We start from the raw sequence: 57,671 nt of genomic DNA, 5'->3' as shown, positions 1-57,671 counted from the left end.
TTATCGGCACATACAAGAGAAAGTATAACCTATAAAGAACTCGGTAATGCAGTTTGGGACCCAATTGCATTTATAAATGAGAAAGGGTTTAAATATTATTTTCCTGCTTTGGTACGCCTTGCATTGTATGGCAAAGACGAGGAATATTATATTGATCAATTATTATTCCACCTAAATGAAAATAAGAACTGTAATTTATTTAATAAAGAAGAATCACTATTTGTAATTAATTTGCTGAGTTTTCTTAAAGATAATAGGTACAATGAGATAGAGCTAAACATGGATTTAGAAGAGTTGGAAAAAGCATTACTACTTTGGAAACGAAAGAGAACACATAGGGGACGTCCTTAAATAATTAAATAACTCATTCCGTGTGTGAGAGTGGGTGACGGTTTTTTGCCCAACGACTCTAAGGAAACAGGTCAATCTGATGGTCAAAAAAACTCAACCAGGCAGGCATGAACAAGGAGGGATACCCATTTTTTATATGCCTGCCTGGTTGCCTTTTTGCGCCACAGCCCGCAAAAAGCGCACCCATTCTGCCGGCCGACCTCGCCTGTGGCCGTGCGGGCAAGGATGTTTGATGTTTGCCTCGCCTGTCACGCGCCTTGCATATCAATTTTATTCTGGATTACCCGATCAAGTCGGGTAATGGCAAATAAAGAAACCGGAGGATGACCAGAGGAACAGGCAAGCCGCGCGCCAGGCTCTGCCGCGGCTTCGATCCCTGCCGTACAAAATAACCGGCGCCGGCAGAAAAAGGTGCGCCCCACGCAATCAATCTTAAGCCCACCCCCCGACCGCTCCCCCTCGCCAGGGGCCGTCACAGGCCTTGCAGCTTGTAGGTTCTGACCCCGTTTATTTGACCACGCCCCGCCGTCGTTACCCTTCGGCGGGGCATACACCCGTCACCCATTTCTTTTTTAACCGCCCATTCGGGCAAGGCCCTGTGCCGGCCCTGTCTCCGCCGGGCGGGCTCACCCCAGGCCGTGCAAATATCTCCTCCCTCAGTTCTTGCCCAGCCCGCATTCAAACGGTATGGCTGTGTGCTCGGGCTCGGCCGGGCTTCTTTGTCGCCCGTCCTCCGCTCCCTGCGCGCACAGCAGTTAAAAAGAAAAACGCCCGCCCATTACCGGAATACTCCGGCCTTACGAACAAACCAGAAAAAACCCATACCAAAAATCGGAAAATAAAAATGTACCACCCTCGTCATTGCCCGGTTTATCCGGGCAATCCAGAATAAAATTGACCTTATACCTTATCCGGGGAGGCGGAGGGCCGACGACGTGGCGAGGGGCAGAGGGAGCGAAGGCGAGGCGTAAAGTTTGCATAGACTTGTTTATGTAAAAGCGAAGCGAGGGAAGGCACGCCGTGCCCACGTCTTGATAATGCGGCATTATCAGACGTGCCGAGCGGAGCGGCTTTACGCCACGCCGAAGCGACCGACAGGCCCGAAGCCGCAAAGGAGAGCCCGAACGCCGGGCGGGCGGGGATAAAATAAATGACCTGGCTGCCCCCGCAGGCTGCGGAAGCCCGCCGGCAGTTTGGCGGGCTGAAGCCCGAGGAGGCAGACAGTTACCGCTGTCTATTTATCAAGAGCCTTTAGATGGGAGTCAATGGCTTTAAGGATAAATTGCTGCTGTGAGGACGGCAGCTCCTTAATTTTATTCATTCTACGTTGTAACTTGAGATCTGGCTTGCCTCCATTGTTTTTGGGAGGCTTAACGCCTAAGAGTTCATCGGTTGTGATATTTAATGCCTTTGATAGCGGAGCAATCAGGTGAGCCGGTGGATATTTTGTCTCACCTTCATAATAGGCTATGACTCGCCGTGACACGCCTATCTTGTCAGCCAGTTGCTGTTGAGTCAGGCCGCTTGATTTTCTTAGGTGCGCCAGGTTTTTACCGAAGTTCATTATGGTTGATTTTGTCTTCATGGAAAAAATATATCACGACTTTTAAAAACAATAGCATTTTGCGCTTGACATCATTATACGATGATCGTACATTATTCATACGCAAAATGACACATTAAAAAACATCAATTTTTTGCTTGACAGTTGATTGACGGGGGTTTGCGAAGAAAAGGCCATCAACCGTAACTTTGGCGAGTGCGGGTTGATGGCCGGAATCCGGCAATCAAAGGGCCAAAACCCTTTGAAAACCTTTTCTTTTTCTATCCTATCTCCCGCAAAAAAGCAAGAAGGGAGGTGATCCGCATGACATCCACGTTAGAAACCACCGACATCTTCCGCGGGGCGTTTTATCTGTGCATGGGCGGACGGCTGGACGACATCCGGTTTAATGAAAACGGCAAACAGATCGCCAGCTTTATGTTCACCGGTCCGGACCTGGTCGAGCATGACCAGGCATACCGGGACGGCCATGCCCTGGTCAACCCCGTCCAGTTCAGAGAATCCCTGAACCATTTGCGCGACATCCTTTTTAACCAGCTCAGACAGCGGGAGACGAGATATGATAGAACAAGAGAAAATCGACCGTATCAAAACTACGGTTGACATGAAAGCCCTGGCCGAGGCCAAAGGCATCAAATTGAAAAAAAACGGCCGGGGATACTTCGGCCTGTGTCCCTTCCACGATGATCACAATCCATCTTTATCCATCAATCCCAAAACCAACCTGTGGCAGTGCTTTGGCTGTGGCGCGGCCGGGGACGTGATCCGGTTTATCGAACTGTTTGACCGGGTGAACTTTACCGAGGCCGTGCGGATACTGTCGGCCCCAGAATCTACCTTACCTGCCCAAAAATCCCCGCCATCAAAACCCCAGCCCAAAGAAAACCCCGACACCCCCGACACCGACAACCCCCAATCCCTGACCGTCAAACAAAAGAAACTCCTGGCCCGCGTCATCGCCTATTACCAGCACACTTTAGAAACAACCACCCAAGGCCTGGACTACCTCAAGAACAAGCGAGGCATCAGCCGCAACCAGTCTTTAAAGGACTTCGGGGCCGGTTATGTCAACGGCACCCTGCTTTCTATCCTTCCGGATGACAAAGAAGTCCTTGACGATTTAAAAGCCATCGGCATCTTAAACGCCAAGGGAAACGAACGCTTTTTAAACTGCGTGGTGTTCCCGCTGTATGATACGGCCGGGGCCGTGGTCAACCTGTACGGCCGCAACATAGACGAGGGCTGCGAGCTGACCCATTTGTATTTGCCGGGCAAGCGTTCCGGCCTGGTCAATGCCGGGGCCGTCAAACGCTCCCAGGCCATCCTTTTAACAGAGTCCATCATCGACGCTTTAACCCTGTACGACCAGGGCTTTACAAACGTCATGCCCCTGTACGGCACCAACGGCCTGATCGACGATCATCTGTCTTACTGCAAAGGCAAAATAAAAGAGGCCTATCTGGTCTTTGACGCGGATGATCCCGGCCGCAAGGCGGCCCAGGCCGTGGCCATGCAGCTAAAAAACAAACAGATCACGGCCTATACGGTCGAACTGCCGGTAAAGGACGTGAACATCTACTTTAACCGGCATACCCCGGAGCAGTTCGAGGCCCTGCTAAAACAGGCTAACCCCAAATCATTAGAGCACTCCGACCATGTTCATCCCAGGAAAAAGACCCTGTACAAGCACACGGAAAACGGCTTTATCGTCGGATACGGAGAACGGCAATACCATGTCAAGGGCATACAAAGAGGCGACACCCAGCTTAAGGCCGTGATCAAGGCCTCGCCGGACGTGGAAGGCAACCTGCCGTTTGAGCTGACCACCATTGATCTGTACTCGTCCCGGTCCCGGCTCTGGTTTGCAAAACTTTGTGCCGACCTGTTCGGCGCGGCCGAGGAACTGGTCAAGGAAGACATTGGCAAGCTGCTGGCCCTGGTAGAAAGTTATCAGCCTAAAGAAAAACAAGCGCCCCGGCTTGAGCCCAGCCAGACAGAAAAGGCCGCGGCCGAGAAGTTCTTAAAAGGCCCGGACATGTTCAAAGACATTCTGGACGCCCTACTGGTCATGGGCATTGTGGGGGAAGAGACCAACAAGATTGTCTGTTATCTGACGGCCGTGTCTCGGCTTCTGGCAAAGCCCTTGTCCACCTTGATCCAGTCGAGAAGCGGGGCCGGCAAATCAACCCTGCAGAACGCCATCCTCCGCTTTGTCCCGGAAAGCCACCAAGAAAAGTACACCCGCGTCACCGACCAGGCCCTGTTTTACAAGGAAGAAGGATCGTTAAAGCATAAAATCCTGGCCATCGAGGAAGAAGCAGGCGTGGGCGGGGCCGCGTATTCTATAAGAAACATTCAGTCAGAAGGCCGGATCAGGGTTGCCGCAACCGGCAAGGATCCGGGCACCGGCAAAATGAAGACCGAGACTTATACCGTGGAGGGCCCGGTCTCGGTCATGCTGACCACCACGGCGGCCGACATTGACGCCGAGACCGCTTCCCGCTTTATCTTTCTGTCCATCGACGAATCAGAATCCATGACGGCCGCCATCCACGACAAGCAAAAACAGGCCAGAACCCTGGAAGGCCTGGTCAACCGGACCAAGTCGGCCCATATCGAGCGTATCCACCAGATCGCCCAACAGATGTTAAAGCCCGTGGCCGTGGTCAATCCTTACACGCCGTATCTGTCTTATCCCACAAAGTCGCTTATCAGCCGCCGGGATCATGACAAATATCTCGGCCTGATCGAAGCTATTGCCTTTTTACACCAGCACCAGCGGGAGGCCAGGACCGTGGCGGCGGACGGCCGGGCCGTAGAATACATTGAAGTCACGTTAGAGGACATCGACAAGGCCAATGTCCTGGCCAATGACGTTCTGGGCCGGAGCCTGGACGAGTTGGCCCGGCCTTCCCGTCTTTTGCTTGACGGCATTTATCGCATGGTCAAAGACATATCCCAAAAACAGGGCATCCCAGTTGACGAGGTTTTTTTTACCCGGCGCATGATCCGGGAGAACATCAACTGGACGGACTGGCAGATACGCGCCCACATCAGCCAGCTTGAGGACCTGGAATATCTTCATGTCCGGTTCGGGGCTCGCGGCAAGGAGTATGCTTACGCCTTGAACTACAAGGGCCAGGGCGAAGGCAGCAGCAAATTTTATCTGAACCTGACGCCTGTTGAAGAGATCAAAAAGCTGATCCGGCAGGAGGAGAAACAAAAGAAATAGCCGGCTACGAGGGTAATCCGGGCAACTACGAGGGTAAATCAAGGGACTACGAGGGAACAACGAGGGTTGCCAAAATGACACTTAAACCTTTGATGTCAAACCATAACCCGAACAACTACGAGGTTGTGGAGCAAGAAACAGCGGGGGGAGAGAGGGGGTATCAATGGAGGTCGTCGTAACTATAGCCGAGTTCAAGCAGCAGTTAAAAGCAAAAGGCTATGCTCCAGCCACCATCGAGAGCTACAGAAAAAGCCTGGACCAGTTCGCGGCCTGGCTGGCCGGGCAAAAGATATCTGATCTCCGGGCCGTGACCCGGCCGGTGGTGCTTGACTATCAATCCTGCGTCATGGCCCGGGCCGTGGCCATGGAGACCAAAGCCTTGAAGATACGGGCCGTCAAGCGGCTGTTTGAGTATCTGGAGGCCGGCCATCAGCTTCTTGTTAATCCCTCCGATGGCATTGTGGAGACCTGCCGCAGAAACCGGAACATCGGGCCGGTGCTGACCATGGCCCAGGTAAAAAAGCTCCTGGCCCAGCCCAACCTCTCTTTAAAAACCCATATCCGGGACCGGGCCGTCATGGAAGTGCTTTACGCCACCGGCATCCGGTTAAACGAGCTGTTGTGTCTTGAGATTTATCATGTGGATTTAAAAGAAGGCGTGCTGTACATCCGCCGCGGCAAGGGCAGCCGGCAGAGGGTCGTGCCCCTGGGCAAGACAGCCGCTGCCTGGGTCAGAGAGTATTTAGAAAAGATCAGGCCCTATTACGCCAAAAAGAACCCGAAAGAAAGACGGCTCTTTTTGCTCAATACCGGCCAAGCCATGACGCCGGCAAGCGTCCGAGGTCTGCTGCTCAAGTATCGCGATCAGGCCGGCATCAAGACCAGCGTCTCCCCGCACACCTGGCGCCGGACCTGCGCCACTCATCTTTTGCAGAACGGGGCCGACATCCGCCATATCCAGGAGCTGCTCGGCCACAGGAGCCTCAAGACCACCCAAGGCTATACCAAAATCATGCCGCGGGAGGTCAAGCTGACCCATGACCGGACTCATCCGAATCAGGAGCAACCATGATCATCGCCGAGCTTATACCGGTATATCTAAACCATTTAAAGACCCTGAGCCGGTCTTATTACACCATCCGGGGGGCTAAATACGGGCTGAACGATTTGGCCGGGTTCCTGGCGCAGGAGCAGGCCGTAACCCTTGAGGCGCTGACTTCTGACATCCTGTACGAATACCAGCAGGAACTCAGCTGCCGGCACACCGTTGCCGGCCGGCTTCTGTCCCCGCGGACCCAGGCGCAGATGCTGGGCACGGCCAAAGGCTTTACCCGGTTTTTAAAAGAACGCGACTATCTTGTTCATGATCCCGGAGAGGCCCTTCAACTGCCTAAAAAACCCCGACGCCTGCCCAAGGTCATCTTAAGCGCCGTTGACATCAAAAATCTCATGGCCGCGCCGGACACGCGCACCAACCGGGGTTACCGGGACCGGATCGTCCTTGAGATTCTTTATGATACGGCCATCAGGCGTTCGGAACTGGCCGGGCTGCGGCTGGTTGATCTTGATCTTAAATCCGGTTATGTCCTGGTTCACGGCAAGGGCGATAAAGACCGGGTCGTGCCCATGAGCCGCCGGGTATGCGGCCTGACGGAAAATTACATCATGATGGTCCGGCCCGCCTGGATAAGCGGCCGGGACGCCGGCCATCTGATCTTAAACCGCTGGGGAGAGAAGATGGACCCCAACGGCGTCTGGGCCGTGGTCAAGCGCTGCGCCCGCCTGGCGGGCATCAAGAAAAACATCTCCACCCACACGTTCCGGCACACCTGCGCCACCCATATGTTAAAGAACGGCGCGCCGATCCGGCACCTGCAGGAGATGCTCGGCCACGAGTCGTTAGAATCCACCCAGCTTTACACCCGGGTCACCATCAACGATTTAAAAGAGATCCACAGCAAGTATCATCCCTCGGAAATAGCGGCCGGCGGATAGCCGTCCACCAGCGCAGGAATACCAGCACTCTGCCGTCATCCGGCGATTAAAAAGAAAACGAATTTCTTTTTTAACTGCCACAATCAGTTTGATTTGAAAGGCGGATTGTCATACTCTTGCAAATGAGTTCTATCGGGGGGCAACAAAACAAGGGGGGTAAAAAAGAGGTCTTTATGGGGGACTCGCATCAGAATATATCCGGGCCAATACTACGATGAAGAGACCGGCCTGCACTACAATCTGTGGCGGTATTATGAGCCGGGGACAGGGAGGTATCTGAGAAAGGACCCGATTGGTTTGGGTGGCGGAATTAATTTGTATGCATATGTCGCAGGAAGACCGCTAAATTTGATAGATCCAAGGGGACTTGCCAAGTGCAACATTCCAAAAATAGGACCGTACAGCAATCTTCCAACACCCATTACGAAATGTGCAAGAGATACCCTGATTGATTGCATTGTTCAGGTTGAATCTGGAGGAGATCCCAATGCTGTGTCAAATAAAGGTGCGAAAGGTTTGATGCAAATAACCCAAGCAGGCATTGACGAGCTTAAAAGACAGGGACTATATGATTCAAAAATGACTGATGATGCATCAGGAGTTAAACTTTTTAATTTATTGCTATCTTTTTGTGATAACGCAACAAATGCTTTGGCTGCTTATAATGCAGGCTACCCAAGAGTTAATGACGCAGACGGCGTACCCGATATAGCAGAAACAAAAAACTACATAGAAAAAATTGATAATTGCCTTAAAAATAAAGGAATTGAAAAAGGTCTTGAAGCGGATGACCTTGTAGGAGATTGCCCATGCGATCAAAAATGACATGTCTGACTATAATAATATTGTTTATTGCAGCGCCATCGGTTGTGAAATCAGATTTTTGCGATGATCGAACAACGGAATCTTACCACGCTCCTTCTTGTAACAAAATTTGGGTAGTACGAGATCCAAACAGAATTGACAATTTACAGATCGACCATAAACCATCTTATCATACATACAGTCGGTGGGTTATTGATGAACAAACATATATAATTGCCTATAGGGATATCGATTATGACCCCAATGATATGGTTGCCGATATCTATTTGTCTGGTAATGGATCATATACTTTAGTTGGTGATATTGCTATCAAAGGCAACGTCGTAAATGTTTTTGCTGCAAAACTGACTTCAAATATGCATCACGATTTGGTTTTCAGATTTAACTCTGGGCAATTACAATACGTTTCTGTGGTTAAAATAATAAATCAGAAAATTATAAAAGTTTTTGAATATGGTGGGACAGAAATAGAGATCAATAGCGAAAAAAATCCGATGATAATTATTAAATCAAAAACCCCAAATATTATACAGCAGTATATTTGGGATTCTGCCAACAGCAAATTTTTCAAGGCTCAAGAATTCCCCTGGCATAAGTAGAGAAAAGGAAAGGCTGTCGTTGAGGCCGGAGCCACGGTTGAAAATAACCTGCGGTTCCCAGGCCAATACTTTGATGCCGAGACCGGACTGCATTATAATTTCTGGCGGTACTATGAACCGGGGACGGGGAGGTATTTGAGGACGGATCCGGTGGGGATTAGGAGTGGAATAAATTATTTTTTATACGTACTTTCAAACCCATTAAATAAATTTGATCAAACAGGATTAACTTGGGGATCACTTCCTTCTTTCATTGGTGTCGAATCACATTGTATTTTTGGGGTTGGCCTTACAAGGGTTCAGTGTTGTGATGAAAAAGGGAATCGAAGAACATTTCTATATAAAAAGTCGTGTGTTGGCCTTGCAGTTGGGGTGTCAGGTTCGGGCGGGATTGTAACTGGTATGAGCGGAAAGAATTGTGATCCAGATAAATATAAGGGATGGTTTTATGAAGTCGGAATAGCCCTTGGCGATATTGGAGTAGGGATTGATTTCGGTATTTCAGATGATGGCCAACTGTCTGGTGTAAATGAAGGCGGCGCAGGACCAGGGCTTGGTTTTCTGGTAAAAGCTACATGGTGTTTATATGAGTTGATAGACCAAGATATCGAACCGTGTGGTTGCAAGTAGAATGTGAGTCCGAAAATGAAAGAAATTCCACGTTATATCCTATTTGCAATATTTGCGATTTCTATCGTTTTAACCATTTATAGCCTTAATTATAGGGATGCTGAAAATCCTGAGAACAAAGCCTGTATATTGCTTCTTGAATTGAGACAATTGGCAGAATCCCATATCGATTATGTCATTATCTCACCATATCAATTTAGCGGGGAAAATTTTAAATTACTTATTGATTCTGTTGGTTGTATTGACGAGTTCAAAAAAGCCCTTAGAAAGGCCGATTTGACTCCTATCTCAGGTCATAGCGGCTCAATATTTGAATGCACAATCACCATTAAAACAGGCGACAAAGAGTTTCAATATTTAGCATCCGTTCATGAAAAGGAAATAAACGAATTATACGTCACTGATAAATTTTATGAATATCGAGGAAATGGCCTTTACGGAAAGGGGTCGGATCAACCTGCAAGATTGCCAGGAATTGGTAAATGGATTATGAGTGCTGCTCCACAAGGGATGCGTTAACCTGCCCCTGAACTATACGGGCCACGATTTGGGGACGCCCTTTATATTTTTACATTTGAGGGCAAAACAGCCATCAGCGTTTAAGATTTTTCCTAACCGCGTTTTTGGGGGCGGTGGGTGGTGGGAATAGATAAAAGAATCAGCCGGGCTCCGCGCGCAGGCAACCCCGCTATGCAGCGGGGTAAACTTCGCCCGCAGGGCGTAGCCCGAGCACGGAGACCGACCTTATGTTTTATTCAGGAATGCTTCAGGCGTAATCCCGGCTTGTTTTAAGATCGCTCGTAACGTGCCTTCGGGCATCTCTCCCGGATGATTGGGAACGGTGGTATATCGATCAGTCTGCTGATTATACCAAATCTCATGGCTTCCCGCGGCCTGGCGATCGAATAAAAATCCATGTGCCTTCAATCGTTTAGTGATCTCTCGGTATCGAAACCGGATAATCGTCCCATGTTATGCGTTCACAATCAGCGGGTAATCAAATGAATCGCCAATTTCAGAAAGATTAATATGGCCGCTTCTCTCTGTTTTTGCCTCAAGCAGTTTGCGGGCCACATCCCGCGCGATCTCTAATGCTTCGGTTGCCGTCCGGCCTTGGGCCACCAATCCGGATACATCATCCGATGTTGCCAGATAAACACCTTCCGGTAACCTCTCAACGTGGATGTTGATAAATTTTTCCATAAATCACCTTGATTTATTGTTTGTCGACACCTTTGCGATTTCTGGAGACACCATACTAAATTATTAATGATTGATCAAGCTGATGGGTGGCCTGGCTTGACCGGGTAATCCAGAATAAAGTTGACCGTTACCTTATCCGGGGCGGGTGTCCGGGAGAATGTAAGAAGATGCAGGCGCCACCGCGCCCTATCCCTCGCCCTGTTCAAAGCGTTTCCAGATGGCCGTAAAGTCAAACCGGACATTCCGGAAGTTGTCGAAGGTCAGGTCGGTAAACGGCAGGCAAGCCGCCTTCCGGACATGCTCGAAAAGGCCCAGATACGTGGCCAGAATTCTCTTGTTCCAGTCAAGGCCCAGCCGGTCGGTCAGTTCCCGGATAAGGCCCTTGTCCGCTTCTATTTCCAAAAAATCGCCGTAGGGCATGGTGTCCAGGCAGATCACCGCTCCGGGCACCAGGAATGTCTCCCGGTACTTTTCATAAACCTGACAGGGAAAATAGCCCAGGGACTCCAGGATGCGGCCGGTGGCCTCAAAATCGCCGACCTCGGTCTCGATTTCCCGGTATATTTTAAACTGATTATCGCCCTTATCAAGGGCCTGCTTGAAGGTCAACACATTCCGATTGTCCTGTCGAAGCCGCAGCAGGGCTTTTTGTCTGATCAGGCTGTTTCCCGCGTCTTCAAAGCGGATATTTTTTTCAAACACCCGTCCGGATGACACGGCGCCCGCTGCGGCAAGCCGCTGACGCAGGCCGGGCGGGTCGTCCACATGATATTTGACCTCTATCTCCTCGTGTTCCATTTGTTCTTCCTGTGACAATGTCACGATCCATACTGCCCGATATCGGCGGAAAGCTGGCCGCAGGCCGCGGAGATATCGGCGCCTTTGCTCAGGCGGGTCATGACGGTGTAATGGTGGTCATGCAATGCCTGCTTGAACCGGTCAATGACGGAGTCGTCCGGGCGCTTGAAGGAGCTCTGCCGGTGCTCATTAAACGGAATCAGGTTGATTTTCGCCTTCAGGGGCCGGAGCAGACGGATCAGCCGCGCCACGTCAGCCTCGCTGTCATTGACGCCTTTGATGAGAATGTATTCAACGGTTATTTTCTGCCGGTGGGAGAGGGGATAGGCGGCGCAGGCCGCCAGCAGCGATTCGATGGGATATGTTTTGTTGACCGGCATGAGAAAGTCCCGGGTGCGGTTGTCGGTGGCGTTGAGGGAGACGGCCAGATTGATTTTTGTTTCCCGGCCTAGCAGCGCGATTTTCGGCACGATGCCCGACGTGGAAAGGGTCACCCGCCGGGTGGAAAACTTCATGCCGTCGTCTCCGTCCGTGATGATTTTCAGGGCCGTCAGCACCGCCCCGAAGTTGGCCAGGGGCTCACCCATGCCCATCAGCACGATGTTGGTCAGCCGGCGGGCCTTATCCAGGGTGCGGCCGACCTCCAGGATCTGGCCGGTGATCTCTCCCGGCGTCAGGTTCCGGGTAAAGCCGCTGGCGGCGGTGAGACAGAACCGGCAACCCTGGGCGCAACCCACCTGAGTGGAGATGCAGAGGGTGTCGTGACCGTCTTCCGGGATCAGGACGCTTTCAATATGATTGCCGGCGGCCAGGGTAAACAGATACTTACGGGTGCCGTCGGCGGAGACTTGGGCTTTTGCGATCGCCAGGCGGCTGATGGTAAAGTGTCGGTCCAGCAGTTCTCTGATCGGCTTTGAGATATTGGTCATGGCGGAAAAGTCGTCCGCCTGATGCTGATAGATCCATTTGAAAATCTGATCGGCCCGATAAGGGGCAATGTCATGATCACTCAACCAGGCGACCAGCTCTTCTTTGGAGAAGTCCCTGATGTCGACCCGGGTGTCCGTTGCTGTTGAAGACCGGGCGATGTTGTTGCTTTTGCTTGCATGTTCCATGTTTTTGTAATAAATAATCCCCCAAAAGTAAGCAAGTGATATTATTTGCTTGACTTGATTTTGTAAATGTTTTAATTTACAAAATTTTTATGAAGAAAGTGGGATGAGGACCCCGGATGTTTGAAAGTTTATCCTCCCGGCTGGACGCGGTCTTTAAGAAGCTGAAAGGGCAGGGAAAACTTACTGAACGGCATATCGATGACGGGTTGAAGGAGATCCGGCTGGCGCTGCTGGAGGCGGATGTCCATTACCGGGTGGTCAAAACGTTTATCGCGGACGTGAAGCAGCGCGCCCTGGGCAGCGATATTCTGGACAGCCTGACCCCCGGGCAGCAGGTGGTCAAAATCGTCAACGAGGAACTGGCCCGGCTGCTGGGCGGCACCCGTCAGGAGTTGTCGCTTGACGGTCAGATACCGGTATCGATCATGCTGGTGGGGCTGCAGGGCTCGGGCAAGACGACCACCGCCGCCAAACTGGCCGTCTATTTACGGGGCAACCGGCGGAAACCCTATCTGGCGCCGGCGGACGTATCCCGTCCGGCCGCCATCGATCAGCTGATTAAACTGGGAAAGCAGATCGATGTGCCCGTGTTTCCGTCCTCCGCCGACATGAACCCGGTCGACATCTGCAAAAAAGCGCGGGTGGCGGCCCATCAGGCGGGATGCGATACGGTGCTGCTGGATACCGCCGGCCGGCTTCATGTTGATGCCGATCTGATGCGGGAACTGGCGGACATCAAGGCGGCCCTGTTGCCGGCCGAGATCCTGCTGGTGGCCGACGCCATGACCGGTCAGGACGCGGTCAATATCGCCCAGTCCTTTAACGAGCAGCTTGATATCGGCGGCGTCATTCTGACCAAGATGGACGGTGACGCCCGGGGCGGGGCGGCCTTGTCCATCAAGTCGGTTACCGGCAAGCCGATCAAATTTGTCGGTGTCGGTGAAAAGGTCAACGCCCTGGAACCCTTTCATCCCGATCGGGTGGCGGCCAGCATCCTCGGCATGGGAGACGTGCTTTCCCTGATCGAGAAGGCGCAGCAGGTAGTTGACGAGAAGCAGGCGGCGGAACTCGAGAAAAAGCTGGCGCAGAACGAGTTTACGCTGGAGGATTTCCGCAACCAGATGACCCAGATCCGGAAGATGGGCTCCATCGGGGAGATACTGAAAATGATTCCCGGCATGGGAAAGGTCAAGCAGCTTTCCAATGCCGAGGTGGATGAGCGGGAACTGGTAAAAATTGAAGCAATCATTAACTCCATGACCCCGGAGGAACGCCGGAAACACTCCCTTATCAATGGCAGCCGGCGGAAGCGGATCGCCCAGGGAAGCGGCACAACGGTTCAGGATATTAATCGGTTGCTCAAGAATTATACGCAGGTAATGAAAATGGTAAAGAAAATCAATAAAGGCGGTCTGCGCGGCCTGGGCCGCGGCATGATGCCGTTTTAAGGAGAAAAGACAATGGCTGTAAAAATCAGACTGGCAAGACATGGCAGAAAGAAAAGACCCTTTTTCCGGATCGTTGTGGCGGATGAACGGTTCAGCCGGGACGGTCGTTTCCTGGAGAAGGTGGGCACTTACAACCCCCTGAAAGATCCCGCTGAAATTTCGGTGAAAAAGGAACGGGTGGAGTACTGGCTGGGGCAGGGCGCTCTGCCTTCGGATACCGTTAAAAGCCTGTTGCGCAAAGAAGGCGTGTCTCTGGCGTAATCGCCGGAAGTGGACGCCGCTTTTTGACATTTTACCGTATCATGGGGTATAATACCAAGCGTGGATAGTGGCAGGTTATCGATGTGGGGATACCGATTCTTTGAATGTCAACTTCAATTGGCGGTAAAGGAGATGGGGCTATGAAGGATCTGATCGAGTACATTGCCAAGGCGCTGGTAGACAACCCCGACCAGGTGTCGGTTACGGCCATCGATGGCAGCCAGACGGCGGTTCTGGAACTGAAAGTGGCCAAGGAAGATCTGGGCAAGATTATCGGCAAACAGGGACGCACCGCCCGCGCCATGCGAACCATCCTGAGCGCGGCGTCAGCCAAGCTGCAGAAGCGGACGGTTCTGGAAATCGTCGAATAGTTTTTCATCATGGCCACAGACAGGTATCTTTCCATCGGAAAGATCAGCGGCGTTCACGGTCTTTGCGGTAACCTCAAAATTCATCCCTACGCGGACGACCTGTCGGACATATCTATCGGGTCCTGTCTGATTATCAGAAGACAAACCGATACGAAGAACGAAAGAGCGGTAACGGTAACAGGATGGCGGCCTCATGGACGCGGATTCCTGTTGTCCTGCGAGGAAATAACCAGTCGCAGCCAGGCGGAAGAGGAAATCGGCGGCGAACTGGTTATTTTGCGTTCAGGCCTGCCCGATCCGGGCGAAGGAACTTACTACTGGGTCGACATCATCGGGCTGTCCGTGTTCACGCTGGAAAATGTTTTCGTCGGTCGTGTCCGGGAGATCATGCCCACGGGCAGCAATGATGTCTATGTAATATACAATCCCGAGACCGCGGAGGAGATCCTTCTTCCGGCGATCCGGTCCGTGGTCAGGGAGATCGACCTTTCCGCCGGTATCATGCGGGTAACGCTGCCGGAAATGACGGGATAAGAGCGTCGCGGATGGATTTTTGCATTCTAACGATTTTTCCGGAAATGATGGGCGCCTTTTTCGCCCACGGTATCGTCCGCAGGGCCGCTGAGGCGGGAATTATTTCCGGCGGCTCTCTGGATATTCGCGATTTTGCCGAAGGCCGACACCGGGTGGTGGACGACCGGCCCTACGGCGGCGGCAACGGCATGGTGATGAAACCGGAGCCCCTGGCGGCCGCCATCCGCTGCGCCAGAGAACGGCGCCCGGGAGCGGCGGTCATCCTGCTGACACCCCAGGGCCGCCTGTTTTCCCAGAAAACCGCGGAGGATCTGGCCCGGTCCGGACGCGATCTGATCCTGGTCTGCGGACGATATGAGGGCGTGGACGAGCGCGTCTGCCGGGAACTGATCGATGAGGAGATGTCCATCGGCGATTATGTGCTGACCGGCGGCGAAGTGGCGGCCATGATCGTGGTCGACGCGGTCACGCGGCTGATCCCGGGAGCCCTCGGCGGGGAGCAGTCGGCTGAAAAGGATACCTTCGGCAACGGCCGCCTGGAACACGGCCAGTTTACCCGTCCGGCCGTGTTTGAAGGCCGGGAGGTCCCGGAGATTCTGCTGTCCGGCAATCACGCCGCCATCGAGCAGTGGCGGCTCGAGGACTCCCTGAAGCGGACGTTTTTGAAACGCCCGGACCTGCTGAAGCTTCAGCCGGTCAATGAAAAGGAGAAGGAGATTTTAAGGAAATGGTGTCGTGAACTTGAAACGATCGCCGGGATCTGAACTGTATGTGGCCCTGCTGCACCATCCGGTTCTCAATAAGCGCGGAGAAACCATTGTTTCGGCGATTACCAACCTGGACCTGCACGACATCGCCCGGGCGTCCAGAACGTACGGCGCGGAACGTTTTTATGTCGTCACCCCGCTGGCGGATCAAGCCCGGCTGGCGCGGCGGATCATAAATTACTGGACAGAGGGGCAGGGCGCTGATTATAATCCGCGCCGCGCGGAGGCGTTACGGCTGGCGACAGTCAAAACGGACCTGGACGAGGTCCGGAACGATATCCGGCTTAACGCCGGTGACTTTCCGGTGGTGGTGGCAACCAGCGCCCGGCCCCGGGAACAGGCGGTCGGTTTTTCTTTTCTCAAAGAACTGTTAAGGGAAAAAAGGATTCTGCTGGTGTTTGGAACCGCCTGGGGAATGGCGGAAACCGTCCTGGCCGGGGCCGATTATGTGCTGGAACCCATCCGGGGTCGGGGTGATTACAATCATCTGCCGGTGCGTTCGGCTGTGTCGATAATGCTGGACAGGCTGGTCGGATGTGGTATATGATAAAAAAATTTTTTAGAGATAACTCTATATTTACAACATAACGTCATGATGTTCTGGAGGCAGAGATGGAAGTCGTAAGACAGATCGAACAGGAGCAGTTGCGGATTGACATGCCCGAGTTTACCAGCGGGGACACGGTCCGTGTTCATGTGAAAATCAGAGAAGGTGAAAAAGAGCGGATTCAGGTTTTTGAAGGGGTCGTGTTGAAACGCCACAACGGCACCACCAACGCCACCTTTACCGTCCGCAAGACCTCCTTCGGGATCGGGGTGGAGCGTATTTTCCCGCTGCACACCCCGTCCATTGACCGCGTTGAAGTGGTGAAAAAGGGCCGCGTCCGTCGTTCCCGCATTTACTATTTCCGTGATCTCAGGGGCAAGGCGGCCAAGATCCAGGAAGAACGTACCGCCTGAATCTGACAGGCCGCGGCAAATCGGCAGCCATTCATGAGAGAGTTTGAAACCAGAGCGGCCGGCCTGGGTTTTTCCGTTGTCGCCGGTATTGACGAGGCCGGCCGGGGACCACTGGCCGGGCCGGTGGTTTCCGCGGCAGTCGTGTTGCCCCCGGATTACGCCAATCCTCTCATCGATGATTCCAAGAAATTGACGCCCGGGAAACGGGCGCTGCTTTACGAGCAGATCTATCAGGATGCCGTGACCATCGGGATCGGTATCGTCGACGCAGTCGAAATCGACCGCATCAATATTCTTCAGGCGACGCGGCTGTCCATGGCCATGGCGGTCGGGAATCTTCGGCCGCAACCGGACTACCTTCTGATCGACGGCAACACCGGTATCGCCCTGCCGCTCCGTCAGGAACCGATTGTCGGCGGGGACGGCCGCAGCATCTCCATCGCCGCGGCCTCGATCATCGCCAAAGTTACCCGGGACCGGATGATGGAGCGATACAGTCTGGACTATCCCGAGTTCGGGTTCGCGACGCACAAGGGCTATCCCACCCGGGCTCACCGGGAGGCGGTGATGAAATACGGCCGGACGCCCATTCACCGGCGCAGTTTTACCGTTAAAGTATAAAGGGTACCCTGAAAACATATTCAGGCCAGGGAGGGCCGCATGTTAAATCAATTCCAGCGTTACGGCCGCAAAAGCGAAGACCGGGCCGTCGCTTTTCTCAAGAAGCAGGGCTACACCATCATCCAGCGGAACTATCGAACCCGGCTGGGGGAAATCGACATCATCGCCCGGGACAAAGAGACGATTGTTTTCGTTGAAGTAAAGGCCCGCATGACCGACCGGGCCGGCAGCGGCAAATCCAGCATCACCCGGAACAAACAATTCAGGATTACGCGACTGGCCCAGTATTATCTGAAGCAATCCGGCCTGCGCGACGTCAAGGCCCGGTTCGACGTGGTGGTGATTCAGGGGGACGGCGAAACGGTGGAGCTGATCCGGAATGCGTTTGCGGCGGTGTTGGCGTGAGGCTGCGCTGTTGGGTTGTTTAGGAGTTTAGTCGTTGAGGGGTTGAGTTGTTTAGGGGTGAGGCAGCCACCTAAACGCCTCAACCTCTGAACCCATCAACGCCTAAACACTTGAGCACCTTGACCCCACTTTCCGCTGCTGATAAACTACCGCTTTAAATTAACCTTTTAAAACGCACAAAGGAGGAACCCGTCATGGCAAGCCCCGTCTATTTTACCGATCTCTCGGCCAGCTACAAGGAAAACCTCATTACCAAACTCGGCCGGCTGATGCAGGCCGCCGGGCTCAAGGAGGTGGTCGCGCCCCGGGATCTGGTGGCGGTCAAGCTGCATTTCGGGGAACTGGGTAACACCGCCTATATTCGTCCGGTGTTTCTGCGCAAGGTGGTCGATGACCTGAAGGAGATGGGCGCCGTTCCGTTCCTCACCGACGCCAACACCTTATACGCCGGTACCCGCAGCGACGCCGCCCATCATCTGGAAACCGCCATACGCAACGGGTTTGCCTACGCGGTTGTCAACGCGCCTCTGATCATTGCCGACGGTCTGAAAGGGAAAACCGAGGTGGCGGTTCCCATTGACGGCAAGCGGTTTACGGAGGTTTATATCGCCGCCGAGATTGCCCGGGCCGACGCCTATATTTCCATGGCCCATTTCAAGGGCCATGAACTGGCCGGATTCGGCGGCGCCATCAAAAATACCGGCATGGGCTCCGCCTCCCGCCGGGGGAAGCTGGCCCAGCATTCCACGGTCTGTCCGACGGTCAAGACCAAAAAGTGCGTGGGCTGCGGGGAGTGCGAGAAGCACTGCGCTTCCGAGGCCATTGCCGTGGCCGAGAAGAAAGCGGCCATCAATCCGGAAAAGTGCGTGGGCTGCGGGGAGTGCATCGTCGTCTGCCCGGCCGGCGCGGTCCAGATCGAATGGAACCAGTCGGTGCCGACCTTTCTGGAAAACATGGTCGAATACACCCATGGCGTGCTTAAGGACAAGAAAGACAAGGCCCTGTTCGTCAACTTCATCACGGATGTGGCCCCGGCCTGTGACTGTTTTCCCTACAATGACGCGCCGGTGGTCCGGGACATCGGCATGCTGGCCTCGACCGATCCGGTGGCCCTGGATCAGGCCTGTGTCGATCTGGTCAACAAGGAACAGGCCCTGCCCGGGTCGCGGCTGGAGACCAACCGGGACGCGGGAGAGGACAAGATCAAGGGCCTTTATCCCTATATCGACTGGGAGATTCAACTGGATTACGCTCAGCAACTCGGCCTGGGAAACCGTCAGTACGCGTTGAACAAGATATAGGGGGATTTTTATGATCCGGGGCCTGTTTTCTCTTGACAGCAGCCGCCGCGCTGGGTCAATATAGGCCCCATCATTTCTTGGCAGTGGGCGCGTAGCTCAGTTGGCTAGAGCGCTACCCCGACACGGTAGAGGCCGCCGGTTCAAGTCCAGCCGCGCCCACCACTTACCAATAAGGCCACGCGCCTTCCCAGGGCCTATTTCATCCGGCTGTATTTTTTCAGATTCGCTTTGATGTACGGCATATGTTGAACCAGATGGATGAAACTATTGTGGCCGGATCCCGGTCAGGATTTTTTTCGCCTCGGGCCAGTCATACAGCACCGCGTCCCAGATATAGGTCGGGCGCTCCGTGGCCAGGCATTTTTCAAGCAGGGCAACGGCCGGACCGGTTTTGCCTTCGGCCAGATAGACCTTGGCCAGGGAGAGGCTGGCGATGGTGAGATCAGGGTCTTTTTCGTACGCCCGGCGGGCCAGTTCCATGGCCCTGGGTTGATCCTTGACCGGCCAGGGCGCCTGGGAATAGATCAGCGCCAGGATGACGCCGGACAGCACCGACAGCCGATGGTCCGGATCGGTGGCCATGGCCTGATGCAGATAGGTTTTGGCCTGACTGATCTGCTTTATCGCCGAAAGCATGCCCGACATGTCGGCCAGGCGGGCGTAAGCGGTCCCGGCCCAGTACATGCCGCCCACGGATTTCGGGTTCATGGCCAACGCCTGTTCGGCCAGCGCGATGGTCCGTTCAACCAGTTGTTTCCGTTCCTTCGGATCACGGACTTCCTCTGATTTTTTGAACGTTACTTCGCCCAGGCGCCATCGGGCTTCTTCGTTGTCCGGAGCCAGGCAGATCGCTTCCTCGTAAACGGCCATGGCCCTGTCCAGGTTGGTCAGGTCCAGATGCATCCGGCTTTCAAAATCCCATCCCTGCCGGAAGAGCTCCTGGACGCGATCGGCGGCGGGATCCGCCTGGGTCGGGGCCGACGGTAGAAGGACCATGATGATGAAGAAGAGCCGGAACGGGAGGGACGACAGGCGAAACATCCGCCGAATGGGGTCAGTCATGTCAGGCGTTCCCGGCTTAGCGTTGATTTCCGGCGGAACGCTTCCTGATCCCTGCTGCCAGCGCAATCAGGCCGATGGACCCCATGATGATACCCGGCGCGATGTCGTGGAACCCCCGCAATTCTTTAGTGATATAGATCTCGTGGGTCTGGATGAATAAAATCCAGTAGCCGCTGCCGATGAACGCCAGAAATCCGAGGATGATCATGGTGGAACTGTTGAGCCGCTGCATGCGGGATGCTTTTTCCGCCGCTTCCAGCGACTGGTAGGACAGGGCGATCCGGTCGTAAATGATATAGGCGGCAACGAGGATGATGATGGTCAGGCTGGTGACGGTAACCCATACATGGTAGTAGAGATCGGCCATAAGGCACTTCCTTTCCCGGATATTTTATCTTATAGGGATTGATCTGTTTGTAATTATAAACGCGATTGATTATAAACCAAAATAAAAAAAATTCAAAAAGAGGAAGGAAAATGAACTGGACCGCCGTAACCGTCGGTTTTAACGCCGATGCTTCTTCCAGGGACACGATCATTGAAATTGTTGCCGACCTGTTTTACCGCCTGGGCCTGAATGGCGTCGAGATCAACGAGGCGGCGGCCGCGTCGGACGGTTCGGCGGCTGTCGCGGTCACCGGTTATCTGCCCGCTGATGCGTCGGTGGAGGATAGCCGGTCCCGGCTTCAGGCGATGATTGACGACCTGCCTGCCGGTGTGAATATCCGATTCACGGTGACCTGCAGGCCGGTTGATGAGGAAAACTGGGCGGATTCCTGGAAAGCCCATTTTCAGCCCTTGAGAGTCGGCCGGCATATGATCGTCAAACCGACCTGCCGGGATAGCGCGGCCGGTCCGGAGGACATTGTCATCGAGATCGACCCCGGCATGGCCTTTGGAACCGGCACACACGCGACCACCCGCATGTGCCTGGTCATGCTGGAGCGGTATCTGCGGCAAGGCATGACGTTGCTGGATGTGGGCACCGGATCGGGGATCCTGATGATCGCCGCTTTCAAGCTGGGAGCCGGCGCCGTGTGCGGAGTCGATAACGATCCGGTGGCGGTGGAGACGGCCCGGGCCAACCTGGCCTTGAACCGCGTGGATTGTAACCGGGCGAAAATTTTATGCGCCGACCTGGTGGACGGGGTGAACGGCCCTTTTGATCTGGTCTGCGCCAACATCGTGGCGGAGGTCGTGGCGGAGCTGATTCCATATCTCCGGAAAATTCTGTCTCCGGCCGGGCGGTTTGTCTGTTCCGGTATTCTGGATGACAGAAGTTCACTGGTTGAGGAGCGGTTGCGGCGCTACGGTTTTACCGTTCTGGACCGGCTGGCGGAAGAGGAATGGGTCTGCCTGATGGCCGCGGCGGGTTGAATACCGGTATTAATCGGAAATGGTGACCAGCATGGACGCCGGCACCAGTTGCACCCGTTGTTTGATGAGGGGAAGCTGATCAGCCAGCACCCGGCAGGTTTCCGGGTGGGGGTGGCCGATACCGATGGCCTTTCCATGGCGGACGGCGGTATCCGCCAGTTGGTTCACCTGACGCGTGATATCCGCTTCCGACAGGGTGTTGTCCAGAAAAACATCCCTTTCGGCAAAGGGCAACTGCAATTTTTTCGCGGAGGGCCGGCAGAGGCTGTTTTCGGTTGTCCGGCTGTCGATGAAAAACAGGTTCTTTTTTTTAAGAACGGTGAAGATCTGATACAACTGGACGGACTCGGTGGTCAGTTTCGACCCCATGTGATTGTTGACTCCCGTTATATAAGGAATATCGGCGATGTCCGCCTCCAGTTGTCCGATGAGCGCGTCCGGCGCCATGCCGGTCAGCAGAACGCCCGGGCCCGGGTCGACATGGGGATATTCCTCCGGCTCCATGGGCAGGTGCAGCATCACCTCCAGCCCTGCCTCGCGGGCGGCCGCGGCGATCTCTCTGCGGAACGGGCTTTCCGGCAGAATGGAGAGCGTCAGGGCCGGATCGGTCGTGATCAGACGGTTTGCGATTTTCCGGTCGTAACCGATGTCGTCGATAATGATGGCGATACGGGGCTGCCCGACTGCCGGCGGGGACGGGAGGTCAGCCGTGTCCCCGACGCCGGCCGGAGGGGATGGCGCGGGAACGGCGTCACCGGTATGGGTCGGCGGCGATGGGAGCGCCTGCTTTTCTCCGGGATAAACTTCAAAGACAGGGATTTTTGTCGCCGGAACGTGGGCCGGTTGCACCGGCTTTACAACCGGTCCATGATCCGGCGCCAGATAGATAACCGCCAGGCCGCCCGCCAGTACAAGAATCGCCAGAAGGATTGTCGCGCCGGCGGATTTTACCAGCAGTCGGGACCGGGGCGGTTTCTTTTCTTTCTCTTTTTTAGCCTGTTTGACGGCAGCTGTTTTTATCCTTCTGGGCGACTTTCCCGGAGCCGTCATTTTTTGATACCGGTAAAGATATCATAGGAAACCAGGGCATCCACCGCCCGCAGGACCTGGGAGTCGGTCAGCAGCAGTTCGGGCGTGATTTCACCGTAGCGGCTGTTTTGCTCGTCCGCGTCATCCTCCGGTTTGGCGGACGGTTCTTTCTGGGGCTCCTCTTTCTGCGGTTCCGCCTCCAGGTGATTGGCCAGATCTTTTTCGGCGAGATAGGCCCTGCCATTTTTTTTGTCGGCCTTGATGATTTCAAAGGGTACTTCGATATCCGGCACGATGCCCTTGGCCTGGATGGATTGACCGCTGGGTGTGTAATACCGGGCTACGGTGAACTTGATGCCGGAGCCGTCCCCCAGGGGCTTGATGGTTTGGACGGACCCCTTGCCAAAGGAGGTGGTGCCCATGAGCAGGGATCGATGCTGGTCCTGAAGCGCGCCGGCCACAATCTCGGAGGCGCTGGCACTGCCGCCGTTGATCAGGGTGACAATGGGGTAGTCCCGCTTTTCGGTATCTTTTTTGGCCTTATAGCTTTCCTCGCTTTTCCGCTGTTTGACCGACAGGATGACCCCGTCATCAAGAAACAGATCCGCGATGGAGACGGCCTGGTCCAGAAGACCGCCGGGATTGTTGCGGAGGTCGAGGACGAGTCCTTTCAGTTTTCCATTGTTCTCCGAATTCAACTGCTCCAGGGCTTTGAGCGCTTCATCGGTGGTGTTGGACTGGAAGTTGGAGATGCGCAGGTATCCGTATCCGGGTTTGAGCGTCAACGATTTGACGCTGGTGATGGGAATGACGTCGCGGGTCAATTCGAAACTCAAAGGAGCGGATTCCCCTTTGCGCAGGATGGAAATGGTTACGGTGGTACCTTTTTTGCCCCTCATTTTTTTGACCGCTTCCCACAGTTCCAGGTTTTCGGTGGACTCCCCGTCGATCTTTTCGATAATATCGCCCGCTTTGACGCCGGCCAGATAGGCCGGGGTGCCTTCGATGGGCGAGATGACCTTTAACAGCCCTTTGTCCCTGGTAATGACGATGCCGATGCCCTCAAATTCGCCCTTGGTGTCTGACTGCAGGTCTTTGAGCGCGTCCGGAGGAAGATATTCGGAGTGGGGGTCGAGACTGCTGACCATGCCCTGGATGGCCGCCTTGATCAGTTCCTTGGTATCAACCGGGTCGACGTACTCCTCTTCCATCTCCTGGATGACGTCGGTGAATATCTTCAGTTCCTTGTATGTGTCGACATCGTTGGCGGCAATATCGCCGTAGCGTCCGGCGATGACAAACGTGAGCAATGAAGCCGCAAAGATGGCGATGACCAGTTTCATGGTTCTTGTCCGAAGAGTCTTCATGATCATTCCTTGTATGTGATTATCAACAGGTGGTTGTGCGTCAATATGCTGCCAATGCCGGTTGCGATCAGCCGGCGTTCAGCCAGGGTAAAGGGTTAACCGGTTTCCCCTGATGCCGGATCTCAAAGTAGAGCGCCGTTTCGCTGGAAAGGGAGACAGTGTCGCCGACCGTGGCGACCACTTCGCTGGTTTCCACCAGATCCCCTTCCTTCTTGAACAGCTCTTGGGCATGGGCGTAGACCGTATAATATTTTTCTCCATGATCGATGATCATCATGTTGCCGTATCCCTTGAACCAGTTGGCAAAAAGCACCTGGCCGCGAAAAACCGCGCGAACCGGCTCGCCGCGTTCCGCCCGGATATCGATGCCGCTGCGGAAGTTGACGATGTTTAAGTTAACGTCTTTGTATTTACCGAATTCGGTGATAACTTTACCGCTGACCGGCATGGGCAGCAACCCTTTAAGCGAGGAGAAAGAGCCTTTTAGCGGCTGCGGCTGCTTTGTGGCCGTTTCCGCTTTTTTTTGCAGGGAGGCCATGGTCTGGTTCAGTTCTTCGGCTGCTTTTTCCAGGGACGCCAGCGCCGCTTTCCGGGCCGATTCTTTTTCGCGGATATCCTTCAGGATTCCCTGCCGCTTGTTTCTTTCCCTCTCCATGGCACCCATCTGCTGCTGCATGGTTTTTTCAAGGGCCGCTTTTTCCATCTCCTCTGACGCCAGGCGATCCATGATCACCCGTAGCCCCTCTTTCCGCTGCAGATGCCGGGACAATATTTCCGCGTCATAATCGCATATGATGGCCATGTCTTTTTTCGCTCTCAAAACTTCATAAACCGAATCCGCCGAGCCGATGATGTTCAGCTTGCCCATGAGACTGAGTTTGTATAGCGCGACCAGCCGATTGGAGGCATAGGCGCTGGTTTTATCAATCTTTTTTTCCAGGGCCTGGGCTGCCTGCCAGTTGTCGTGAATACTGTTGCGGATATTGTTGATTTTCAGGCCCAAGGCGGCTGCCTGCCGGTTGATATCGTTCTGTGACAGGTCGATTTCATTGAGTCGTTCCAGGACCTGGAATTCCTCATGCGAGAATTTCTCAAGATCGGATTTATGGTCTTCAATCTTCTGGTCCAGTTCCTCGGCCTTTTTTTTAAGCTGTTCAATGGCAGGATCGGCGTTCCCCCGGTGGACATACCGCTCATCGTTCAGAATATATCCGTCGATATTTCCGTGAGAAATTTTCAGCCAGCCGTCTACTTCATCGTAAATGGCTACCTGCGCTCCTTTCTGCAATACCCCGACCTTTTCCGCCTGCTGACTGGGAGATCGCCGCACATTCAGCACCGAAGCCGTGATAATGGCCGTGTCTTCCGCCCGGCACCAGCCGGCCAGGCTGATAAGGACGCCGACCAGAATCAGGACCGGCACCGGCGCCATCAGTCTTTTAAAAACTGTTTCAAGGAAAGGTAACATCCCATCCATCCCGTCAGCATGCTGAACATGACGATCACCAGCAAGGTGGTGAAAGGCAGAAACTGTATCGTGAAATAAAAGGATACAAAGTTCAGATCCACGTTGGCGATGATCATGATATACGCCAAATAAAGGACCAGTATCCCCGTGATCCCCCCGCCTCCGCCCAGAATCAGCCCCTGGATATAGAACGGCGCCGTGATAAAGGTGTCCGTCGCCCCCACCAGCCGCATGATTCTCATTTCATCCTTTTTGGAATAAAACATCAGCCGGATGGTATTGGCGATGATAAAGACCGCCGCCATGAAGAAGACACCTCCCATGACGCCGCCCGTCACTTTGAACAGGTTCAGGAAACCCGTAAACCGTTTCATCCAGTCCTGACCGTATTCCACGTCTTCCACCAGATGGCTGGACTCGATGTGGATGGCCAGCATTTCAATCTGATTCCAGTCTCTATTTTCCGGGGACACCCAGACTTCCAGCGTGTCCGGCAAGGGGTTGTCCGTCAGGTTGGACAGCAGCGATAATTGCCCCTTCATCTGTTTTTTCAACCGTTCCAGGCCGGCTTCCTTGGATATGAACTGGATTTCGGCCACCCCCTGCATCTGCTGGATGTCGTTTTTCAGGTTATCGACATCGGTCGGGGGAACGTCCTTTTTAATATAAACGATGATGCGCACCCCTTTTTCCCAGGAGTGGATGATCTTGCCGGTATTGATCATGAACAGGGCGAAGGTGCTGACGATCAGCACCGACAGGGCGATGGTGGTGAACGTGATGATGTTCAGGAGCAGATTGTCCCGCAGATCCTTGAGGGCGCGTTTTAAAAAAAGGCGGTTCATCATTTCAAGCCGTCTGCTCCAGTAAATGCCCGTGACTGAGGCGGACTTCCCTGGCGTTGATGCGGGAAATGAGGCCCTTGTCATGGGTGGCGATAATGACCGTGGCACCCCGCGAATGCAGGAATTCGAGAAGGCCGATGATATCCTCGGCCGACTCCTGATCCAGGCTTCCGGTGGGCTCGTCAGCCAGAATGATTTTCGGGTTTCCGGCTATTGCCCTGGCGATGGTTATTCTCTGCTGTTCTCCTCCGGAGAGGCTGGGTGGGTAGGCGTTGGCCCGTTTTTCAAGGCCTACGGCCCGAAGGACGCTGTTTACTTTTTTTTCGATCAGGCTTCTTTTATCCCCCTGGATTTCCAGCACCAGGGCGATATTGTCAAAAACGGTTTTGGTCGGGATCAGGTTGTAGTCCTGGAATATGATTCCGAATTTTCTTCGTAAAAAGGCGATCCGGTCGCGCTTCATCCGGGCCAGGTTCATTCCATCCACCAGAATCTGGCCCTCAGAGATGGGTTCGCCCAGATACATCATCTTTAAAAGGGTGGTTTTGCCGGCGCCGCTGGGGCCGGTCACGAACACAAAGTCGCCGGCCTGGATATCAACCGTAATATCGGAGAGAACAGTGGTGGCGCCGAATTTTTTGTATACATGAAAGATTCTTATAATCGGGGGCCGTTCTTCCATGGCTCCTTTTTTCCGGTTTTCCGGCATGTGGCCGGATTTGTTCAGAATGAAATCAGTTTTACTGGCTGGTTATATTAGCTTTGTACGGGGAAAACTGCAACACTCTTTTTTGGCGGCCCGGACGGGCGGGATGAGGTCGGTTGACGATCCGCCGGGCTGCTGATATAAAGAATAAAAAAACGCGGGGAGGGCTTAACGGTTTTCTCCGGTTTTTGCCCCTTGCTGACGCATAAAAAACCAATGCTTCTTCCAGCATCAGCCGGGGCTTTTTTGTCTATCCGGTGGCTCTTATAATAAGGTAAGAAAAATGGATGATTGTCTGTTTTGTAAAATCGCCGACGGCCGCATCAGGGGGGACATGGTTTATCAGGACGATAAGACGGTTGTCTTTAAGGACATCAATCCCCAGGCCCCGACTCACCTGCTGGTCGTCCCCCGGGAGCATATCCCCATGGTCGCCGACATGACTGAGCGTCAGAGCGAGCTGGTCGGGAGGCTGTTTTATGTGGCGGCGGAAGTCTGCCGGAAAGGGGGGATCAGCGACTACCGGCTGGTGATCAACAACGGCCAGGGCGTGGGCCAGACCGTTTTTCACGTTCATCTGCATGTGCTGGCGGGGAGGCCGTTTCACTGGCCCCCGGGCTGATCGTTTTTGTCGAACGCCACTTCTTTCTGCTTCAGGATGTCATAATAGCCCAAGACCTTATCCACGAATTCAACCGGCTCTTTGCCCCGGGCGTATCCGTTCGGGGTGGTGGTGTAATATTCGCTGAGTTGCAGCAGAGGCAGCGTCGTCTTCATGTCCTGCCATGTGTTTCCCCCCAGCCCCAGCCGGCGGGCCAGTTCCTGGGCGTCTCGTACATGGGAGTATCCGATGTTGTATCCGGCCATGGCGAAGAGCAGCCGGGTCTGCGGATCTTCAATATCGCTGAAGAGCTGGCGCAGCTCCGCCAGGTATCGGACGCCTCCCCGGATGCTCTGAAAGGGATTCATCCGGTCCGTGACGCCGAGGGCAAGCGCCGTGTTTTCGCTTAACTGCATGATCCCCATGACGCCCGTGTGGCTGACCGCCGTGGAATCAAAATGAGATTCCTGGTAAATCAGGGCCGCGATCAGACGCCAGTCAATATCGTATTTTTCGGCCTGGGTTCTGATGGTCCGGCTGTATTCCGGAAGCCGGGTTTCCAGCCGCTGGTGAAATGTTTTCAGATCGACATAATCAAAGACGTCCACGGCCCCGTAATACTGGTTATACAACTTTTCCAGAACACCGTTGTTTTTAATTGTTTTAAAGAAGGCGTTGACCTCGGCCGCCAGGGCCTTGTCCTTCCGGCGGACGGCCCAGGCCAGATGCTGTTCCTCCTCGATGGGGAAAGCGATCTTGATGTCCGGGTAGTAACGGCGATTGAGCAGGGCGATGTGGGAATCGGCCACGGTCACCGGGATCTGTTTTTCCGCGACCAGCCGGATCAGTTCTTCGGTGGGGATGTCCCGGTGGGAGACGATGGTCAGGGCAACACCTTCCTTCTGCAGCGCCTGCAACCGGTGTTCGTAGGTGGTCCCCTGCCGTACATGAATGGTGCAGCCGGCCAGGTCGTGAAGGGTTTCGATGGTGTAATTGTTCTTGTGAATAATGGCCTGTTGCCGTACCGGCATATAGGGTATTGAGAATTCGGCCAGGGATTGCCGTTCCTGGGTTCGGGCAATACCGGCCGCGACCAGGTCCCCCTCTCCTGAAAGCAGGGCATCAAAAAGACGGTTCCAGCCGGGTACGCGGACTTCCAACGCAACGCCCAGGTAGGCGGCGAACTCCCTGGCCAGTTCATATTCGAATCCCATGGGCGTTTCCCGGTAAAGATAGTAGGCGGTGGGAGAATTGTCCGTAATTACGGTTAGTATTCCGCGTTTTTGTATTTTTTCCAGCGAGAAATCGTGGAAAAAGAAGTACAAACCTGTCTCCGTGAGGATCACGAGGAAGACAGCCAGGAGAATCGGGAGAAAATGGAGAACGGTTGGTTTCGGGGCGACCGGTTCATTCATTGTCTGATTTTGAAAAATTTCGCCATATTCTGTCAAGATAAATCAGCGAGGCGGACAGGTTGTCCGGAGAAAAGACCTCCAGGGAAACACTGTGATGGAAATCCCGCAGAATGCCGCTGAGTTCTCCGGTCTGATCCGGCGAGAGCCGGTCCAGGGACAGGTGGTCACGGCCCCGGTCGACCCCGTGGATGTGGAGAATGATGACGCGTTCCCGGAAGGTACGATACAGTTCCCGGCAGTTTTCCTCCCGGACCATTAGATGACCGGTATCCAGGCAGACGGAGCAGCCCAGATCCTGAAGGATCGGATCAAGATAGTAAAAGGGGTAATCCAGCGTTTCCAGGGCGATGGCTTCGGCCGGCAACCCACTGGCTTTCAGGAGCCGGGTCAGGCTTCCCCGGACGCGATCCCGCCAGCCGGCCGGATCGGCGCTGCTTTCCCCGGGCGAAGCGATAAAGGGCAGGTGAAGGGTCCAGGAGGTCGGGGCCAGGGGCCGGGCCAGATCGATGACCCGCAGGAGGGCGTCGACGGCGGCGGAGCGGACGGTCGCCCGGTCGTCGCCCGGAAAAACGTCCGTGGGCAGGTGGATATTGAAAACAATTTCTCCGGTCGTGGCCAGGGCGGCCAGTTCTTCGATCTCGGCGGGTCGGGGCAGACTTCTCGGGTCGCTTTCCAGCAGCAGCAATTCGATTTCGTCGACGCAGGCGCAAAGCCTGCGGACATTGTCGGCGTAACCGGCCGGATAGATGAACGAGGGGCAGGCCAGCCGGAAGGGGTAGCGGCCTTTATATGCAGTGGGCAGATCAGACATACATATTTTTATATCTCATCTTGCCTTGGGAAGCAAAATCGGGTATTTCTCCCACAGAAGAATTCGTGACGGGAAGAGGGGGAAAACATGCGCAAGATCGCCGTGGCCATGGCCAAGGGTGGAGTCGGCAAAACCACCACCGCGGTTACGCTGGCGCACGGCCTGGCCCTGGCCGGCGCTACCGTGGTTCTGGTGGATTGCGACACCCAGTCCCAGGCCTCCGGATTCCTGGGGGTGAACCCGCCCTTCGGCCTGTATGAATTCATCACCGGCGCCGATAAAGACGGCACGCGGATGAGCAAGGCCGAGGCCCTGTACCCGGCCCGTGAAAATCTGTGGCTGATCGCCGGAGGAATGCCCCTGGTGGAACTCAAGAACCGCCTGGGCGAACAACCGGCCGACCGCCGGCACAATATTCTGGCTGAAGCCCTCATCCCCAGGGGCGGGTCGGTCGATTATCTGATTTTTGACTGTTCGCCGGGGTGGGACGTGCTCAGCGTCAATATCCTCATGGCGGCCGATGAGGTCCTGTGCCCGGTGGCCCTTCAGGGGCCGGCTCTGGAGGGGCTGAAAACGTTTTTTACCTATCTGCTGTCGGCCCAGAAGCTGAATCCCGCCCTGCGCCTCAAATACGTGGTGCCGACCATGTTTGACCGGCGGACCCGGCACAGTTACGACATGCTGGCCGTTCTGGAAAAACATTTTTTCCGGCAGTTGTGTGATCCCGTGGGGTACAACACCAGTCTTTCCGAGGCGGCCGCGCGGGGTAAAACCATTTTTGAGTACCGGCCCGGATCTGCCGGGGCCGAAGGGTATCGAAACCTGATCAGGAGGATAGCGGACGATGACACCAAACAAACGCAAAGCACCTGATTTTTTAGAAGATGACCTGTTCGATCCGGTCAGCGTGGCCACCGGTAACCGGCGCCCGGGACGGACGAATTCTTCCCCGGAAGAAAAGAAGCCTTCTTCAACCCGGGGCGGGAGCAAGAAAAAGGCCGGCTTTTATCTGTCTTCCCAGTTGCTGGAGCGGTTCTCCCGGACATTTTACACCCTCAAGCTGGAAGGACTGCGGATCGAGAACAAATCCACTCTGCTGGAAGCCGCTCTGAATCTGGCGCTGGATGACATTGACCGGGGCGGGAAAAGCGTCATCCGGAAACTGCTGACCGGAAAGCAGCCCGGCCCGGCACGGGAGAACCGTTGAAGAGGTTTGTATGATCCGATCCGATCACTGGAAGTTCAGCCGTCAGGTCCTGCCCGGCGTGTTCTCTGTGACCCTGCCCCTGCCGGGGGAAAAGCCCGGTCCGGTAAACGCCTATCTGTTCAAGGGGAAAGACAACATCACCCTGCTGGACACCGGCACGTCCAAGGGGTTTGAAATTCTGAAAAGCGCTCTGGCCGAACACGGCCTGACCTGCGACGATATTGACCGGATCGTGCTGACGCACAGCCATATCGATCATTACGGCGCGGTGAAAAAAATTCTGCGGGCCTCTTCTTCTTTTATCGACGTGGCCGGTAACTTTGCCCGCACGGTCAGCATCGCCACCGGCCTGGGCGTATCCCGGAAAACCATGGGGGATTTCCTGTCGCTCATGGGCGTACCGCCCCTGGTCCGCAATTCCATGCGGGTACTGTCGTCCGCCTTTGCCCTGCTGGGCGAAAAGTGCCGGGTGACCTCCTTTATAAAGGAGGGGCAGACTATCACCATGGGGGATTATGACTGCCGCGTCATCGAAACGCCCGGCCATACCACGGACTCCATCTGCCTGTATGTCGAGCAGGACAATGTTCTTTTTTCCGGTGATCATATTCTGCCCCATATTACGCCTAACGCTTTTGTCATGCTGGAGGAGGGCCGCCCGCTGCCGACGCGACTGAGCCAGAAGGAATTTTACGAGTCCGTGGATAAGGTCAACCGGCTGGCGCCCTGCCTGGTTTTTCCGGCCCATGGCCGGCCCATGGAAGATCTGGCCGCGGTGACGCGCATGTACGCGGAAAATTTCAGTCAGCGGGAGAACCTGATTCTCGGCATCATCACCGGCGGCGAATCGGTGGTTTACCGTATCGCCAGAAAACTGTTCCCCAGGCTCAACACCGCCCGCCTGCCGCTGGAAATCTTTCTGGCGGTATCGGAAGTGTACACCCATATTCAGATGCTGGAATTCAGGGGGATAGTCGCTACGCGGGTGGAAGGGGACCGGCTGATCATATCACCGGCGACGGATGCCGGTCAGGCACCGGCCATGGTCGGTGAAAAACGGCCTTTGTTATAACAGATATAGGTGTTTTTCATCTCTTTGGCCCTGTACATGGCCTGGTCGGCGTGCTTGACCAGATCGTCGATGGTGGCGCCGTCTTCCGGGTAAACGCTGATACCGATGCTGGTGGTAATGAAGTCGATGGTGTGTTCTTTGATCTGGAAGGGGACGGTGATCGTTTCAATGATTTTCCGGGCGACCTTTTCCGGGTTCATGTTGTCGGGGTTGTTCAGCAGGATGGTGAATTCATCGCCGCCGTGCCGGCACAGATAGTCCGTCTCCCGCAGGATACCGGCGAGCCTCCGGGCGGTCTCCTGAAGAACCATATCCCCCGCCTCATGCCCGAAGGCGTCGTTGACATTCTTGAAGTTATCCAGATCCAGAAAGAGAAGGGAACATTTTTTGTTAAACCTTCTGGCGTAAGCCAGGGTCGAGCGGAGACGCTCAAACAGTGCTCCCCGGTTATACAGACCGGTCAAATGGTCATGGGAGGCCATGTACAGCAATTCTTCCTCGAATTTTTTGCGAATGCTGATGTCACGGGCAACCCCCCGGAAACCGATGATTTCGTCCCGTGAGTTTTTGATAAAGGAAAGGGACGTTTCCACATGAATTTTTTCGCCGCTTTTTTTGACCAGTTCCCAGTCAAAGGGGGTGGGCAGTGCCCCCGTCCGGAAAGCCTTGTTGTATTCCCGAAATACTTTCTGGGCCGTCCACTGGTCCATGAACCCGCGGTAATTCATCCCCAGCAGTTCATGTTCCGTGTATCCGATCATTTTCAGCATGGAACTGTTGAAAAAGGTGACGTTACCGGTTAGGTCCACTTCAAAATACCCCTCTTCGATACTTTCCAGAATGGTGCGGTATTTTTCCTCGCTGTGAATGAGCTGTTTTTCCAGATAGCTTTGTCTTGCCGGGGGCTGCTCTTCATGGGAGGTAATAAGATATTCGAGTTGGGCCTTTTGCGACCGGTTCAGTTCCTGGAATTGGATATCGCATCTTTTCAGCGGTTTGGCATCAAGAGAAAAATTGTTCTGGATGACAAAATCCGAGATGATGTTGCAGGGGATTTTTTCAAAATAAAAGTTGTAGCTGTGGATCAGCATGTCGATCCGGCAGGTTTTCCCGGTCAGGTCGCCATCCGTGTCGCCGATATAACTGAACCCGATTCCGCCGAGGCTGATATCGATGATTTTACCGATTTTCACCTGGTCGTACGTCAGCAGGGCGGCGGTGCCGTTCTCAACGCTGATTCTGGTTTTTTTCCTTCGATCATCAAAGGAGGACGTGTCGTCCATCATCGTTATCCTTGTTATCAGTCTAACGCTATACAGTTGGAGAGATAGTATGTTTTTTTTAAAAATGCCACATTTTTTATGTTTTTTTTTGCGAAATCAAGTTGGTGACGGCAAGGCCCCTTCAACGGATAATTATCGGTCACGAATCGGTATTCCGGGGCCGGTTCAGGGGTCAGCGGCGGAAGTGATAATTGGTCAGAAAACGGTCGGTGGCCCACTCCTCCCGGAGGGTCTGGTAGGCCTGGAGAATATCCTGGTGTCTTAATATACCGGTTAGGGCCGCGGGATCCTCACGGGAAGCCACGACCGGTATGTTTTCCACGTCAAATTTCTGAATATTTTCCAGGGCGGCGGACACCGGGTCATCTTCGTCCACGGCCGGGATGGGGATGATCAGGTCTCCGGCGATGAGCAGATCGACCAGCTCCTGGGTGATCAGCGCCTGGCGGACGCTTTTCAAGGAAATAACACCCATCAGGCCCCCCTTGTCGTCAGTGACGCAAACTTCACCATAAGCCGAATGGAGAAGCCGGGCGAGCAGTTCCCGGAAAGGCGTTCGGTAACTCACGGTTTCGACGGTGCCTGTCATCAACTCCTTTACTTTGACGCGGCCGAGGATGTCCACTTCCCCCATGGAACTGACGTCGATGCCGTCCTTCAACAGTGCCTGGGCGTAAACCGTTCTCTTGTTCACGTACATGACGACGACGTAGGAGAGGATAGAGGCCAGCATCAGGGGAAGGATAATGCGGTAATCCCGGGTCATTTCGAAAACCAGCAGCATGGCGGTCAGGGGAATGGAATTCATGCCCGCCAGCATGCCGCCCATGCCGACCAGGGAAAAAGCCACGGGATCCAGCCGCACGCCGAACAAAAAACCGGCCGCGGTGGCGAACACGAATCCGAACATGGCGCCGATGACCAGGGCCGGAGCGTAGGTGCCGCCATAGGCGCCGGCGGTCAGAAACAGCGCCAGAAATATAATCCGGAGCGTCAACAGCCAGAGGACCGTCGTCAGGGGAAAGCCGGAGTTCAGTACCTGATGGATGGTGTTGTAACCGATGCCGTACAGGGTGTCGAATTTCAGCAGCGCCAGCCCAAACAGAAAAGATACCGGCAGCAGCCGCAAAAAGGGGTTGCCGAAAAACGGAACGCGGTCAAACAGATTGCTGAAAAGGCTGCGTGTTCCGAAAAAAAACAGCGACAGCAATCCGCAACAGAGGGCAAAGGCCAGAAACCAGGGATAATCGGTAAAAGCGATCATCGGGTAATCGGGAATGGTGAAAAGGAGTTCATTTCCCAGCAGCGCCCGCGAGGAGATGTCCCCCACCACCGAGGCGATGATCAGAAAGCTCAAGGCCTGGTTTTTCAGATCGTTGAGCAGAATGACTTCGATGCCGAAAAAAACGCCGGCGATGGGCGCGTTGAATACCGCCGAAATGGCGGCGCCGGCGCCGGCCGCCGTGAACACCTTCACGCCGCTGCGGTTGAGGCGGAACTGTCGGGAGAAAAAAGAGCCGATGCCGCTGCCGATTCTGGCCACCGGTTCCTCCGGTCCCAGGGGCGCTCCGGTTCCGATGGTGAGAATGGCCGCGGTCATGTGAAAGAGGGTGGTCTTCAGGGGAATGAAGCCGTTGTTGATGATCAGGGCCTTGATGACGCTGGTGACCCCCCGCTCCGCGGCCAGGCGGGGGAAGAGCGCCGTGGCGCCCGCGACCAGCAGGCCGCCGGCCACCGGGACCATGATCACGGCCAGAATTCCGTAAAGTGAAGTCCGGGGCGGACAGGGGTGAGAAAGGAAAGCCCGCATGAGTTCGACGACGTGATGAAAAAACATGGCCCCCAGCCCCGCCAGCAAGCCGATGAGAATCGCGAAAAGAATCTGCCCGACATATCGGAATATGTCGGAGGCGCCGGAGAGGCCGGCCAGTGAATGTCGCAAAGATCGGGCGGGAGATCGTCCCGGCTGTTTTGTTAGCGGTGAATTCATGTCCGGCGGCCGGGTCTGTCCGGTTACTCGGTTTGTAAGATATCGATTACCTGATCGGCGGAAGAGGCGCTGACGAGGAGTTCCTTGGTGTTCTCTTTTTTCAGCAGGTTCATGATTTTCGAGAGCAGTCTCAGGTATTCCATATGCTGAGTCTCGCCGGCGGCCACCAGGATGATCAGGTGGGCCGGTTTTTTGTCGATGGCGTCAAATCCAATTCCCTGGAGCGAGGTGCCGATGGCGAAGACGATTTTTTTGACCTCCGGAATCCGGGCATGGGGCACCGCGATCCCGAAGCCGATGCCGGTGGGCATGATATCCTCGCGTTCCTTCATGGCGGCGATCAGTTTTTCGATGTCGGTACAAACGCCGCTGTTTTGAAACGTCCGGGCAAGTTCTTCGATGGCGGCGTACTTGTCGGCGGCGGCAATCCGCCGGATGAATCGTCTGTCGGTATAGTCAGTCAGTCGCATGGCCATGTTTCCGGCTTACTCTTTTTTCTGCCGGTGGGCGCAGGCTTTATCCAGACATTGATAGATCATGCCTTCCTTCTTGGTCTGCTTTTCGACCATAACGGGCGCGCCGCATTGCGGGCAGGCGATGTCGACCGGTTTGTCCCAGGTGGCGAACTGGCATTTCGGGAATCGGCTGCATCCGTAAAAAATTTTCCCGAGCTTTGATTTCTTTTCGACAATCTCGCCGTCACACGCTTTTTCCGGGCATTTGACGCCGATGGGATTGGCGGCTTGTCCGACGGAATTTAACGATTGCGTGTTCTTGCAGTCCGGGTAGGCCGAGCAGGCCAGAAAATCCCCGTATTTGCCGTGTCGCACCACCATGGGGCTGCCGCATTTATCGCACATTCTGCCTTCGGCCACGGTCTGATCCGGAATCGCCGGGCTGACGGCCCCCTTTTCGGAACGGGTATAGTTGCTGGAGAAGGTGCATTCCGGGTAGCCGGAGCAGGCCAGAAACTGGCCGTTCTTGCCGATCTTGATGCGCAGTTCCTTGCCGCATCGGGGACAGGGCAGGCCGGTGGACGCGCCAACACCCTTGATGCTCAGCATGCCCTCCCGGGCGGCTTCCAGTTTTCTGGCAAAGGGTTCATAAAATTCTTTGAGCAGAAGGGAGGATTGCTTCTGAGCCGATTCGATCCGGTCCAGATCGTCTTCCAGCCGGGCCGTGAAAGCGATATCCAGAATATCGGGAAAATTGGCCATCAGCAGGTCATTGACGATAAAGCCCAGTTCCGTGGGGTGAAAATACTTGTTGACAATATCCACGTACCCCTTGTCCCGGATGGTGGTCAGGATGGTGGCATAGGTGCTGGGCCGCCCGATACCGTTTTCCTCCAGTTCCTTGATCAGGGAAGCCTCAGAAAAACGGGGAGGAGGGGCCGTGAAATGCTGCCGCGGATCCAGTTGAATCAGTTTCAGTATTTCGTTTTCAGACAGTTCCGGCAGTTCATCTTTGGGGCCGGCCGGATCGCTTTTTTCGTCCGTTACCTGATACAGCACCATAAAGCCGGGAAAGTTCACGGTTGAGCCGCTGGCCCGGAACAGATAATCGCCGGCGGCAATGGATATGGATTTCTGGTCGATCAGTGCGTGGCTCATCTGGGAGGCGACAAATCGTTTCCAGATCAGCGAATAAAGTTTGAACTGGTCCGGGGATAGATGCTGCCGGATGGGATCCGGCTCCAGTGCCACCGAGGTGGGCCGGATGGCCTCATGGGCATCCTGGGCTTTATTCTTGTTGGCGAAAAACCGCGGATGATCAATGGCGTAATCGGCCCCGAATTTTTTTGCCACCAGGGCCATGGCCTCCTGGGCCGCCTCCGGCGCGATACGGGTGGAATCGGTACGCATGTAGGTGATCAGACCGACCTGATCGCCGGATCCGAGGGTGATTCCTTCGTAAAGCTGCTGGGCCACGGCCATGGCCTTTTTGGCTGAAAATCCCAGTTTCTTGATAGCTTCCTGCTGCAGTGTGCTGGTGATAAACGGAGGCAGGGGATTCCGCTTGATCGTTTTTTTGATGATCTTGTCGATCCGGAACGGCTGGCCGGAAATAGACGCGGTCGCCTGTTGGGCGGCGGCCTCATCGCCGATGGCGATTTTCTTACCCTTGTACCGAGCCAGTTTGGCTGAAAACTGCGGCGGCTTTGCACCCTCCAGCAGGGCCGTGATCGACCAGTATTCCTGGGGTTCAAAGGCGAAAATTTCCCGTTCCCGGTCGCAGATGATCCGCACCGCCACCGACTGCACGCGTCCGGCGCTGAGGCCGTTGCGGACCTTCTGCCAGAGCAGGGGGGATATCTGGTAACCCACCAGCCGGTCGAGGATTCGGCGGGCCTGCTGGGAATCATATTTATTGGAATCCAGTTCCTGGGGGGAGTCCAGGCCTTTCTGAATTCCCTTGGGCGTCAGTTCATGAAACAGCACCCGGTAAAAGCGTCGGTCTTTTTTCTTGAGAATTTCCGCCGTGTGAAAGGCGATGGCTTCCCCCTCCCGGTCCGGGTCGGGGGCGAGATAGATGTCGGTGGCGTCACCGACGGCGGTCTTGAGGGCTTTGACGATTTTCTGTTTGCCCTTGATGCCGACATACCGGGGGGCAAAGTCGTGTTCGATGTCAATCCCCAGCTCGTTGGGCGGCAGATCCATTAAATGGCCGGAAGTGGCGGTCACGGCATATTGATTACCAGTATGCTTTTTAATGGTCTTCACCTTGGTCGGTGACTCGACAATGATGACCGGTTTTGTCACGGGGTGTCCTCATTTCAGCAGAAAATATTTGCCGGGTTCCTGCCTTACCCGGCCTTTCAATTCCAGGCGCAGCAGAACACCGGCTGTTTTTCCCGGATCCAGCCCGGTTTTGCGGACAATCTCATCAATATGAACCGGGTAACATTCCAGGGTTCTTAACACCAGTCTTTCATCGCTGTCAAGACAATCGGAAGAATTTGTCCGTGGACCGCCGGTTGCCGTTCCGTCCGCAGGCAATGCCGGCGGATGAATCGCGATCATATGGGATATGTCGGCCAGCACGTCGGCCGCGTTTTCAATCAGCCGGGCTCCCTGCTTCAGCAGCCCGTGCGTTCCCGCGCTTTTGAAGGACTGGATGCTGCCCGGGACGGCAAACACTTCCCGGCCCTGTTCCGCGGCCAGCCGGGCGGTGATCAGGGAACCGCTTTTTCTGGCTGCTTCCACCACAATGGTTCCCACCGACATGCCGCTGATGATGCGGTTGCGCATGGGAAAATGATAAGTCTGCGGCTTGGCAAACACCGGCAGCTCCGAGACGACGGCGCCGCCGGCGGCTATTTTTTCGGACAGGGGCCGGTTCTCCCGGGGGTAGATACTGGCCACGCCGCTGCCCAGAACAGCGCAGGTCTTTCCGCCGCCATCCAGGGCGCCCTGATGGGCGGCGGTATCAATTCCCCGGGCCATGCCGCTGACGACCGTCAGGCCGTGTCCGGCCAGATCCCGGGCCAGTTGCCGGGCCATGGACTTACCGTAGCCGGTGGGGTTCCGGGAACCGACAATGGAGATACAGGCCGCGTCCGGCTCCAGTCGGCCGAGCACATACAGGTACGGAGGGGGATCGGGCAGATCCCGCAGCAGACGGGGGTAGGCGGGGTCGGTCATGGTAACGACGGTGATGCCTTTTTCCCGGCAGATGTCGATATTCTTCTGAACATTCTCCGGCGGGCTGTGGCGGATAATGGCACCGGCGATGGCCGGCGTCACCCCCTCCACGGCCAGGAGTTGATCCCGGCCGGCGGCAAATACCTGCTGCGGTGAACCGAATGCGTCCAGCAGCCGTTTATAGGTATGGTTTCCTACACCCGGAATCGTCTTCAGGCCGAACCAGGCGGCAAGCGCTTCCATGTCTACTTGTTGTTGAACCGCTTCACCAGCAGAATCGGGTTGGCGATGTACAGGGTCGAATAGACACCGCTGGTGCAGCCGATGAGCAGGGCAAAGACAAAGTCATGGATGATGCTGCCGCTGAAAAAGAACATCACCAGCAGAACGATGAAAACCGTAAGGGAGGTCAGGATGGTACGGCTCAAGGTTTCGTTGACGGTGATGTTGATATTCTCCTCCAGCTGCATCTTGGGATTGTTTTTCAGCCGTTCCCGGAGCCGGTCAAAGATGACGATGGTGTCGTTAATGGAAAAACCGATAATCGTCAGCAGGGCCGCGATAATGAGCAGCGTGAATTCCTTATTGAAAACTGACAGGAACCCGATGGTAACGATGACATCGTGGAGGAGGGCTACAATGGCGCCCAGGGCGTAGGGAAGCTTCAGCAGCCAGAACAGTGCCAGGGACATGCCCAGGGTGACCATGATCAGAATCGGCAGGTCGACCTTTAATATGGACAGCAGCTGGACGAAACCGAACATACCCAGGGCGATCACGGCGCCTTCCAGCCATTTTTCCTGGAACCGCCCGGAGATATAGATGCCCATGAACAACAGCGAATATAACAGGGCTTTGAGCGCTTTATCCCGCAGGTCCTGGCCGACCTTGGGCCCGACCATTTCCACCCGCATGATTTCGGGCGCCAGGCCCGTTTTGGCTTTGAGCACGTCGGTGATCCGGTCGGTAAAGCCTTCTTCGGATATTGCCGTGGCGTCGGTGTTGATCAGGTACTGATAGTCTTTTTCCGCGGACTGGCCGTATTCCTGCACCTGGGTGGCACTGATATTGACCTCTTTGAAAGCGTCGGTGATGGCGTCAATGGGGGCCGGCGCCGCAAGTTTGATCTGGATAAGACTGCCGCCGGCAAAATCAACCCCCAGTCTCGGTCCTTTATGAACGACCAGGGAGACGACGGTCATGATGAAAATGGCGGCGGACAGACAGAAAGCGATTTTCCGTTTTCCGATAAAATCAATCCTGGTATCTGGTTTGATGATTTGCATGTTCTGTTTCCCGTTATGGTTGGCTCAATATTAGATGCTGACCGATTTCATTTTCCGGTTGATCAGCAGATATTCGAATATCAGGCGGGACAGGACCACTGACGTAAAGACGGTGGCCACCACGCCCAGGCTCAGGGTTACCGCGAAACCTTTGATCGGGCCGGTGCCGAACTGGAACAGCACCAGGGCGGCGATCAGGGTAGTGATGTTGGCGTCGATAATCGTCAGGCTGGCCTTGATAAAACCCGTCGAAACAGCCGAGTGGGAGGTCTTGCCCACCCGCAGTTCTTCCCGGATGCGCTCGTAGATCAGGATATTGCCGTCCACCGCCATACCGATGGTCAGGATGATACCGGCGATGCCGGGCAGGGTCAGGGTGGCGCCAAAGGCGGCCAGGCCCGCGGCAATCAGCAGGATGTCGGCCAACAGGGCGGCAACGGCGATCAATCCGGCTGATTTGTAATAGATGACCATGAAAACAAAGACCAGAATCCCGCCCACGGCCATGGAGAACAGTCCCTTGCGGATGGAGTCCCGGCCCAGGGAAGGTCCGACGGTTCTCTCTTCCAGGATGGTGACCGGGGCCGGAAGGGCGCCGGCTCTTAAGACAATGGCCAGATCGTGGGCTTCCTGATCGGTGAAGCTGCCGGTGATCTGGGCCGATCCGCCGCTGATCCGTTCGTTGATCACCGGCGCCGAGTAGACATTGTTGTCCAGCACAATGGCCAGCCGTTTCTTGACGTTTTCGCCCGTGATTTTGTCGAATATGATGGCGCCCTTGCGGTTGAAATCCAGCGCCACGTAGGATTCGTTGTACCGCCCGTCGATGCGGACCTGGGCGTCGGCCAGATCAACACCGGTCAAGGGCGTTCCTTTTTTAATCAGGTAGGGTACGCGGGTGGTCTGGCCGGTCTCCGGGTCCCGGTTGATCTGATACAGGACCTCGCTGCCGGCGGGGGTATTCCCCTGCAGGGCCTTGGAGACGTCATGCTCCTCGTCCACCAGCCGGAACTCCAGCAGGGCGGTTTTGCCGATGAGGCTTTTGGCCCGGCCGGCGTCCGTAACGCCGGGCAACTGGATGAGGATGCGGTCCTTGCCCTGGATGTGGATGGTCGGTTCGCTGACGCCGAATTCGTCAATGCGGTTGCGGATGGTCTCCAGGGCCTGATCGACGGACATTTTCTTGATGTCTTCGATTTGTTTTTCCGGCAGGATCAGGGACATTTCCTGGATATTGTCATTTTCCGTCGATGCGGCCACCTTCAGGTCGCCGAATTGTTTTTTCACCAGGGCGTTGAGGGCGTCGATACTCTCCCGGCTTCTGGCGGTGGTGACGATGCGGCTTCCCTGGGCGGAAATGTCCGTATACTTGATCCGCTCTTCACGGATGGCGTTCTTCAGTTCCTCGGCCAGGCCGCCGATCTGTCCTTCCACCGCTTTTTCAGTCTGCACTTCCAGAATCAGGTGCATGCCGCCCTGGAGGTCAAGCCCGAGGTTGATCTTCTTATGCGGCCATACCTCGGGATTGATGGACGGAAGCACCATGACAACGGCACACAGTAATACGATGGCTGTTAAAACCTGTTTCCAGGGAAAATTTTTCACGGCTGATTATCCTTATTCCTCTTTCTTGTTGTTGGCGGGCTTCTGGGGCTCTTGAGCGGCGGCCGACGCACCTCCCGGCTGGAAGCCGGCAATGGACTGACGGGAAACCTTGATCCGGACCTTGTCGGCAATATCCAGGGCGACGACGGCGTCTTCGACTTTGGCGACTTTTCCGTAAATACCGCCGCCGGTAATCACCCGGTCGCCGACTTTCAGGGCGTTGAGCATTTCCTGATGGGCTTTGGTCTTTTTCTGCTGGGGTCGGATCAGCAGAAAATAAAAAATGATAAAGATAAAAATCAGGGGCGCCAGGCCCATCAGGCCGCTTCCCTGGGGCGCCTGCTGTCCGGCGCCGGACTGTCCCATGGCGTGAGCGATTTCAGCGAACACGGTACCTCTCCTTGTTAACAGTTAGTCGATCGGTTCTGAATTCCGTCACCCCCTCTTTATTGAGGGATAAATGATTTTGCAAGTTTTTTTCCACTTATGTCTGCCAGATGATCTGGCTTTCGTCCCGGGGCATGGCGGCATCCCCCTTGATGGTAATGGTCAGGCCGTGCCGGTTTTCCAGTTCCAGGATGTCGCTTCTTTTTCTGTTTAACAAAAAGTCGGCCACCTCCGCCGGAACACGAGCGGTGATATGGGTACCGCTGTTTTTGTTCGCTTCCAGCTGGAGCTTGCGCAGAAAACGGACCCCCAGCTTGTCGGCGGCCAGGACGTATCCTTTCCCGCCGCAATGGTCGCAAGTGACGAAACTGGCGGTTTCCAGAGACTGCCGCAGCCGCTGGCGCGACATTTCCAGCAGCCCGAAACGGGAAATGGACCCGACCCGGGTCCTGGCCTTATCGTTTTTAAGGTTAGTTTTCAGGCATTTTTCCACCGCGGAATTGTGGGCCCGGGTTTTCATGTCGATAAAATCAATCACGATCAGACCGGCCATATCCCGCAGCCGCAGCTGACGGGAGATCTCTTCGGCCGCCTCCAGATTGGTCTGCAGGGCGGTCTCTTCCACCGACGCGCTCTGTTTGGATTTTCCGGAATTCACGTCGATGGCGACCAGGGCTTCGGTCTGATTCAGAACGATGGATCCGCCGGACGGCAGTTTGACGGCGGCGTTGAAGATGGACTCGATCTGCTCCTCAAGCTGATGTTTGGTGAATATGGGCTTGGCGCCGCTGTAAGGTTTTACGATTTTGGCGTGCTTGGGAGAGATGACATGGACGAAATCCTTGACTTCCTGGTAAATGGCCGGGTCATCAATCAGAATTTCCGTAATGTCGGGGGTCAGGTAATCCCGGATAACCCGCACCGCCAGATTGCGCTCCTTATGAAGGGGCGCCGGAGCGGGGCTGCTGATCCCTTTGTCCTTGATGTTTTTCCAGAGGCGAAGCAGATAGCGGATATCGTTGGCCACGACGGTCTTGGTGGCTTCCCGGGCGGCGGTGCGCATGATGATGCCGATGTTGTCGGGAATGGCGACTTTCCCCAGGATCTCTTTCAGACGCTTGCGCTCCTCGTCATCGCTGATCTGTTTGGAGACGCCGATGGTTTCGCTGCCGGGCATGAGGACACAGTAACGGCCCGGGATGGAAAGAAAAGTCGTCAGGGCGGCGCCTTTATTCATGAGCGGGTCCCGGGTAACCTGAACCAGCAGTTCCTGACCGGGTTTGATCAGGTTCTGGATGGGGGCGTTCCGGTCGCCGTGCTGGAAATAATCGCTGTGAATGTCCTGCTTCTGAAGAAAACCGTGGCGCTCTTCCCCGTAATCCACAAAGGCGGCCTGCAGGGAAGGCTCCACCCGGGCGACGATGGCTTTGTATATGTTGCTTTTGGTCGTCGCCCGTGCGGAGGTCTCCAGGTGAAATTCGTCCAGGCGGTTGTCTATCACCTTGGCGATACGGCATTCTTCCGGGTCAACGGCGTTGATGAGAATTTTGGCGGTCATGTGCCTTCCTGTGCGCAGCGAATTGTCATTGGCGACGGTTCTGACTGCATCCGTTTTTAATCAATTATTCCAATTTTTGTTTTAATTTGGAACAAATATGAAATTTAGCCAAACAAGTCAATCGTTTTTCAGTTCTCCGGCGACGGTACCGGAAAAAAGGTGGCCCTGGAAAAAATCCGGATGGGGTTGCCTTTTCCCGGCGTTTATGGCACAAATCAGCAGTAAATGGCGTCCGGAAGGTATTTTTTTAAAGTCAGGCGGCCCGGGGATCGCCGAACATCGAACAGAACGGAGACGGGGATGATCATCGTGACTGGCGGAGCCGGTTTTATCGGCAGCGCTGTTGTCTGGAAATTAAACGGGACCGGACGGGACGATATCCTGGTGGTGGATAACCTCGGCCTGACCGATAAATGGAAGAATCTCGTCAACCGGCGCTATCTGGACTATATGCACAAAACAGCGTTTATCGAGAAACTGGTCAACGGCCAGATCGATAACATCGACGTCATCGTCCATATGGGCGCCTGTTCATCCACCACCGAGCCTGACGCCGACTATTTAATGGAAAACAATTACCACTATTCCCGGCGTCTGGCGCAGTTTGCCGTCTACCGGAATATCCGGTTTATCAACGCTTCCAGCGCCGCGACTTACGGAGACGGCAGCCGGGGGTTTTCAGATAATCCGGACGGGCTCGACCGGCTGGCGCCGCTGAACATGTATGGCTACTCCAAGCATCTGTTCGATCTCTGGGCGCGGCGGCACGGGGTTCTGGACCGGCTGGCGAGCCTCAAGTTCTTCAATGTCTTCGGACCCAATGAATATCACAAGGGGGATATGCGCAGCGTGGTCGTCAAGGCCTTCGCCCAGGTCCGGGAAACGGGCGTGATCCGGCTGTTCAAGTCATACCGGGATGAATATGAGGACGGCGGGCAGAAGCGGGATTTCGTCTACGTCAAAGACTGCGCCGACATCATCGGCTGGCTGATCGAACACCCGGACGTAAACGGGCTTTACAATATCGGTACCGGCCGGTCCCGTACCTGGAACGATCTGGCCCGGGCGGTTTTTTCCGCCATGGGCATGGAGCCGCGGATCGAGTATATGGACATGCCGGAAACGCTCCGGGACCGTTACCAGTATTTTACCGAGGCGGAAACGGATCGCCTGGCCGCTGTCGGCTGCCCGTCGGTCTTCACTCCCCTGGAGGATGCCGTGGCCGACTATGTAAACCGGTACCTGCGTCAGGCGGATCCACATCTGTGAGGATTTATTGATGATACCATCTTTTGATGCCCTTATCAGCGATCACCAGGCCTGTATGACCCGTCTGGCCGGTCTGGGGGAGATCATCACCACCGCTGCCCGGACACTGGGGCTGGTTATCGGCCGCGGCGGCCGTGTTTTTGTCTGCGGCAACGGGGGATCCGCGGCCGATGCTCAGCATTTTGCGGCCGAACTCATTGGCCGGTTTGAAAAGGAGCGGCGGCCCTTCCCGGCCGTTGCCCTGACCACCGACACCTCCATCCTGACCGCGGTCAGCAACGACTACGCCTACGACCGTATTTTCACGCGGCAGTTGCAGGGGCTGGCCGCAAGCGGAGACGCCCTGGTGGGTATTTCCACTTCCGGTAATTCCGGGAATGTCGTCGACGCCGTGGATGCGGCCCGGGAGATGGGCCTGGTCACCATCGTCCTGTGCGGCCGGGACGGCGGGCGGCTCAAGGACCGCGCCGACCATGTCATTATCGTTCCGTCCGGCAACACGGCCCGCATTCAGGAGGCCCACGCCCTGATTCTGCATTTTTTCGCGGCGGTCGTGGAAGAGACCAACACATAAAAAGAGGACGTCATTCATGACCATCTACTGTCCTGACCTTTCATCCTGCCGCGTACTGGTGGCCGGTGATGTCATGCTGGATGTATATTACTGGGGCGAGGTCGGCCGGATTTCGCCGGAGGCGCCGGTGCCGGTAGTGAATGTCACCGGGAAAACATACACACTGGGCGGGGCCGGCAACGTGGCCCTTAACCTGGCCGGTCTGGGCTGTCGCGTTTCTCTGATCGGTGTCCGCGGCGACGATCCGGCCGGCGAGTGCGTGGCCCGGCTTCTGGAGGAGAATAACATTAATGACCGCGTGATGAAGGACGACCGTCATATCACCACCACCAAAACACGGGTGATCGCCCAGAAGCAGCAACTGGTCCGCCTGGACGAGGAACGCCGGTGGGCGGCGAGTGACCGGAATGAAGACCGCCTGATCGCCGATTTCGAGGAACGGGCGGCCGGATCGGATGTGGTTATCCTGTCGGATTACGGCAAGGGGCTATTCGCCGATGGCCTGACGGAAGTGTTTATTTCCCGCTGCACGGCCGCCGGCGTGCCGGTGTTTGTCGATCCCAAGGGAAGCGACTGGTCGCGGTACGAGCGGGCCACCTGCGTCACTCCCAATGCCGCTGAATTTGCCGCCGTCTGCTCCGTCCCTGTCGATGATGAAGGCCGGTTCGAGGAACAGGCCGCCGAGGTCATCAGAAAATACCATCTGGAATATCTGCTGGTAACCCGGGGCGGCCGGGGCATGTCCCTGTTCGGCCGGAAGATGGCACCCATGCACATCGCCACCGAAGCCCGGGAAGTGTTTGACGTGTCCGGGGCCGGCGATACGGTGGTCAGCGTCGTGGCGGCGGCGTATGGTTGCGGCCTGCCCATGGGCGACGCGGCGGTTCTGGCCAATTGCGCCGCCGGCATTGTGGTGCAGAAGGTCGGCACCGTGCCGGTTACCACGGTCGAACTGGAAGCCGTGATCCGGGGCCGGCATCGGGCCGCGGACGGAAAAATCTTTTCCCGGGCTGAAGCCGAGAAGATGATTGCTGTCTGGCGCCGGGAAGGGAGCCGGATTGTGTTTACCAACGGCTGTTTTGACCTGCTGCACACCGGGCACGTCAAGCTGCTGCATGCCGCGGCCAAAGAGGGGGACCGACTGATCGTCGGTCTCAATTCCGATGACTCGGTCCGGCGCCTGAAAGGCCCCAGCCGCCCGGTACTCCCTGAACAGGAACGAGCCGCGCTACTGGCGGCTATCGGCTGTGTGGACATGGTCGTTCTCTTTTCCGAGGACACGCCGCTGGAGCTGATCACGGCCTTCAAGCCCGATGTCCTGGTCAAAGGCGGCGACTACCGTCCGGAAACCGTGGTCGGCCGTGAGGTGGTGGAGGATTACGGTGGCAGGGTATGTCTGGTACCTCTGAAGGAGGGCATGAGTACGACGGGAATTATCAACGCGGTGAAACAGGAGAACGGGGGGTAAAGGTTCAAGGTATAAGGTATAAGGTGTAAGGTACAAGGGGGGAGGGCGCTACAAGTAGCGCGTTGAGAGGTTGAGGCGTTGAGGGGAGAGGGGCGCAAAGATTACAGGAATAATACATGGCAGTGGGTGACGCGGTTGAGATTGCCGGCTATTTTATATTCTTCTGGGCGTTTATTTTTAATTCCAAATTTCGGAGAGCCCAAATCCAAGAATGGAAGGCGTCGGGTTTTGCAAACAGATTTTTTATGATCATTGAAGTTTTAATCTCGGTTTTTTGTGGTGTTTTTGTCCCAGGGGTTTTTATATATCTCATTGTTAAGGATTTGATCAGATAAGACATTGCCATGGGGTGGAGATGACAGGGCGATGGGGTTCACTTGACCCCTTGGCCCCTCGACCCCTTGAACCCTTTTAGCCAATAGTGGAGGGCAGTACATACATGGATGAGAAGTACCCATTTAAGGAAATCGAAGAGAAGTGGCAGTCCTTTTGGGAAAAGAACGCCCTGTTCCGGGCGACCGAGGAACAGGGGCACAAGAAATATTATCCCTTTGAAATGTTCCCTTATCCGTCCGGCAAGATCCACATGGGCCATGTCCGCAATTATACCATCGGCGACGTGATCGCCCGCTACAAAAGGATGCAGGGATATTCGGTGCTGCATCCCATGGGCTGGGACGCCTTCGGCATGCCGGCGGAAAATGCCGCCATCGCCAACAACACCCATCCTTCGGAGTGGACCTGGAACAACATCAGTTACATGCGGTCCCAGCTCAAGCGGATGGGCCTGAGCTATGACTGGAGCCGGGAGATCGCCACCTGCCGTCCGGAATATTACCAGTGGGAACAGTGGCTGTTTATCCGCATGTTCGAAAAAGGCATGGTCTACCGTAAGGAGTCTTACGTCAACTGGTGCGACAAGTGCACCACCGTACTGGCCAACGAACAGGTGGAGGCCGGCGAGTGCTGGCGCTGTGGCAGCCGGGTGCGCCAGAAGAAGCTGCCCCAGTGGTTTTTCCGCATCACCGATTACGCCGAAGACCTGCTGGACTACTGCGACCGTCTGCCGGGCTGGCCGGAAAAAGTGCTGACCATGCAGAAGAACTGGATCGGCAAGAGCGTCGGCGCCGAGATCCGTTTCCCCGTGGAGGGACGCGACCTGGTCATACCCGTTTTTACCACCCGTCAGGACACGGTTTTTGGCGCGACTTTCATGTGCCTGGCGCCGGAACACCCGCTGGTGGAACAGCTGGCCGCCGGGACTTCTCAAGAGGAATCGGTCCGCCGGTTTGTTGAAAAAATGTCCGCCACGGATCGTACCAGTAAAACCATCGAGTCTTATGAAAAGGAAGGGGTGTTTACCGGCGCCTGGTGCCTCAATCCCTTTTCCGGCCGACGCATGCCTGTTTACACGGCCAACTTCGCCCTCATGGAGTACGGCACCGGCGCCGTCATGAGCGTTCCGGCCCATGACCAGCGGGATTTTGAATTTGCGAAAAAATACGGTCTTGACATCATTGTGGTCATCAACCCCGAAGACCGGGACCTGAAGCCGGAGGACCTGACCGAAGCCTATGCCGGCCCGGGCAACCTGGTGAATTCCGGCGATTTCAACGGCCGGGACAACCGCCAGGCCCTGGATGACATCGCCGCCTGTCTGGAACAGCGGGGAATCGGGCGGAAAACCGTCAGTTACCGCCTGCGGGACTGGGGGATTTCCCGGCAGCGGTACTGGGGCACGCCCATCCCCATGATCCATTGCGATAAATGCGGCATCGTGCCGGTGAAAGACGGCGACCTGCCGGTGGTGCTGCCCGTGGACGCGGCCCTGCTACCGGGCGGCAAATCGCCGCTGCCGGTGCTGGACAGTTTTGTACGGGCTGCCTGCCCGCAATGCGGCGGCCAGGCCCGCCGGGAAACGGACACCATGGACACCTTCGTCGATTCTTCCTGGTATTACCTGCGGTATTGCAGCCCGCGCAGCACGGACGCCATATTCGACCGGGACGCCGTGGATTACTGGATGCCGGCCGATCAATATATCGGCGGGGTCGAGCATGCCGTGCTTCATCTGCTCTACTCCCGTTATTTCACGCGGGTGCTCCACGACCTGGGGCTGGTTGACTTTAAGGAGCCGTTTACCCGCCTGCTCACCCAGGGCATGGTCTGCAAGGAGACGGTGTCCTGCCCGGAACATGGATACCTGTACCCGGAAGAAGCCGTCAGAAAAGACGGTCAGACTGTTTGCACCCGCTGCGGGAAGGCGGTCGTGTTCGGCCGGGTGGAGAAAATGTCCAAGTCCAAGAAAAACGTGGTCGACCCGAATTTTCTGCTGGACAGCTACGGCGCCGACGTGACCCGGCTGTTCTGTCTGTTTGTGTCTCCTCCGGAGGAAAGTCTGCAATGGAGCGACCAGGGCGTGGAAGGCGCCTACCGGTTCATGAACCGGGTCTGGCGCATTTCCTCGCAGTGGATGGGTGCAGTCAGGAATGTTGAGCCGTTCGAAGGCGGGATCGAAACCCTCCCCGGAAGGCTGCAGCCCCTGTTCCGGAAGATGCACCAGACCATCAAACGGGTCACCGTGGACATTGATCAGCGCTTTCATTTTAACACCGTCATCAGCGCCGTCATGGAACTGGTCAACGAAGCCTATGCCGTCGATGACGATGGCCTTACCGAGACGCACCAGGTGATGAAGGGCGTCATCCAGACCCTGGCCCTGCTGCTTTCGCCCATAACGCCTCATTTTTCCGAAGAGGCCTGGGCGTCGCTGGGCCATGCCCGGAGCATCCTGTTCGCCTCCTGGCCGGTATTTCAGGAATCCGCCCTGGTTCTGGAGGAGCAGGTCATCGTGGTGCAGGTCAACGGTAAGCTCAGAGGGAAATTCATGGCTTCTCCGGAGGACGGCGAACCGGTCCTTAAGGACATGGCCCTGGCCTGCGAACCAGTGAAAAAGTTTATCGGCGACAAAGCCGTCCGGAAGGTGATTGTTGTGCCCGGCAAACTGGTGAATATCGTTATCTGATCAACAAGGCGAAAAAATGCGGAAAACAGGATTGCCGGGTGGGCTGGCTTTCATTCTGGCATTTGCTTTTTGGGCCGTGATAGCCGGCTGCGGATATCGCTTCGCAGGGACGGGTGAACTGACGGGCGGTGCCGGCACCGTTTTTATATCGGTTTTTAAAAACAAGTCCGCGCTGCTGGGTATTGAGAGCAATTTTACCGACAGCCTGATCCGGGAGTTTACCCGGCGCCGTCCTGACAGCCTGGCGGAGAAGAACGGGGCTGACGCGTTTTTCTCCGGCGTGATCGAGTCCGTGAGCACCGACACCGTCAGTCACCGGGACGAATACGCGTCAGTGGAGAGACAGGTGCGGGTGACGGTGAGCGGTCGGCTGGTGTCCCGGGATGGGCGGACCTTGTGGGCGGTCGATCGTATCAGCGAGAGCGAAGACTATCTGGTTGCTGCCGAGAAATCCGTCACCGATCAGCACCTGCGGCGGGCAGTGGAAAAACTTTCCGAAGAACTGGCGCAACGGATGTACAATCAGATGACCGCCGGATTCTAACGCAAGAAGCCCATCGCTGGATTTACTTCTATTACCGGAGCCGACTTGACGTATTATTGTTTTATGCCTGGCGCGGGTACTTTAAAAAACAGCTGGGTGCAAGTCGTAAAAGCGGATAAGAGTGTAAAGAATTGGATCCGATGGCATGCCAACATACGGCCTGCGCCGGAGATCCGGGCACAGGCCGTCAATGGATGATTGATTAAGAAGAAGTTATTGAATTCAATCGTTTGGCCATGCGTGAAATTTTCCGCGAGGCTGTCTTCCTGTGGAAAACGCCCTTGGCCGCGTTTTTGGCGATCATTTTTTGGGCCTTTTTGAACTGGCCGGCCGCTTCCTCGGGTTTACTCTCGCTGATCATGGCTTCCAGTCGTTTGGTGACGGTTTTGACCGCCGTTTTCCTGGATTTGTTGCGCAAAGAGCGCTTTTCGCTCTGTCTTACTCGTTTCAATGCTGATGCATGATTGGCCACCGCTGCTTTGCCTCCTTAAAACATGTTGTTGTTTTTTAAAATTTTTATTTAAGACTTTTGATAAGTGATTGTCAATATATTTTTTCTTTTTTGTAAAATGCGGGTGAGGTATATAGGGACGAGGTATAAGGTTCAGGGTATGAGGTTCAAGGTGCAGGGTACGGAAAGTTGAAGGACGCTTTCCGGTATCAACCTATTTCATAACGAAAACAGGTAACGGCATGGTCTGTCAGGGATGTACTGATGACTAAAGTCGGTTTGCGACCCATCAAACGGGTAATGCTGATCTTCCCGCCCATGTATGATATCCGGCAGGTCGATACCATGGTGTGCCCGCCCATGGGCATCGCCTCTCTGGCCGCATATATCCGGGACATGGTCGATGTCGCACTGCTGGACTGCCTGGCGGAAGCACCGGACAGAAGAATACCGGTGCGGGGGATCATGGAGCGGGTGGGCCTCTCCTATGAAGACATCATTGCCCGTATCCGGGCGTTTTCACCGGATATGGTCGGCCTGTCCTGCCTGTTTTCCGGGCAGGCCGCCTGTATCGCCGAAATCAGTCGCAGGCTCAAGAAAGATATCGATCGGGATATAGTCGTGGTGGCGGGGGGGACGCATCCCTCTTTTCTGCCGGAGTTCGTTCTGACATCCACGGACGTGGATTATGTCGTGCTGGGTGAGGGCGAACTCGGTCTGCGGGCTATCATCGAGGCCCATAACCGGGGCGGAGGCCGGGAGGCCATCGACGGAATCGCCTGGCGGGAAAACGGACAGGTCAAAATCAATCCGCGGACAAAGTGGATAGCAAACCTGGATACCCTGCCGTTTCCTGCCCGGGACCTGCTGCCCATGGAAAAGTATTTTGACGCCATGGTCCCCATGGGGTTGCACTGGCGTAAAAAACGGAACACGCCGATTGTCTCCAGCCGCGGATGTCCTCACGCCTGTCCCTTCTGTTCCTCCTGGCGGCACTGGGGGGGGCGTTTCCGCAAGCGTTCGGCCGAAAACGTGCTGGCGGAAATCACTCATCTTAGAGAGAAATTTGGCGTTGAAGAACTGAAATGGCAGGACGATAATCTCACCATCGACCGGCCAAGGGCCCGGGCGATTTTTTCCGGTATGGTCGAGCGCGGTCTGGCCATGCCCTGGAACACGCCCAATGGCATTGCCCTATGGACGCTGGATGAAGAGATGATCCGGCTGATGAAGAAAAGCGGCTGTTATGAAATCACTCTGGCCATAGAGTCCGGGAGCCGGGAATCATTTGACGCTTTCGTTAAAAAGCCGTTCTCCTTTGATAAGGTCCGGGAAGTGGCTGGCCTGGCCAAAAAACACGGGATCGGGACCGTCGGCTATTTTATTATCGGGTTTCCCGGCGAAAGCCTGGCCGCCATCAGAAAATCAATGCGGTTTGCCCTGGATCTGAAGCTGGATTATATCTGCCCGTTTATTTTCAACCCCCTGCCGGGCTCTGAACTCTGGGAAAAGTGCCTGCAGGAGGGATATATCCGTGCCGACTACGCCTACCATGAGGCCAATAATTATTTTCAGTCGGATCTGGCCACGGGAGATTTTACCACCGCCGATCTGCGTCGGATTCAGGTCCTGACCTATTTCACCAATCTCTGCCGTTTTCCCTTCATCAATCCCAGGGGCTTTCTGGACTATTATTCCCGCCAACTGCTGCAAGATCCCAAATTCCTGCGGACGTTTTCCATTCACGCCTTTCAAGCGCTGATATTTATGTTCAGAAAATCAAAAATGAGTAATCGGGTTAGCCGGAACCAATCAGGATAAAGGCAAAAACAATTTTCGTCCGGACAAGATGCGGATAAGAACGGTACGATAGATGGGCCATATCAGCCAGCGGAAACTAACTTTTCAACAACTGAATGCCCACGGGGAAACGGTTTTTCCCTCATCCCGGTCCGGTTTATTGACCGTCATTTTTACCCTGTCGCTGTTTTTTACCGTCGTCAACTTCGGTACCCGGCCCATAACCGACGGTGATATCTGGTTCCATCTTTCTTATGGTAAATATATCGTCAAGAACCATACGCTGGTAGTCGATCATCAGGCGTTTACCTGGACGCCTGCCGGTAAAGATATCCCTTACGCGACCTGGCTGGCGCAGATCTTTTTTTATCTGTGTTACCAGATAGGCGGCCTGTCGCTGTTATTTGTATTCCGCTACGCTGTTTATATCCTCCATCTGTTTTTTCTGATCAGGTATGCCAGAACGCGGATGATTATCGATCAACCGATGACCTGGTTTATCATCTTATTATCCCTGACCATTACGATTTGCGCCAGCAACATAAAGCCCAATCTGTTTTCATGCCTTTATATGACCGTGCTGGTTTTTCTCTGGTTTCAGTTGAAAACGGCTTCCATCAGGGAACGCGGTCGATGTTATATCCTGCCTGTTTTGATGCTGGTCTGGGTTAACACTCATGGCGGGTGGATATTCGGTTATACGTATTTGATTTGCGTTTGTATCGGAGAACTTCTGAATATTTTTACTTCCCCTGATAAAACGCTCCAGCCGGTTATTCAAAAACATTTTTTTATTTCATTCGCCCTGTGTTCAATTGCCCTGTTTGTCACCCCGCATGGGTGGAAATACCCCGCCTATATTCTGGCTGAACTGCTGGACAAGCCTGGAATTCAGAACCACTTGAATGTAATTATGGAATATCAGTCATTGTTTCAAATAATGGGTATAAACGCCGGAGCCAGACGGGCAGCAATCAGTTATCTGCTGTACTTTTTGATATCTGTTGTCATCATCATGGTTTTGCTTTGGACTCAGCTCAAGTCCCGTGCTCCGGATTGGACAATCGTCCTTCCCATGCTTCTTTTTTCGGGGTTGTACCTGACATTTATCAGAACGATGTTTCTGCATGCCCCGGTTTTCGCTTTCAGTTCATTTTATCTTATATCATCCGTTCGTTTCTCACCGGTTTTATCAAGATGGAAACGGGTGATGGCTCATCGCTTACCGCTGATATTATTCGTGGGGGTATTGTTATCTGTAAATATAATGAATGGGGAACGTTTTTCCGGTCTCCGGCTTGGTTTTGGAACGCTGTGCCCCCTGCCGGTAGAGGAATCCGGATTTATAAAGGAACATTACTCCGGAAGAGACATCGGCAATGATGACAATAGCGGCAGTTACCTTTCATGGGTGCTATGGCCGGAGATAAAAACAATGATCGATGCAAGATACTTTCCTTTTAAGGACTGGTATGGACAATATCTGAAATTCATTGATGGTGTGGATGTAGAGGCTTTTCTGCAAAAGCACCCGTGTGATCTCTGGTGTCTGGAAATCGGTTCCGGTGTTATTCCTTATTTTGTTAACTCAAGCGACTGGGAGTTAATATTCTATGGACCGTCTTGTTGTATTTTTGTGAAAAAAGGCAGTCAATCGGTTGATGCCCGGGATAGAAGTGTTGCCAAAACCATCAACGAAGTCAGCGAGCACAGGCACTTCAGGCGCCTTTTTGATTTTACGGTGATGATCAAGGATTATGACACCGCTCAATCACTTATAGAAGATACGAACATCATACGGCATAATCTCAAACTGAAAAGTGAGCTATATGCCATTCTGGGAAGAAGTGCATATAATGAAAAGGCCAAAGATAAAACGATAGAATTCTGTCTTAAGGCGATCAAGGAACATCCCGCTAATATTTATGCGCTCATGACAGCAGGGATCTGTTACCATTCCAGGGGTGATCTGCTGTCGGCCGAAAAATATTATCGCAGAGTTTTAGAGGTCGATCCTGATTGTCATCAAGCCAGGACTCTTCTGGAGAATATCACAGCGGGGGGGAAGATTCAATGATACGCCGGTAATCATCAGTCTGCCTGATGCTGTTCAAGTCCGGGTCTTTTTTTATATTATCCCAGTTATCGTATCCCTTATCTACAGCAAGCTGCAGCCAGTGAATGGCCATGTCAAGATCATTCAGTTTTGCATATAAACAGGCAATATTAAAGTATGTCTTTTTTAAATCAGGCTGTAGTTCTAAAACTCTCTTAAAATATTCGATGGATTTATTATATTCCCTGTTTTGATAATATATCTGCCCCAACTTGATTAAAACTGGAAGAAAATTCGGAGATATTTTTAATGCCTCAAGAAAATACGCAATAGATTCTTGATTATTATTCTTGTCTAAAAAAATATTTCCGAGAAAAAAATAGATATTGGCCTGATTGGGATCCAATCGCAAGGAATGCCGGTAGTTTATAACGGCATTTTCAACGTCACCCTGAGATTGCATAATCAAGGCAAGATTGAAGTAATATTCCGGGTTGGTAGGCTCAATTGCTATCGCTATATTATAATACTCTATTGCCTTATCATACCTTTCCTCGATAAAAGACGCGGCTCCCAGATTGCCATAAGCAGGGGCATATTGGGGAGCGAGTTTTAATGATTTGTCAAAATATTTTTTTGCTTCGTCATATTGATGATTCTTTAGAAGGACGCCACCGAATGAATTGTATGCCTGGGCAACCAGGGATCGGTGTGTGGGAATAAATTTGTTGAAATTAAAACTATCGACAATTTTTTTGGATGTATTTAGATCATTAATCCTTACCGTGAACTGAAGGGCGATCATAGCCTGGGCAAGTGATTTGATGTTTGATAGAGAATCAGAAACCTGTATCGCCGGGTTGCCTTTTAACAATTCTTTTCTAGCGAATATGCAGGCTGAAGGGCCGTAGTATACTAATCTCCAGTTATTGGATTGCAAGAAATCGCTGACAACAGGATATATCAGGTTAAGACACCACACATCACAGGGAAACTTGTCAATAAAGGATGGATTTTTGCCGGAGACAAATTCACGGTATTCAACAAACCAGTCACGAAAAGGGAAATAGCGGGGGTCAATGAAAACTTTTGTATCAGGCCAGAGATCCCACAACAAGTATCCACCCGTGTCATAGTCATTGCCAAGGCGTAAACCGGCAAAATTTTCTTTGATAAAACGGGACTCGTCTTGGGGGTTTATATAACTGTTACCAAAACCCAACCAGTTGGGGCCATGCAAACAAAAGACGGATTCGTAATTGCTCCTAAACGCGAGAAACAGGAACAGGATAACAATAAAATACTTGGTAAATTTTTGCCGTTGCTTATTCCACAGCGCCTTCTGCGGCTCAAGCTGGTAAAGCAGATTAAAACCACTGAAAGCAAAAATGACACCCCAGAAGTATGTGGTACGCAGAAAACGGGTAAAAAGCCATAAAAAAATAATATTGGAAAGAATCAGTGAATAGTCAATTCCTCTTTTCCTGATATTCACCACTAATAAAAAGAGAAATATAATGATGGCCAGAACCAGATAATCAATAAAATGAAGGGGCCATAGCTGTCTGTCTAAAATCGATTTGTAGGCAAAAACCATTTCATAATGTTCGACATCCAATCCGCCTAAAAAAAGGTTGTTAACCAATTGGATCGGATACTTCCATCCATATGGCGTTATGAATATCGCAACAAAACAAAGAAACAGTGAAAAGAAAAAGCGCGTCTGTTTTTTGAGAGGTAGTTTCTGCTGAGAGGAAAATAATATATTTAATATTTCCCCGCAGCCAAGACAGACAAGATAAGTCAATCCGAAAATAAACCCTCCATGGATATTAACCCAAAGTAATATATAGAAGGGGAAAAGGTAACAGGAATAACCATGCTTATCCGTACTTTTAAAATTTTCCCAGGTCCAGGCGGTTAGAAGAATAAATACAAACGAGAAGATTTCAGGCTTGATATAAGCCGCCTGGTCAATCATCAGGAGGCTTAAGAGACAAATAAGCCATGTGAGCGGGAGTGAATTGATCTGATATTTGAGAGCCTGGCGCCAGAGTATATATAGGAAGAAAAGAAAACAACCGTATTTAAGTAGATAGAGAGTGGCGAGCCCGCCGATTTTATATAAAACATAAAGAAATATTTCGGCAATCCAGGCGCAATAGATGATGCTGCCGTCTGATGGTGTCCAGGAGAAAGCCGTATGGTCGGGTATCAGCGTGTTGTTGGCTAACAGATAGCGCCCATATGCCATTTGCCACCACAGATCACCTTCCCGGATAGGAACGGCGAGATTCACCGCGAGTGTGACCAGTAATAATAGAAAAAGAAATAGCGAAGCGAGGGGATTCAGGAATAAGGTTGAATTATTTCCAGCGCATTTCATTTTTGTAAGAGTAACCTGTCAGTCCGTTGGAAAACAATTCCCAGTGCGGAGATCTTTATTTTTTCTGATAAATATTCTTAATTATCGTATATGGCCTGTTTTTTACTTCAGTAAATATCACAGACAGATAAATGGCAATTACGCCTATGCTGAAAATCGTCAGACCTCCTAAAAACCATATGGATAAAACGATTGTCATGTATCCGCTGGGCGCCTCCCCGACAAATACTCTCACCAGGAAAACATATAGCGCATATAGAAATGACAGGAACAATATAAACGCCCCCAATACGGCAATATAGATTAGCGGCCTATTGCTGAAACCGGTAATTGATTTTATGGTCAGGGACAACTTTTTCCTTAGTGTGTAGGTGGTTTTATCCTTGCTTCCTTTTTTTACTGTTA

Annotated in this window: 55 protein-coding genes, 1 tRNA gene and 2 pseudogenes (2 of these 58 cut by a window edge); 32 read left to right on the top strand and 26 right to left on the bottom strand. The window is 54.2% G+C overall.

Going from position 1 to position 57,671, the window contains the following annotated elements:
- Positions 1-351, top strand: partial view of a hypothetical protein gene (locus tag AB1724_14745; GenBank protein MEW6079067.1) — the 3' portion only. It extends 114 nt beyond the left edge of the window; only the last 351 of its 465 coding nucleotides appear in the window; its start codon lies beyond the left edge, outside the window; it ends in the stop codon at positions 349-351.
- Between the two features lie 1,234 nt (positions 352-1,585).
- Here AB1724_14745 and AB1724_14740 read toward each other — a convergent pair.
- A complete protein-coding gene (locus tag AB1724_14740) occupies positions 1,586-1,936 on the bottom strand; it encodes a helix-turn-helix transcriptional regulator (protein MEW6079066.1) in 351 nt (116 codons plus the stop codon).
- 282 nt (positions 1,937-2,218) lie between these two features.
- Between AB1724_14740 and AB1724_14735 the strand changes: the two genes are divergently transcribed.
- From AB1724_14735 to AB1724_14700, 8 genes and pseudogenes are all read left to right on the top strand, one after another.
- Entirely contained in the window at positions 2,219-2,518 is a 300-nt protein-coding gene (locus tag AB1724_14735; protein MEW6079065.1) for a hypothetical protein, read from the top strand.
- Complete coding sequence (locus AB1724_14730) at positions 2,475-5,147, top strand: CHC2 zinc finger domain-containing protein (GenBank protein ID MEW6079064.1); 2,673 nt, start codon at positions 2,475-2,477, stop codon at positions 5,145-5,147. Before AB1724_14735 ends, AB1724_14730 begins: the two co-directional genes overlap by 44 nt.
- Before the next feature lie 163 nt (positions 5,148-5,310).
- Positions 5,311-6,219 (top strand): tyrosine-type recombinase/integrase, encoded by a 909-nt coding sequence (locus AB1724_14725; GenBank protein ID MEW6079063.1) that lies wholly within the window; start codon positions 5,311-5,313, stop codon positions 6,217-6,219.
- Positions 6,216-7,142 (top strand): tyrosine-type recombinase/integrase, encoded by a 927-nt coding sequence (locus AB1724_14720; GenBank protein MEW6079062.1) that lies wholly within the window; start codon positions 6,216-6,218, stop codon positions 7,140-7,142. The genes AB1724_14725 and AB1724_14720 overlap by 4 nt, the downstream gene beginning before the upstream one ends.
- A 186-nt stretch (positions 7,143-7,328) precedes the next feature.
- The gene (locus AB1724_14715; GenBank protein ID MEW6079061.1) at positions 7,329-7,967 is read left to right on the top strand and encodes an RHS repeat-associated core domain-containing protein; all 639 of its coding nucleotides are present in this window, start codon (positions 7,329-7,331) and stop codon (positions 7,965-7,967) included.
- Positions 7,952-8,566, top strand: coding sequence for a hypothetical protein (locus tag AB1724_14710; protein MEW6079060.1), 615 nt, complete (start codon positions 7,952-7,954; stop codon positions 8,564-8,566). The genes AB1724_14715 and AB1724_14710 overlap by 16 nt, the downstream gene beginning before the upstream one ends.
- A gap of 42 nt (positions 8,567-8,608) precedes the next feature.
- Positions 8,609-9,196, top strand: a pseudogene (locus AB1724_14705) (RHS repeat-associated core domain-containing protein).
- Between the two features lie 15 nt (positions 9,197-9,211).
- A complete protein-coding gene (locus tag AB1724_14700; protein ID MEW6079059.1) occupies positions 9,212-9,715 on the top strand; it encodes a hypothetical protein in 504 nt (167 codons plus the stop codon).
- Between the two features lie 225 nt (positions 9,716-9,940).
- On the opposite strand, the gene AB1724_14695 is transcribed toward AB1724_14700, so the two are convergent.
- From AB1724_14695 to rlmN, 4 genes are all read right to left on the bottom strand, one after another.
- The gene (locus AB1724_14695; GenBank protein ID MEW6079058.1) at positions 9,941-10,159 is read right to left on the bottom strand and encodes a type II toxin-antitoxin system HicA family toxin; all 219 of its coding nucleotides are present in this window, start codon (positions 10,157-10,159) and stop codon (positions 9,941-9,943) included.
- Positions 10,160-10,168: 9 nt separating this feature from the next.
- Positions 10,169-10,399 (bottom strand): DUF1902 domain-containing protein, encoded by a 231-nt coding sequence (locus AB1724_14690; GenBank protein MEW6079057.1) that lies wholly within the window; start codon positions 10,397-10,399, stop codon positions 10,169-10,171.
- Positions 10,400-10,585: 186 nt separating this feature from the next.
- Positions 10,586-11,197: a class IV adenylate cyclase gene (locus AB1724_14685; GenBank protein MEW6079056.1), complete on the bottom strand. Its 612-nt coding sequence runs from the start codon at positions 11,195-11,197 to the stop codon at positions 10,586-10,588.
- A 20-nt stretch (positions 11,198-11,217) separates the two neighbouring features.
- Positions 11,218-12,312, bottom strand: coding sequence for a 23S rRNA (adenine(2503)-C(2))-methyltransferase RlmN (gene rlmN, locus AB1724_14680; protein ID MEW6079055.1), 1,095 nt, complete (start codon positions 12,310-12,312; stop codon positions 11,218-11,220).
- A gap of 116 nt (positions 12,313-12,428) precedes the next feature.
- On the opposite strand from rlmN, the gene ffh reads away from it, so the two are divergent.
- The 11 genes and pseudogenes from ffh to AB1724_14625 all read left to right on the top strand — a co-directional run bounded on the left by ffh (position 12,429) and on the right by AB1724_14625 (position 19,142).
- Positions 12,429-13,760, top strand: a complete 1,332-nt coding sequence (gene ffh, locus AB1724_14675) for a signal recognition particle protein (protein MEW6079054.1) — start codon at positions 12,429-12,431, stop codon at positions 13,758-13,760.
- A gap of 12 nt (positions 13,761-13,772) precedes the next feature.
- Positions 13,773-14,021 (top strand): 30S ribosomal protein S16, encoded by a 249-nt coding sequence (gene rpsP / locus AB1724_14670; protein MEW6079053.1) that lies wholly within the window; start codon positions 13,773-13,775, stop codon positions 14,019-14,021.
- A gap of 140 nt (positions 14,022-14,161) precedes the next feature.
- Complete coding sequence (locus AB1724_14665) at positions 14,162-14,392, top strand: KH domain-containing protein (GenBank protein MEW6079052.1); 231 nt, start codon at positions 14,162-14,164, stop codon at positions 14,390-14,392.
- A gap of 9 nt (positions 14,393-14,401) precedes the next feature.
- Positions 14,402-14,926, top strand: a complete 525-nt coding sequence (gene rimM, locus AB1724_14660; GenBank protein MEW6079051.1) for a ribosome maturation factor RimM — start codon at positions 14,402-14,404, stop codon at positions 14,924-14,926.
- Between the two features lie 11 nt (positions 14,927-14,937).
- Positions 14,938-15,690 carry a tRNA (guanosine(37)-N1)-methyltransferase TrmD gene (gene trmD, locus AB1724_14655; GenBank protein ID MEW6079050.1) on the top strand — a complete coding sequence of 251 codons (753 nt, stop codon included), beginning with the start codon at positions 14,938-14,940 and terminating at the stop codon, positions 15,688-15,690.
- On the top strand, positions 15,662-16,240 hold the full coding sequence (locus AB1724_14650) for an RNA methyltransferase (protein ID MEW6079049.1): 579 nt from the start codon (positions 15,662-15,664) through the stop codon (positions 16,238-16,240). The genes trmD and AB1724_14650 overlap by 29 nt, the downstream gene beginning before the upstream one ends.
- Positions 16,241-16,305: 65 nt before the next feature.
- Positions 16,306-16,653: a 50S ribosomal protein L19 gene (rplS, locus tag AB1724_14645; protein MEW6079048.1), complete on the top strand. Its 348-nt coding sequence runs from the start codon at positions 16,306-16,308 to the stop codon at positions 16,651-16,653.
- A gap of 24 nt (positions 16,654-16,677) precedes the next feature.
- A pseudogene (locus tag AB1724_14640) lies at positions 16,678-17,274 on the top strand (ribonuclease HII).
- A 39-nt stretch (positions 17,275-17,313) separates the two neighbouring features.
- Complete coding sequence (locus tag AB1724_14635; GenBank protein MEW6079047.1) at positions 17,314-17,679, top strand: YraN family protein; 366 nt, start codon at positions 17,314-17,316, stop codon at positions 17,677-17,679.
- A 194-nt stretch (positions 17,680-17,873) separates the two neighbouring features.
- Entirely contained in the window at positions 17,874-18,980 is a 1,107-nt protein-coding gene (locus tag AB1724_14630) for a DUF362 domain-containing protein (protein ID MEW6079046.1), read from the top strand.
- 85 nt (positions 18,981-19,065) lie between these two features.
- Positions 19,066-19,142 (top strand) — tRNA-Val (locus tag AB1724_14625).
- A gap of 102 nt (positions 19,143-19,244) precedes the next feature.
- Here AB1724_14625 and AB1724_14620 read toward each other — a convergent pair.
- Both AB1724_14620 and AB1724_14615 read right to left on the bottom strand, forming a co-directional pair.
- Positions 19,245-20,042: a hypothetical protein gene (locus tag AB1724_14620; protein ID MEW6079045.1), complete on the bottom strand. Its 798-nt coding sequence runs from the start codon at positions 20,040-20,042 to the stop codon at positions 19,245-19,247.
- Positions 20,043-20,058: 16 nt separating this feature from the next.
- Entirely contained in the window at positions 20,059-20,409 is a 351-nt protein-coding gene (locus AB1724_14615) for a hypothetical protein (GenBank protein MEW6079044.1), read from the bottom strand.
- A 110-nt stretch (positions 20,410-20,519) separates the two neighbouring features.
- Between AB1724_14615 and prmA the strand changes: the two genes are divergently transcribed.
- Entirely contained in the window at positions 20,520-21,419 is a 900-nt protein-coding gene (gene prmA, locus AB1724_14610) for a 50S ribosomal protein L11 methyltransferase (protein ID MEW6079043.1), read from the top strand.
- A gap of 9 nt (positions 21,420-21,428) precedes the next feature.
- On the opposite strand, the gene AB1724_14605 is transcribed toward prmA, so the two are convergent.
- From AB1724_14605 to ftsE, 5 genes are all read right to left on the bottom strand, one after another.
- A complete protein-coding gene (locus AB1724_14605; protein MEW6079042.1) occupies positions 21,429-22,469 on the bottom strand; it encodes a divergent polysaccharide deacetylase family protein in 1,041 nt (346 codons plus the stop codon).
- Positions 22,466-23,815: a S41 family peptidase gene (locus tag AB1724_14600; GenBank protein MEW6079041.1), complete on the bottom strand. Its 1,350-nt coding sequence runs from the start codon at positions 23,813-23,815 to the stop codon at positions 22,466-22,468. The genes AB1724_14605 and AB1724_14600 overlap by 4 nt, the downstream gene beginning before the upstream one ends.
- 67 nt (positions 23,816-23,882) lie before the next feature.
- Positions 23,883-25,283: a peptidoglycan DD-metalloendopeptidase family protein gene (locus AB1724_14595; GenBank protein MEW6079040.1), complete on the bottom strand. Its 1,401-nt coding sequence runs from the start codon at positions 25,281-25,283 to the stop codon at positions 23,883-23,885.
- A complete protein-coding gene (gene ftsX, locus AB1724_14590) occupies positions 25,247-26,131 on the bottom strand; it encodes a permease-like cell division protein FtsX (protein MEW6079039.1) in 885 nt (294 codons plus the stop codon). Before ftsX ends, AB1724_14595 begins: the two co-directional genes overlap by 37 nt.
- 1 nt (position 26,132) lies before the next feature.
- Positions 26,133-26,810 (bottom strand): cell division ATP-binding protein FtsE, encoded by a 678-nt coding sequence (gene ftsE, locus AB1724_14585; GenBank protein ID MEW6079038.1) that lies wholly within the window; start codon positions 26,808-26,810, stop codon positions 26,133-26,135.
- A 307-nt stretch (positions 26,811-27,117) separates the two neighbouring features.
- On the opposite strand from ftsE, the gene AB1724_14580 reads away from it, so the two are divergent.
- Positions 27,118-27,456, top strand: a complete 339-nt coding sequence (locus tag AB1724_14580) for a histidine triad nucleotide-binding protein (GenBank protein MEW6079037.1) — start codon at positions 27,118-27,120, stop codon at positions 27,454-27,456.
- Here the strand turns inward: AB1724_14580 and mltF are convergent.
- A complete protein-coding gene (gene mltF / locus AB1724_14575; GenBank protein MEW6079036.1) occupies positions 27,438-28,850 on the bottom strand; it encodes a membrane-bound lytic murein transglycosylase MltF in 1,413 nt (470 codons plus the stop codon). The two genes, AB1724_14580 and mltF, sit on opposite strands and share 19 nt — an antisense overlap.
- Entirely contained in the window at positions 28,843-29,661 is an 819-nt protein-coding gene (cbiR, locus tag AB1724_14570; protein ID MEW6079035.1) for a cobamide remodeling phosphodiesterase CbiR, read from the bottom strand. The genes mltF and cbiR overlap by 8 nt, the downstream gene beginning before the upstream one ends.
- A gap of 87 nt (positions 29,662-29,748) precedes the next feature.
- Here cbiR and AB1724_14565 point away from each other — a divergent pair, with 87 nt between their 5' ends.
- The 3 genes from AB1724_14565 to AB1724_14555 are packed head-to-tail and all read left to right on the top strand — an operon-like array spanning position 29,749 to position 31,940.
- Entirely contained in the window at positions 29,749-30,534 is a 786-nt protein-coding gene (locus AB1724_14565; protein ID MEW6079034.1) for a ParA family protein, read from the top strand.
- Positions 30,506-30,868: a hypothetical protein gene (locus tag AB1724_14560; protein MEW6079033.1), complete on the top strand. Its 363-nt coding sequence runs from the start codon at positions 30,506-30,508 to the stop codon at positions 30,866-30,868. The genes AB1724_14565 and AB1724_14560 overlap by 29 nt, the downstream gene beginning before the upstream one ends.
- A gap of 10 nt (positions 30,869-30,878) precedes the next feature.
- Positions 30,879-31,940, top strand: coding sequence for an MBL fold metallo-hydrolase (locus tag AB1724_14555; GenBank protein MEW6079032.1), 1,062 nt, complete (start codon positions 30,879-30,881; stop codon positions 31,938-31,940).
- Here AB1724_14555 and AB1724_14550 read toward each other — a convergent pair.
- The 9 genes from AB1724_14550 to AB1724_14510 all read right to left on the bottom strand — a co-directional run bounded on the left by AB1724_14550 (position 31,898) and on the right by AB1724_14510 (position 43,693).
- A complete protein-coding gene (locus AB1724_14550; protein ID MEW6079031.1) occupies positions 31,898-33,226 on the bottom strand; it encodes a sensor domain-containing diguanylate cyclase in 1,329 nt (442 codons plus the stop codon). The genes AB1724_14555 and AB1724_14550 overlap by 43 nt on opposite strands.
- A gap of 169 nt (positions 33,227-33,395) precedes the next feature.
- Positions 33,396-35,213 (bottom strand): chloride channel protein, encoded by a 1,818-nt coding sequence (locus tag AB1724_14545; GenBank protein MEW6079030.1) that lies wholly within the window; start codon positions 35,211-35,213, stop codon positions 33,396-33,398.
- 23 nt (positions 35,214-35,236) lie between these two features.
- Complete coding sequence (locus AB1724_14540; GenBank protein ID MEW6079029.1) at positions 35,237-35,683, bottom strand: PTS sugar transporter subunit IIA; 447 nt, start codon at positions 35,681-35,683, stop codon at positions 35,237-35,239.
- A gap of 15 nt (positions 35,684-35,698) precedes the next feature.
- Positions 35,699-37,975, bottom strand: coding sequence for a type I DNA topoisomerase (topA, locus tag AB1724_14535; GenBank protein MEW6079028.1), 2,277 nt, complete (start codon positions 37,973-37,975; stop codon positions 35,699-35,701).
- 9 nt (positions 37,976-37,984) lie between these two features.
- Positions 37,985-39,100 (bottom strand): DNA-processing protein DprA, encoded by a 1,116-nt coding sequence (gene dprA, locus AB1724_14530; protein ID MEW6079027.1) that lies wholly within the window; start codon positions 39,098-39,100, stop codon positions 37,985-37,987.
- A gap of 2 nt (positions 39,101-39,102) precedes the next feature.
- Entirely contained in the window at positions 39,103-40,143 is a 1,041-nt protein-coding gene (secF, locus tag AB1724_14525; GenBank protein ID MEW6079026.1) for a protein translocase subunit SecF, read from the bottom strand.
- A gap of 30 nt (positions 40,144-40,173) precedes the next feature.
- Positions 40,174-41,748 (bottom strand): protein translocase subunit SecD, encoded by a 1,575-nt coding sequence (gene secD, locus AB1724_14520; GenBank protein ID MEW6079025.1) that lies wholly within the window; start codon positions 41,746-41,748, stop codon positions 40,174-40,176.
- 12 nt (positions 41,749-41,760) lie between these two features.
- A complete protein-coding gene (gene yajC, locus AB1724_14515; protein MEW6079024.1) occupies positions 41,761-42,138 on the bottom strand; it encodes a preprotein translocase subunit YajC in 378 nt (125 codons plus the stop codon).
- A 94-nt stretch (positions 42,139-42,232) separates the two neighbouring features.
- A complete protein-coding gene (locus AB1724_14510) occupies positions 42,233-43,693 on the bottom strand; it encodes an Rne/Rng family ribonuclease (protein ID MEW6079023.1) in 1,461 nt (486 codons plus the stop codon).
- A gap of 300 nt (positions 43,694-43,993) precedes the next feature.
- Here AB1724_14510 and rfaD point away from each other — a divergent pair, with 300 nt between their 5' ends.
- The 5 genes from rfaD to lptE all read left to right on the top strand — a co-directional run bounded on the left by rfaD (position 43,994) and on the right by lptE (position 50,573).
- Positions 43,994-44,962 (top strand): ADP-glyceromanno-heptose 6-epimerase, encoded by a 969-nt coding sequence (gene rfaD / locus AB1724_14505; GenBank protein MEW6079022.1) that lies wholly within the window; start codon positions 43,994-43,996, stop codon positions 44,960-44,962.
- A 10-nt stretch (positions 44,963-44,972) separates the two neighbouring features.
- Positions 44,973-45,536, top strand: a complete 564-nt coding sequence (locus AB1724_14500; protein MEW6079021.1) for an SIS domain-containing protein — start codon at positions 44,973-44,975, stop codon at positions 45,534-45,536.
- 16 nt (positions 45,537-45,552) lie between these two features.
- Entirely contained in the window at positions 45,553-47,004 is a 1,452-nt protein-coding gene (hldE, locus tag AB1724_14495) for a bifunctional D-glycero-beta-D-manno-heptose-7-phosphate kinase/D-glycero-beta-D-manno-heptose 1-phosphate adenylyltransferase HldE (protein MEW6079020.1), read from the top strand.
- A 439-nt stretch (positions 47,005-47,443) separates the two neighbouring features.
- Entirely contained in the window at positions 47,444-50,029 is a 2,586-nt protein-coding gene (gene leuS, locus AB1724_14490; protein ID MEW6079019.1) for a leucine--tRNA ligase, read from the top strand.
- 16 nt (positions 50,030-50,045) lie between these two features.
- The gene (lptE, locus tag AB1724_14485; GenBank protein MEW6079018.1) at positions 50,046-50,573 is read left to right on the top strand and encodes an LPS assembly lipoprotein LptE; all 528 of its coding nucleotides are present in this window, start codon (positions 50,046-50,048) and stop codon (positions 50,571-50,573) included.
- Between the two features lie 202 nt (positions 50,574-50,775).
- Here the strand turns inward: lptE and rpsT are convergent, their stop codons facing one another.
- Positions 50,776-51,045: a 30S ribosomal protein S20 gene (gene rpsT, locus AB1724_14480; protein MEW6079017.1), complete on the bottom strand. Its 270-nt coding sequence runs from the start codon at positions 51,043-51,045 to the stop codon at positions 50,776-50,778.
- Between the two features lie 243 nt (positions 51,046-51,288).
- On the opposite strand from rpsT, the gene AB1724_14475 reads away from it, so the two are divergent.
- Both AB1724_14475 and AB1724_14470 read left to right on the top strand, forming a co-directional pair.
- Complete coding sequence (locus AB1724_14475) at positions 51,289-52,845, top strand: cobalamin-dependent protein (protein ID MEW6079016.1); 1,557 nt, start codon at positions 51,289-51,291, stop codon at positions 52,843-52,845.
- Positions 52,846-52,897: 52 nt separating this feature from the next.
- Positions 52,898-54,901, top strand: coding sequence for a tetratricopeptide repeat protein (locus AB1724_14470; protein ID MEW6079015.1), 2,004 nt, complete (start codon positions 52,898-52,900; stop codon positions 54,899-54,901).
- Here AB1724_14470 and AB1724_14465 read toward each other — a convergent pair.
- Complete coding sequence (locus AB1724_14465) at positions 54,876-57,266, bottom strand: tetratricopeptide repeat protein (protein MEW6079014.1); 2,391 nt, start codon at positions 57,264-57,266, stop codon at positions 54,876-54,878. The two genes, AB1724_14470 and AB1724_14465, sit on opposite strands and share 26 nt — an antisense overlap.
- Positions 57,267-57,321: 55 nt before the next feature.
- Positions 57,322-57,671: the 3' end of a glycosyltransferase family 2 protein gene (locus tag AB1724_14460; GenBank protein ID MEW6079013.1), read on the bottom strand. 574 nt of this gene lie beyond the right edge of the window; 350 of the gene's 924 nt are visible here — the last part of the coding sequence; its start codon lies beyond the right edge, outside the window; it ends in the stop codon at positions 57,322-57,324.

This window comes from Thermodesulfobacteriota bacterium, from assembly GCA_040753795.1.
Classification (GTDB): Bacteria; Desulfobacterota; Desulfobacteria; order Desulfobacterales; family Desulfosudaceae; genus JBFMDX01.
The sequence above is the reverse complement of the archived record's forward strand: the minus strand, read 5'-3'. Positions and strand labels throughout refer to the sequence as shown.

Excerpts from the sequence above, each read along its gene's own strand:
- AB1724_14665 (MEW6079052.1), top strand. The coding sequence starts at position 14,162 with ATGAAGGATCTGATCGAGTACATTGCCAAGGCGCTGGTAGACAACCCC.
- AB1724_14690 (MEW6079057.1), bottom strand. The coding sequence starts at position 10,399 with ATGGAAAAATTTATCAACATCCACGTTGAGAGGTTACCGGAAGGTGTT.
- AB1724_14700 (MEW6079059.1), top strand. The coding sequence starts at position 9,212 with ATGAAAGAAATTCCACGTTATATCCTATTTGCAATATTTGCGATTTCT.
- rfaD (MEW6079022.1), top strand. The coding sequence starts at position 43,994 with ATGATCATCGTGACTGGCGGAGCCGGTTTTATCGGCAGCGCTGTTGTC.
- AB1724_14465 (MEW6079014.1), bottom strand. The coding sequence starts at position 57,266 with ATGAAATGCGCTGGAAATAATTCAACCTTATTCCTGAATCCCCTCGCT.
- AB1724_14710 (MEW6079060.1), top strand. The coding sequence starts at position 7,952 with ATGCGATCAAAAATGACATGTCTGACTATAATAATATTGTTTATTGCA.
- AB1724_14720 (MEW6079062.1), top strand. The coding sequence starts at position 6,216 with ATGATCATCGCCGAGCTTATACCGGTATATCTAAACCATTTAAAGACC.
- ftsX (MEW6079039.1), bottom strand. The coding sequence starts at position 26,131 with ATGATGAACCGCCTTTTTTTAAAACGCGCCCTCAAGGATCTGCGGGAC.
- rlmN (MEW6079055.1), bottom strand. The coding sequence starts at position 12,312 with ATGGAACATGCAAGCAAAAGCAACAACATCGCCCGGTCTTCAACAGCA.
- AB1724_14580 (MEW6079037.1), top strand. The coding sequence starts at position 27,118 with ATGGATGATTGTCTGTTTTGTAAAATCGCCGACGGCCGCATCAGGGGG.
- AB1724_14630 (MEW6079046.1), top strand. The coding sequence starts at position 17,874 with ATGGCAAGCCCCGTCTATTTTACCGATCTCTCGGCCAGCTACAAGGAA.
- prmA (MEW6079043.1), top strand. The coding sequence starts at position 20,520 with ATGAACTGGACCGCCGTAACCGTCGGTTTTAACGCCGATGCTTCTTCC.
- hldE (MEW6079020.1), top strand. The coding sequence starts at position 45,553 with ATGACCATCTACTGTCCTGACCTTTCATCCTGCCGCGTACTGGTGGCC.
- AB1724_14615 (MEW6079044.1), bottom strand. The coding sequence starts at position 20,409 with ATGGCCGATCTCTACTACCATGTATGGGTTACCGTCACCAGCCTGACC.
- rimM (MEW6079051.1), top strand. The coding sequence starts at position 14,402 with ATGGCCACAGACAGGTATCTTTCCATCGGAAAGATCAGCGGCGTTCAC.
- AB1724_14560 (MEW6079033.1), top strand. The coding sequence starts at position 30,506 with ATGACACCAAACAAACGCAAAGCACCTGATTTTTTAGAAGATGACCTG.
- AB1724_14595 (MEW6079040.1), bottom strand. The coding sequence starts at position 25,283 with ATGTTACCTTTCCTTGAAACAGTTTTTAAAAGACTGATGGCGCCGGTG.
- AB1724_14555 (MEW6079032.1), top strand. The coding sequence starts at position 30,879 with ATGATCCGATCCGATCACTGGAAGTTCAGCCGTCAGGTCCTGCCCGGC.
- rplS (MEW6079048.1), top strand. The coding sequence starts at position 16,306 with ATGGAAGTCGTAAGACAGATCGAACAGGAGCAGTTGCGGATTGACATG.
- AB1724_14470 (MEW6079015.1), top strand. The coding sequence starts at position 52,898 with ATGGGCCATATCAGCCAGCGGAAACTAACTTTTCAACAACTGAATGCC.
- AB1724_14540 (MEW6079029.1), bottom strand. The coding sequence starts at position 35,683 with ATGCGACTGACTGACTATACCGACAGACGATTCATCCGGCGGATTGCC.
- AB1724_14730 (MEW6079064.1), top strand. The coding sequence starts at position 2,475 with ATGATAGAACAAGAGAAAATCGACCGTATCAAAACTACGGTTGACATG.
- AB1724_14740 (MEW6079066.1), bottom strand. The coding sequence starts at position 1,936 with ATGAAGACAAAATCAACCATAATGAACTTCGGTAAAAACCTGGCGCAC.
- AB1724_14605 (MEW6079042.1), bottom strand. The coding sequence starts at position 22,469 with ATGACGGCTCCGGGAAAGTCGCCCAGAAGGATAAAAACAGCTGCCGTC.
- AB1724_14620 (MEW6079045.1), bottom strand. The coding sequence starts at position 20,042 with ATGACTGACCCCATTCGGCGGATGTTTCGCCTGTCGTCCCTCCCGTTC.
- lptE (MEW6079018.1), top strand. The coding sequence starts at position 50,046 with ATGCGGAAAACAGGATTGCCGGGTGGGCTGGCTTTCATTCTGGCATTT.
- AB1724_14735 (MEW6079065.1), top strand. The coding sequence starts at position 2,219 with ATGACATCCACGTTAGAAACCACCGACATCTTCCGCGGGGCGTTTTAT.
- AB1724_14475 (MEW6079016.1), top strand. The coding sequence starts at position 51,289 with ATGACTAAAGTCGGTTTGCGACCCATCAAACGGGTAATGCTGATCTTC.
- AB1724_14635 (MEW6079047.1), top strand. The coding sequence starts at position 17,314 with ATGTTAAATCAATTCCAGCGTTACGGCCGCAAAAGCGAAGACCGGGCC.
- AB1724_14545 (MEW6079030.1), bottom strand. The coding sequence starts at position 35,213 with ATGAATTCACCGCTAACAAAACAGCCGGGACGATCTCCCGCCCGATCT.
- rpsP (MEW6079053.1), top strand. The coding sequence starts at position 13,773 with ATGGCTGTAAAAATCAGACTGGCAAGACATGGCAGAAAGAAAAGACCC.
- AB1724_14600 (MEW6079041.1), bottom strand. The coding sequence starts at position 23,815 with ATGAAGACTCTTCGGACAAGAACCATGAAACTGGTCATCGCCATCTTT.
- ftsE (MEW6079038.1), bottom strand. The coding sequence starts at position 26,810 with ATGGAAGAACGGCCCCCGATTATAAGAATCTTTCATGTATACAAAAAA.
- trmD (MEW6079050.1), top strand. The coding sequence starts at position 14,938 with ATGGATTTTTGCATTCTAACGATTTTTCCGGAAATGATGGGCGCCTTT.
- AB1724_14565 (MEW6079034.1), top strand. The coding sequence starts at position 29,749 with ATGCGCAAGATCGCCGTGGCCATGGCCAAGGGTGGAGTCGGCAAAACC.
- AB1724_14685 (MEW6079056.1), bottom strand. The coding sequence starts at position 11,197 with ATGGAACACGAGGAGATAGAGGTCAAATATCATGTGGACGACCCGCCC.
- mltF (MEW6079036.1), bottom strand. The coding sequence starts at position 28,850 with ATGAATGAACCGGTCGCCCCGAAACCAACCGTTCTCCATTTTCTCCCG.
- AB1724_14500 (MEW6079021.1), top strand. The coding sequence starts at position 44,973 with ATGATACCATCTTTTGATGCCCTTATCAGCGATCACCAGGCCTGTATG.
- dprA (MEW6079027.1), bottom strand. The coding sequence starts at position 39,100 with ATGGAAGCGCTTGCCGCCTGGTTCGGCCTGAAGACGATTCCGGGTGTA.
- AB1724_14510 (MEW6079023.1), bottom strand. The coding sequence starts at position 43,693 with ATGACCGCCAAAATTCTCATCAACGCCGTTGACCCGGAAGAATGCCGT.
- secF (MEW6079026.1), bottom strand. The coding sequence starts at position 40,143 with ATGCAAATCATCAAACCAGATACCAGGATTGATTTTATCGGAAAACGG.
- ffh (MEW6079054.1), top strand. The coding sequence starts at position 12,429 with ATGTTTGAAAGTTTATCCTCCCGGCTGGACGCGGTCTTTAAGAAGCTG.
- AB1724_14725 (MEW6079063.1), top strand. The coding sequence starts at position 5,311 with ATGGAGGTCGTCGTAACTATAGCCGAGTTCAAGCAGCAGTTAAAAGCA.
- AB1724_14550 (MEW6079031.1), bottom strand. The coding sequence starts at position 33,226 with ATGATGGACGACACGTCCTCCTTTGATGATCGAAGGAAAAAAACCAGA.
- cbiR (MEW6079035.1), bottom strand. The coding sequence starts at position 29,661 with ATGTCTGATCTGCCCACTGCATATAAAGGCCGCTACCCCTTCCGGCTG.
- leuS (MEW6079019.1), top strand. The coding sequence starts at position 47,444 with ATGGATGAGAAGTACCCATTTAAGGAAATCGAAGAGAAGTGGCAGTCC.